Genomic DNA, 54681 nt, shown 5'->3' on the forward strand with positions numbered 1-54681 from the left:
ACCCGCGTGCCTGGCGCGCCCGCGTGCCTGGCGCGCCCGCGTGCCTGCCGCGCCCATCCCGGCGATCCGCACCTCCCGCCGCCACGGCTTCGCGCCGATCCGCGCTTGCTGCGCCCCGCGCGCCTGCCCCGCGCCCCACGCACGCTGCGCCCCGCGCCGGCCGCTCACCGCGCCGTGCCAACGCTGTCTCCCGCCGCGCTGCCACCCCCGGCTGGCCGCCCGGCGGGGTGCGTTCCCCGGTGGCCGGGCGGGCAATGGCGGCCGCGCAGATCGCTGACCTGCGGGTTCGGGGCGGGATGTGAGATGGCTCGCGCAAGTGGTGGCAAAGACGATCGTTCGTGACACACTCGGGGGTAACCCACCACGCGCTGGCGGGACTCGGTGAAATTCCGAACCGGCGGTGATCCGATGCGCAAGTGTCGGTAAGCCCGCGACCCGGACGGTCTTGATGACGGACGGTGGACCTGGTGAAAATCCGGGGCCGACGGTTGATCGAGCGGCATCACCTGCCGCACGGTCAGACAGTCCGGATGGGAGACAGCGCGCGGAAACGGACCGTGGGGCGCCTTTTGTGGGCGCTGCTCGTGACCGGGGTGCGCCTGGCGTACCCTGATGTCCTTTTCCCGGCGTTTCTCCCGCTTTCCCCCGGCGCGTGACCGTACCGCGCCGAGAGGAACGCAGCATGGTGACCGAGGACGAGGCGATGCGCCGCGCTATTGCGCTGGCCGCCCGGGGCCTCGGCACGACCAGCCCCAACCCCGTTGTCGGGTGTCTGTTGCTCGACGCCGAGGGTGAGGTGGTCGGCGAGGGCTTCCACGCCTACGCCGGCGGGCCGCATGCCGAGATCGTCGCGCTGGCGCAGGCCGGTGAGCGGGCCCGCGGCGGCACCGCGGTCGTCACGCTCGAGCCCTGCAACCACACCGGACGCACCGGGCCCTGCAGCCACGCGCTGATCAACGCGGGGGTGCGCCGGGTGGTGATCGCGGTGGACGATCCGACGCCGGTCGCGGCCGGTGGCGCCGTGACGCTGCGGGCCTCGGGGGTGCAGGTCGAGACCGGCGTGCGGCGCAAGGAGGCGGAGCAGGGCAACGTCGCCTGGTTGACCGCGGTGCGACGCGGCCGGCCGTACGTGACCTGGAAGTTCGCCGCCACGCTGGATGGCCGCTCGGCCGCCGCCGACGGCACCAGCCAGTGGATCACCTCGGCGCCGGCCCGCAGCGACGTGCATGTCCTGCGCGGCACGATGGACGCGATCATGGTCGGCGCCGGCACCGTGATCGCCGACGACCCGCAGCTCACCGTGCGCGACCTCAAGGACGGCACGCTCGCCATCAAGCAGCCCCTGCGCGTCGTGGTCGACTCCGCCGGGCGTACCCCCGAAAAAGCTCGCGTGCGCGACGTCGCCGCACCCACCTGGATCGTCACCACCAAGGAGGTCGGCGCCGGGCCGGACGGCCGCGTCGATCTCCATGCCCTGCTCGTCGCCCTCTTCGGCCGGGGCATCCGCTCGGTGCTGCTCGAGGGCGGTCCCACCCTGGCCGGCTCGTTCCTGGCCGCCGGCCTGGTCGACCAGGTGATCGGCTACGTGGCGCCGAAGCTGCTCGGCGCCGGCCAGCCCGCCCTGGTCGACGCGGGCGTCGCCACCATCGGCGACGCCATCGAGCTCGATCTCACCGACATCGCGCAGATCGGTCCCGACCTGCGCTTCACCGCATCGCTCCGGCAGAAGGAGAGCTGATGCGAGCCCACGAAAAGGCAGAAGGAGACCTGATGTTCACCGGCATCGTCGAGGAATTGGGTGACGTCGTCCGCCTGGTCAATGAAGGCGACAACGCGGTCATCGCGGTACGCGGGCCGATCGTCACGTCCGACGCCCGGCACGGCGACTCGATCTCCGTCAACGGCGTCTGTCTCACCGTCATCGACAACATCGACGGCGTCTTCACCGCCGACGTGATGGGCGAGACGCTGCGTCGCTCCTCGCTCGGCGCGCTCACCACGGGCAGCCAGGTCAACCTGGAACGCGCCGCCACCGTGGGCAGCCGGCTCGGCGGCCACCTGGTGCAGGGCCACGTGGACGGGGTCGCCACGATCCTGTCGCGCGAGCCCGAGTCCGAATGGGAGGTGCTGCGGTTCTCGCTGCCGCAGAACCTCAGCCGGTACGTGGTGGAGAAGGGCTCGATCACCGTCGACGGCGTGTCGCTGACCGTCATGGCGGTGGACGACGAGTCGTTCAGCGTCGGCCTGATCCCGACCACGCTGAAGCTGACCGTCCTGGGATCGAAAAGCGCGGGCGACCCGGTGAACCTCGAGGTCGACGTGATCGCGAAGTACGTGGAAAAGATGCTGGGGAGCCGATGATGTTCGAAGACATTGAGCGGGCGATCGCCGACATCGCCGCCGGCCGTCCGGTGATCGTGGTCGACGACGAGGACCGGGAGAACGAGGGCGACCTCATCTTCGCGGCCGAGATGGCGACCCCGGAGCTGGTGGCCTTCATGGTGCGCTACACCTCGGGCTACATCTGCGCGCCGATCACCGAGGAGGAGGCGGACCGGCTCGACCTGCCGCCGATGTACCACACCAACCAGGACCGGCGGGGCACGGCGTACGCGGTGACGGTCGACGCCAGCGAGGGCGTGAGCACCGGCATCTCGGCCGCCGACCGGGCCCGCACGCTGCGGCTGCTGTCGTCGCCGGACACCCGGCCGACCGACCTGTCCCGTCCCGGCCACGTGGTGCCGCTGCGGGCCAAGGCCGGCGGCGTGCTGCGCCGCCCCGGGCACACCGAGGCCGCGATCGACCTCGCCGTGCTGGCCGGCCTGCGCCCGGCCGGCGTGCTCTGCGAGATGGTCAACGACGACGGCACCATGCAGCGCCGCCCCGACCTGGAGAAGTTCGCGATCGAGCACGACCTCGCGCTGATCACGATCGCCGACCTGGTCGCCTACCGGCGGCGCCATGACCGGCAGGTCGAGCGGGTCGTCGAGACGAAGCTGCCGACCGAGCACGGCGACTTCACCGCCGTCGGCTACCGGGCGAACGTCGACGGCGGCGAGCACGTGGCGCTGGTCTTCGGCGAGATCGGGGACGGCCAGGACGTGCTGGTGCGGGTGCACTCGGAGTGCCTCACCGGCGACGTCTTCGGCTCGAAGCGCTGCGACTGCGGGCCGCAGCTCGACGCGGCCCTCGAGCGGGTGGCCGAGGCCGGGCGCGGCGTCGTGCTCTACATGCGCGGGCACGAGGGCCGGGGGATCGGCCTGCTGCACAAGCTCCAGGCGTACCAGCTGCAGGACCGCGGTTTCGACACGGTCGACGCGAACCTCGAGCTGGGCCTGCCGGCCGACGCCCGGGACTACGGCACCGGCGCGCAGATCCTCTACGACCTGGGCGTGCGCTCGATGCGGCTGCTCACCAACAACCCGGCGAAGCGGGCCGGGCTCGAGGGCTACGGCCTCACGGTGACCGGCCGCGAGGCGCTGCCCGTCCGGCTGCACCCGGAGAACGTGCGCTACCTGCGGACCAAGCGGGACCGCATGGGCCACCTCTTCGAGGCTTTGGGCTGATCCAGCGGTAAAAAGGGTGACAATGAGGAAAAGAGGGGGCGGACATGGCCGGCTTCGGTGACCCGCACATGGAAACCGTCGACGCCGCGGGGCTGCGGCTCGGCATCGTCGGCGCGCGCTGGCACACCGACCTGATCGACCACATGATCGAGCGGGCCAAGTCCGCGGCCGAGGCCTGTGGCGTGACCGACGTGGTCGTGCACCGGGTGGCCGGCGCGGTCGAGCTGCCGGTGGTGGCCCAGGCGCTGGCCCGCCAATGCGACGCGGTGGTGGCGATCGGTGTGGTGATCAAGGGCGAGACCGAGCATTTCGAGTACGTCTGCGACTCGGTCACCACGGGCCTGACCAGGATCGCCCTCGACGAGTCGACCCCGGTCGCGCACGGCGTGCTCACCGTGCACAGCCTCGGGCAGGCCCGCGACCGCGCCGGCCTCGAGGACTCGATCGAGGACAAGGGCTGGCAGAGCACGGTGGCCGCGCTGGACGCCGCCCTCGTGCTCCGCGAGCTCACCAAGCCGTAGGAATTTCCGCACCCGCCACCGGAGGGCGGCGGGTGCGGACCTCCGGCGATCAGCAGACGTCGACCCGGTCGATGGTGTCGTTGATGAGGTCGCCGACGTACGGCATGACGACAGCGTGACCGATGCCGAGTTGCATCTGCCACGAGCTGCCCGTCCAGTTGTAGAACGAGGCGTATTTGGCACCCGACGTCTGATTGTCGAAAACGGCGCTGATCCGGTCGTTCCATTTCGGCCCGGCCGCCGACCCGACGTAGACGAAATCGGGATAGCGATATTGGCCGAGGTTGTAGCTGGCGCAGTTGTAGAAATCGATGTAGACGCCGCCCTCGGAGCCGATTCCCAGGAAGGCCTCGTAGGCGCAGAGGTGTTTGTACGAGCACAGCACCGCGCTCGAACCGACCGACGCCAGGCTGCTCTTGCCCGCCGTCGCGGCCGGCGGCACCACGATGTTGACCCCGGGCATCACCTGCACCATATTCGGGCCCACCTGCTTGGCCTTCGGATTGGTGCGCAGAATGTCGGCGACCGTTACGGCCGACTGACCGCCGCTGGGCGCCGCATTGGCCATCGTCGGTGCGAATGGCGCCGCCAGCAGCGCGACCAGCACGGCGGCGAGCACGACGAATTTACGTTTCATCCCCGTTTTCCTCCCCCATTGAGGCATTGCCGGGAACCTATCGCGTTTCCAGTGATCAATGTGGACCGCGATCTAGCGCCTGCAAGAAGAGGAAAACGGGGCTATAGCCGCCCGGCCTCGATAATTCGGGCCAAAAACTGCCGGGTGCGGGCCTCGACCGGATCGCCGAGCACCTGGGCCGGCGGACCCTGCTCGAGGACCCGGCCGCCGTCCAGGAACGCGACCCGGTCGGCGACCTGCTTGGCGAAGCCCATCTCGTGGGTCGCCAGCACCATGGTCATCCCGTCGCCCTTGAGGTCGCGGATCATCGTGAGCACCTCGCCGACCAGCTCGGGGTCGAGCGCCGAGGTCACCTCGTCGAGCAGCAGCAGCCGGGGCGAGTTGACCAGCGCCCGCACGATCGCCACCCGCTGCTGCTGGCCGCCGGAGAGCCGATCCGGGTAGCTGCCCGATCGATCCGACAAACCGACCCGGGAAAGCCAGTCCATCGCCTGGTCGCGAACATCGGACGGGCGCCGCCCGTGGACCTTCACCGGCGCCAGCATGATGTTGTCGAGCACGGTCATGTGCGGAAACAGGTTGTAGCTCTGGAAGACGAGCCCGATCTTCCGGCGTACGACATCGGGATCGATCTTGGGGTTGGTGATGTCCTCGCCGTCGAGCTCGATCGTCCCGTCGTCGACCTCGGCCAGCAGGTTCACGCACCGCAGCAGCGTCGACTTGCCCGAGCCCGACGCGCCGATCAGCGCCACCACCTCGTGCTCGTCCACGGTGAGATCGAGGCCGTCGAGCACCACCGCGTCGCCGAACGTCTTGCGCACGTCCGTGCAGGTCAGCACCATCAGGTCCCCGCGTTCTGGCGTCGGGCCGCGCGCAGCGTCACCCAGTCGGTGATCCCGATGAGCGGCAGGGCGAACAAAACGAAGAGCACACCGGCGACCACGTACGGGGTGAAGTTCGCGGTCTCGGCGCTGGCGATCTGGGCCGCTCGGATCGCGTCGATCGGGCCCGCCAGCGAGATGAGGCCGACGTCCTTCTGCATCGACACGATGTCGTTGAGCAGCGCGGGGGAGGCCCGGCGCACGGCCTGCGGCAGCACCACGTGCCGCATCGACTGCCGGTAGGTGAGACCGAGCGAGCGCGCGGCCGCGACCTGGCTCGGGTGCACCGACTCGATGCCCGCTCGCAGCACCTCGGCGATGTACGACCCGTACGTGATCGTGATCGCCGCGCCGCCCAGCACCACCACGTCCGGCATGCCCTGCAGGCGCAGGCCCGGGACGCCGAACGTGAACAGGTAGATCGTGATGATCAGCGGGAGGCCGCGGAACGTGTACGTGTAGACCGTCGCCAGCGCCCGCACCGGGAAGAACACCGGCCCGCGCAGGGTGCGCAGCACCGATGCCGCCAGCCCGAGCACGAGGGCGCAGGCCGCGCAGACGAAGAACAGCCGGATGTTGAGCCAGAGTCCCTCGAGGATGGCCGGCAGGTACTCGCGGGCGATCCCGCCGTCGAAGAACGACTGCTTGACCCGCGCCCAGCCGGGGGCGCCGGTGATCAGCACTCCGAGCAGCGTGCCGAGGACGGCGGTGGAGAGCGCCGCGAGCAGCACCGAGCGGATCGCCTGCCGCTTCCGGAAGGCGATCCGCCCTAGCTGTAGGTCACTCGGACGATGGACTTCTGGGCTCACTGGAGTTCGGGCGCCCCGCCGGCGGTGAGCCAGGTCTTCTCCAGTACGGCGAGGGTGCCGTCCTGGCGCAGCTGGTCGACCGCGGAGCTCACGCAGCCGGTCAGCGCCGAGCCCTTGTCGAGCACGAGGCCGAACTGCTCGGGCACGCCGACCTGCGGCAGCTGGCCGACGATCACGCCGTCGTCGAGCTCGGCCGCGGTCATGTAGAACGCCGTCGGCAGGTCGACCACGATGCCGTCGACGGTGCCGTTGACCAGGGCGGCCTTGGCGTCGTCGTTGGAGTTGAAGACCGACGGCTTGGCGCTCGGCTTGATCACGTCGGTGATCGCCTGGTAGCTGGTCGTGCCGACCTGGGCGCCGAGCTTGGCCGACTGGAGGTCGGCGATCGACTTGGCGTTCGCGATCTTCGACTTCTTCGTGGTGATCACGGTCTGCCGGACGAGGTAGTACGGCGACGAGAAGTCGACGGCCTTCTTGCGGTCGTCGGTGATCGAGAACTCGTTGACATCGAAGTCGAACGACTTCGGGCCGGGCGCGATCGCGTTGTTGAACGTCACAGAGACCCACGTCACGTTCTCGGCGGCGTAGCCAAGACGCTGGGCGACCTGGTACGCCACGGCCGACTCGAACCCCTTGCCGTTGCTCGGCTTGTTGTCGCTGAACCACGGCTCGTACGCGGGGTTGTCGGTGCCGATCGTGAGCTTGCCCGCGGTCTTCGTCGACAGTGCTCCCGGCGCGCACGTGCTCGCGGAGACCGAGGCGGACGCGCTGGGCGTGGTGTTCTCGTCGGCGGGCGCGCAGGCCGCGAGGGCGGCGAGGGTGAGCGCGGCGCCGCCGACGGAGGTGAGGGTGTTTCGGCTGACCATGACGGGGAGCCTAGGGCACGTCTCACCTGCGGGGGTCGTTCGTATCGATCCCGTGATGAGTTGTCACAATGGCGGCCGTGAAGACGTTCGAAGAGCTGTTCGCCGAGCTTCGGGAGAAGGCGGAGACGCGTCCCGAGGGGTCGTCCACCGTCATGGCCCTGGAGCGCGGGGTCCACTTCATCGGGAAGAAGGTCGTCGAGGAGGCGGCCGAGTCCTGGATGGCCGCCGAGCACGAGGGCCCCGAGCGGGCCGCCGAGGAGATCTCCCAGCTGCTCTACCAGGCTCAGGTCCTGATGATCGCGACCGGTCTCGATCTCGAGGACGTGTATCGACATCTCTGACGTACCCCCTTTGTCCAATATGTGGAAAACCGAAGGAGTACGTCCATGTTGCGCATCGCCATTCCGAACAAGGGCACCCTCTCCCAGCCGGCCTCGCAGATGCTGCGCGACGCCGGGTACCGCCAGCGCACCGACCCGAAGGACCTGATCTGCCGGGACGAGCCCAACAACGTCGAGTTCTTCTACCTGCGCCCGCGGGACATCGCCACCTACGTCGGCACCGGCGACCTCGACCTCGGCATCACCGGCCGGGACCTGCTGGTCGACTCCGGGGTGGCGGCCGAGGAACTGGTCGACCTGGCGTTCGGCGGGGCCACGTTCCGCTGGGCGGCGCCGGCCGGCACGATCGAGTCCACCGACCAGATCGGCGGGCGGCGCATCGCCACCGCGTACCCGGGCGTGGTCTCGCGCTATCTCGCCGACAACGATCTCAAGGCGGATGTCGTACGCCTGGACGGCGCCGTGGAGAACGCGGTGCGCCTGGGTGTGGCCGACCTGATCGCTGACGTGGTCGAGACCGGCGCGACGCTGCGCCAGGCCGGCCTGGTCACGCTGGGCGAGCCGCTGCTGCGCTCGTCGGCGATCCTGATCGGCCGGGCGGGCGAGGCGCCGGCCGGGATGTCCCAGCTGATCCGCCGGCTCCAGGGCGTGCTGGTCGCCCGCAGCTACGTGATGCTCGCCTACGACGTCCGCGCCGACCTGCTGGAGAACGCGACGGCGGTGACTCCCGGCATCGAGTCGCCGACGGTGTCGCCGCTGCACCGGGAGGGCTGGGTCGCGGTGCAGGCCATGGTCCGGCGGGCCGAGGCCCACAAGATCATGGACGAGCTGTACGAGATCGGCGCCCGGGCCATCCTGGTCACCGACATAGCCAACTGCAGACTCTGATGGCGTCGCTCCGCTCCGCGGGGGCGATTGCCCTCGAGGTCGATGAGATGGCGATCGGTTTCCGTCACCGCAAACCCCGCGGCGTCGAAAACCGAGCACCATCTCATCGACGGCAATCGCCCGGTTGTAGGTTGAGGGGGTGGAGACGGTGACGTTTCGGCCGAAGAAGATCCGGTTGGTCGCGGGTATCGCGGCCGGCGGGGTGCTCGTGCTGTTCACCGCGATCAGCTTCGGGCTGCACGGGTCGAGCGGCTTCGACAACTCGGGCCAGTTCGAGCGGGGCGACCAGACCGCGATGATCGGGCTCGGGGTGCTGATCGCCCTCGGGATCCTGGCGTTCTGCCGGCCCCGGGTGGTGGCCGACGCCGACCACATCAAGATTCGTAACGTGGTCGGCGGCTACGACCTGCCCTGGTCGGTGGTGCGGGCGGTGCGGTTCGACCGCAACTCGCCGTGGGCGCAGCTCGAGCTGCACGACGACGAGCAGGTGTCGATCCACGCGCTGCAGGCCGCCGACAAGGACTACGCGGTCGACGGCGTACGGGCGCTCCGGGCCCTGCATTCGGCCGCCGTGAACGCCTGATAGACTTCCAGCAGTCGACCACGCCCGCATTCATGTGCGGGCGCGAAAGAGGAGCCCGCTGGCTCCCACCCGCCGTCCTCGAGGCGCGCGGGTCCGGTCACCCGGCTCGAAGAAATATTTCGAGCCCGGGGAGCGTCCTCATGGGCGCCGATGACCGGTCGAGCGGGCCCTGGCATGCGCTGCTTCAGCGCGTACGGGGCCTTCTGCTTTCTCGGCGTCCGTAAGAGGACACCGGAGGCCGACCGACATTGGCCACGCCGCGCGGTTGGGGAACCGGGCAGCGTGAATGAACCGTTCTGAGGAGGCCCCATCAGCGTCGAACCACGCGTTAACGAACAGATCCGGGCTCGTGAGGTCCGACTGGTCGGCCCCGAGGGTGAGCAGGTCGGCATCGTGCCGCTCGAGCGCGCCCTGCAGCTGGCCGCGGATGTCGATCTGGACCTGGTCGAGGTTGCTCCGATGGCGCGGCCGCCGGTGTGCAAGCTCATGGACTTCGGCAAGTTCAAGTACGAGAGCGCACTCAAGGCCCGCGAAGCGCGGCGCAACCAGCAGCAGACCGTCATCAAGGAAATGAAGCTTCGCCCGAAGATCGACCCGCACGACTACGAGACCAAGAAGGGTCACGTGGTGCGGTTCCTCAAGGCGGGCGACAAGGTCAAGGTGACGATCATGTTCCGCGGTCGTGAGCAGAGCCGCCCCGAGCTGGGCTTCCGGCTCCTGCGCCGGCTCAGCGAGGAGATCTCGGAGCTCGGCTTCGTCGAGGCCAGTCCGAAGCAGGACGGCCGAAACATGATCATGGTGCTGGCCCCCCATCGGGCCACCAAGGCAGCTGCTGCTGCGACGGTCGCGGCCAACGCCCGCCCGCCGCGGGAGCCGCGCGAGGGCGATGGTGCCGCGACAACGGCGGCCGAAGACACCGACACCACCGCAGGTTAATCAAGCTTTTCCGTCCGGCTCCGGCCGGACGGAAAGATCAGAAAGAGGCTTCAAGTGCCGAAGTTCAAGCCCCACACCGGTACCGGCAAGCGGGTGAAGGTCACCGGCAAGGGCAAGCTCGTCACCGAGCAGGCCGGCAAGCGCCACCTGCTCGAGAGCAAGTCGTCCAAGGTCACTCGCCGGATGACCGGTACGGTCACCGTGGCCAAGGCCGACACCAAGCGAGTCAAGAAGCTGCTGGGCCGCTGACGCGCGCGCCACACACGTTCCCCTGTTAGGAGTACCGAAATGGCACGCGTCAAGCGTTCTGTCAACGCCCAGAAGAAGCGCCGTACCCTGCTCGAGACCGCGAGCGGCTACCGCGGGCAGCGCTCGCGGCTGTACCGCAAGGCCAAGGAGCAGGTGCTGCACTCGATGCAGTACGCCTACCGCGACCGGCGTGACCGCAAGGGCGACTTCCGCCAGCTGTGGATCACGCGCATCAACGCGGGCGCCCGGGCCAACGGCCTGACCTACAACCGCCTCATCCAGGGCCTCAAGCTGGCCGAGGTCGAGGTGGACCGCAAGATCCTGGCCGAGCTGGCCGTCAACGACCCCGCCGCGTTCGCGGCGATCGTCGAGGTCGCGCGCGCTGCCGTCGCGGCCGAGGGCACCGGCGGCGCGGCCGCCCAGGCTGCCTGATCCACGCGTTACCGCAGACGCCTCCCGATCTCTTTCGGGGGGCGTCTCGCTTTTGCTTCGAGGGGCGATGACTTTCACTACGCGTACGCCGAGGGTCGTCGCGGCCCGCCGCCTGCAACGGCGCCGGGATCGCGACCAGAGCGGCCGCTTCCTGGCCGAGGGGCCGCAGGCGGTCCGGGAGGCGCTCGACGCCGGCGTGGTGCTGGAGCTGTTCGGCACCGAAGGCGCGCTGACCCGGCACGGCGACCTCGCGGTGCTCGCGCCCGAGGTGTCGGCCGTCGACGAGGACGCCCTGGCCGCCCTGGCCGAGACGGTGCAGCCGCAGGGCCTGGTGGCGGTCTGCGAGCAGATGGACGTCCCGCTCGCCGGCGCCCTCGCCAAGCGGCCCCGGCTCGTCGTGGTGGCGGCCGAGATCCGGGACCCGGGGAACGCCGGCACGGTGCTGCGGACCGCCGACGCGGCCGGCGCCGGTGCCGTGATCTTCGCGGGCGACGCCGTGGACCCGTACAACGGGAAGTGCGTGCGGGCGTCCGCGGGCTCGCTGTTCCACGTCGACGTCGTGCGGACCGGCCTCGATCTGGTACCCGCTCTGCGGGAGGCCGGACTGCGGGTGCTCGCCACCACCGGGTACGGCGCCGACGACCTCGACACGCTGCTCGACGAGGGGGCGCTGGACGGGCCGACCGCGTGGATCTTCGGGTCGGAGGCGCACGGGCTGCCGCGCGAGCTGCTCGACGAGGCCGACCGGCGGGTGCGGGTGCCGATCTACGGCGGCGCCGAGAGCCTCAACCTCGCCGCCGCCGCGGCCGTCTGCCTCTACGCGTCGGCGCGGGCGCACCGATGAGGGCGCTGGTCTACCACGCGATCGGCGGTCCCATCACCCTCGAAAACGTGAAAAACCCGATTTGTCCGGCTGACGGCGCCGTGATCGAGGTGCGGGCCACCGGAGTCTGCCGCTCGGACTGGCACGCCTGGCGCGGGCACGACCCGGTGGAGCTTCCGCACGTGCCGGGCCACGAGTTCGCCGGCGTGGTCCTGGAGTCGGACGCAGCCGGGTTCTCGAAAGGGGACCGGGTCACGGCGCCGTTCGTCAACGGCTGCGGCCGATGTGACTACTGCCGGTCGGGCAACGCGCAGATCTGCCCCGACCAGACCCAGCCGGGCTTCAGCCATCACGGGTCGTTCGCCGAGCGGGTCGTGGTGCGCGCGGCCGCCACCAACCTGGTCCGGCTGCCGGACGAGATCGGCTTCGTCGAGGCGGCGGCGCTGGGGTGCCGGTTCGCCACCGCCTTCCGGGCCCTGCGCGGCGTGCGCCCCGGTCAGTCGGTCGCTGTCTTCGGCTGCGGGGGCGTCGGGCTCTCGGTGGTGATGATCGCGGTGGCCCTGGGCGCGCGGGTTCACGCCGTGGATCCGTCGCCGGTTGCCCTCGCCGCCGCGCTCGATCTCGGCGCGGCGCCGGAAACGCCGGCCGACGTGGACATCGCGGTCGACGCCTACGGCTCGGCCGCGACGGCCATGGCGTCGGTGCGCAGCCTGCGCCGGGGTGGCCGGCACGTGCAGGTCGGGCTGATGCTGGGGGCGGACGCGCGGGCGCCGCTGCCGTGGGACCTGGTCGTCTCCCGGGAGCTCTCGGTGGTCGGCTCGCACGGGATGGCGGCGGTGGACTACCCGCCGATGATCGACCTCGTGGTGAGCGGGCGGCTCGATCTCCGGCGGCTCATCCACGCGGTGATTCCGCTGGCCGAGGCCGGGGCGGCGCTGACCGCGATGGACGATCCGGTCGCGCGGGCCGGGGGCATCGTCGTCGCGACCACCGGGTATGCTGACGGACATGTCGGACCCGATGACGCTGTTTAGCCGGCCCGCTGGTCGCGGGCGCCGGATCTGACTTCTGCGCGTTGACTCCCTGACCGGCGGGCTGCGGCCCAGCCGCTCCTCCGTACACTGCCCGATGGCTAAAACGGTGTGAGGGAGTCCATGTCCTACCGCAATGATCCTTACGATCCCAAGCAGGCCGCCCTGCTCTCGGAAGACGCGCTCGACAGCGCCGTCTCCGAGGCGCGCCGGGCCTTCGACGCCGCGTCCGACCTGGACGCCCTCGGCGCGCTGAAGCCGGCCCACCTCGGCGACCGCTCCCCGATCTCGCTCGCCCGCCGGGAGATCGGCTCGCTGCCGCCGGCCGCCAAGTCCGACGCCGGCAAGCGGGTCAACATCGCCCGGCAGGCCGTCCAGGCCGCCTACGACGAGCGGCACGCCGCGCTCGAGGTCGAGCGGGCCGCGCGGGTGCTGGTCGAGGAGCGCGTCGACGTCACCCTCCCGTGGGACCGCCGTCCGCGCGGCGCCCGCCACCCGGTCACCTCGCTGATGGAGCACATGGGCGACCTGTTCGCGGGCATGGGCTACGACGTGGTCGAGGGCCCCGAGCTCGAGCTCGAGTGGGCGAACTTCGACGCGCTGAACATCGGGCCCGACAACCCCGTCCGCGGCTCGATGGACACCTTCTACGTCGACCTGCCCGGCCTGGTCATGCGCACGCACACCTCACCCGGCCAGGTGCGGTCGATGCTCACCAAGCAGCCGCCGATCTACGTGGTCTGCCCGGGCCGGGTCTACCGCTCCGACGAGCTCGACGCCACGCACAGCCCGGTCTTCCACCAGATCGAGGGCCTGGTCGTCGACGAGGGCATCACGATGGCCCACCTGCGCGGCACGCTCGACCACTTCGCCAAGGCGATGTTCGGCGCCGACGCGCGCACCCGCTGGCGGCCGCACTACTTCCCGTTCACCGAGCCGAGCGCCGAGTTCGACGTCTGGTTCGCCCAGCACCGCGACGGGCCGCGCTGGGTCGAGTGGGGCGGCTGCGGCATGGTCAACCCGCGGGTGCTGGTGGCCTGCGGCATCGACCCCGACCGGTACTCGGGCTTCGCGTTCGGCATGGGCGTCGACCGCACCCTGATGTTCCGCAACGGCGTCGGCGACATGCGCGACCTCGTCGAGGGCGACGTGCGGTTCACCGCGAACTTCGGCATGGAGGTCTGAGCGCGATGAAGACGTCACTCTCGTGGCTCCGGGACTACGTGGAGCTGCCGGCCGGCCTCACCACCGAGCGGCTCGACGAGGCGCTCACCAACCTGGGCATGGAGGTCGAGTCGATCGTCGACCAGGCCGCCACGGTCAAGGGCGACCTGGTGATCGGCCGGGTGCTGACCATCGAGGAGCTGACCGGCTTCAAGAAGCCGATCCGGTTCTGCACGGTGGACGTCGGCCGGGACGTGCCGCAGGAGATCGTCTGCGGCGCGCGGAACTTCGCCGTGGGCGACCTCGTGGTGGTCATCCTGCCCGGCGGCGAGCTGCCGGGCGGCTTCCAGATCGGCGCGCGGAAGACGTACGGCCACAACTCGAACGGCATGATCTGCTCGGCCGCCGAGCTCGGGCTGTCCGGCGACCACTCCGGCATCATCGTGCTGCCGGCCGGGTCGGCGACGCCCGGTCAGGACGCGCGCCCGGCGGTCGGGCTCGACGACGTCGTGGTCGAGGTCGAGATCACCCCGGACCGGGGGTACGAGATGAGCCTGCGTGGCCTGGCCCGCGAGCTGTCGTACGCGTTCGAGGCCGCCTTCACCGACCCGGCGCGCATCGAGGCCCCCGGCGGCACCGCCGACGCGCCGCACCCGGTGACCGTCGAGGACACCGTGGGCTGCGACCGGTTCTCGGCCCGGGTGGTGCGCGGCATCGACCCGCACGCGCCCTCGCCCGAGTGGATGCAGCGCCGCCTGGTCGCGGCCGGCATCCGCACCATCTCGCTGCCGGTCGACATCACCAACTACCTGATGCTCGAGCTCGGGCAGCCGATGCACGTCTTCGACCTCAACGAGATCAAGGGCGCCTTGGTCGTACGCCGCGCGCGGCCCGGGGAGAAGCTGACCACCCTGGACGGCGTCGCCCGGGTGCTCGACGCCGAGGACATGGTGATCTGCGACGACACCGGCCCGATCTCGCTGGCCGCGGTCATGGGCGGCGAGACCAGCGAGTGGCAGCCCGAGACGGTCGACGTGCTGCTCGAGGCCGCCCACTGGGACCCGGTCATGGTCGGGCGCACGGCCCGCCGGCACAAGCTGTTCAGCGAGGCGGCCAAGCGGTGGGAGCGCGGGGTCGACCCGTCGCTGACGCTGGCGGCGCTCGAGCGGGCGGTGCAGATCCTGACGGCGCACGCCGGGGGCACCGTCGACGAGCGGGTTCTCGACCTTGATCACGTACGGGCGCCGGATCTGATCCTGCTCGATCCCGCCCTTCCGGCCCAGCGCATCGGCGTGTCCTACCCCGCCGACAGCGTCGTCGACCTGCTGAACCGGGTCGGCTGCACGGTCACCGGCGTGAGCCCGCTCGAGGTCGTCCCGCCGACCTGGCGGCCCGACCTGCTGGCCCCGATCGACCTGGTCGAGGAGGTCGCCCGGCTCGGCGGCTACAACGACATCCCGAGCCTGCTACCCCCGGCCCGCGGCGGCAGCGGCGTCTCCCCGGCCCAGCGGCGGCGCCGCACGGTCGGGCGGGCGATGGCCGAGAACGGGTACGCCGAGGTGCTGTCCTACCCGTTCGTGGCGCCCGGCCTCGCCGACGCGCTCGGCTACCCGGCCGACGACCCCCGGCGCAGCGCCGTGCGGCTGACCAACCCGCTGTCCGAGGAGGAGCCGCTGCTGCGCACGTCGCTGCTGGCGCCGCTGCTCGGCACCCTCAAGCGCAACCTCGGCCGCGGCCTGCGCGACCTGGCGCTCTACGAGATCGGCTCGGTGTTCCTGCCCGGCGCCTCGTCGACGCCGCCGCCGGCGATGGGCGTCGACCGGCGTCCGAGCGACGAGGACTGGGCGGCCGCCAACGCGTTCCTGCCGCACCAGCCGTGGCATCTCGCGGCCGTGCTGACCGGCGAGTTCGAGCCGTCCGGCTGGTGGGGCGGCGGCCGGACGGCAACCTGGGCCGACGCGGTCGAGGCGGCGCGGATCGCGCTGTCCGCCGCGGGCATGGACGCCGCGCGGGTGACCGTCGAGGCGGCCGAGCTCGCACCCTGGCACCCGGGCCGGTGCGCGGCGATCGCGGTCGACGGCGTCGTGATCGGGCACGCCGGCGAGCTGCACCCGGCCGTCGTCTCGGCGCTCGAGCTGCCCAAGCGCACGGTGGCCATGGAGATCGACCTGACCGCGATCCCGGCCGCGCCGGTCGTGCAGGGCGTGAAGATCTCGTCGTTCCCGCCGGCGCTGATCGACGTGGCGCTGGTGCTCGACCGCACGGTCCCGGCCGCGCGGGTCGAGGCGGCGCTGGCCGAGGGCGCGGGTGAGCTGCTCGAGTCGGTCGCGCTCTTCGACGTGTACGAGTCGGACCAGCTCGGCGAGGGCAAGCGCTCGCTGGCCTACAAGCTGACGTTCCGCGCGCCCGGCCGCACGCTGACCTCGGAGGAGGCCCTCGCGGCCCGGGACGCGGCGGTGGCCGCGGTGGCGTCCAGGTTCGGCGCCACCCTGCGCGGCGCGTGACGCTCGCCGGGCTCGCGGCCTCGCCGCGGGCCCGGCTGCCTTACCGTTGCGGCGTGGACGACATCGTCGCGGCCGTGCTGGACGCCGCCGCCCGGGACGACCGGGCGGCGCTCGTCCCGCTGCTGCACCCCTACCTGCACTGGACATCGGGCGGCCGCACGATCCGCGGCCGCACCAACGTCTTCGCCCATCTTGCCGAGCTGCGCGCGCCCGGCTCCTACGAGCTGCGGGACGGGCAGATCTACCGCTGGACCGAGCGGTAATACGCGATCTTGCCGCGGATGTGCTCGCGCTGGCGCAGCAGCGTCTCGATGCGCTCCTCGATGTCGCGGTCGTGCTCCTCGAGCAGCGTGATGCGGTCGGTGATGGTGCCCTCGTCGCGGGTGAGCTCGGCGAACTCGAGCATCCGGGCGATCGGCATGCCGGTGTCGCGCAGGCAGCGCAGCATCTCGAGCCAGCCCACGTCGTCGTCGCGGTACTGCCGGCGGCCGCCGGCCGTGCGGCCGACGCCGTCGAGCAGGCCGATCTTCTCGTAGTAGCGCAGCGTGTCGAGGCTGAAGCCGGTCTTCTCGACGACCTGCCCGGGCGTGTAGGTGGCGGACGACATGCCCGTCAGATTACGTCGGGGCCGCACATCATCGGGACTTGAGCAGGCGGCGGGCGTGGTCGCGCTCCTCGCTCGCCACCCGGACGCAACCCGACTCGATCAGCCGCCAGTCGCCGGCCGCCAGCGCCTCGTCGATGCGGCCGCGCACCTCGTCGACGTGGTGCGGCTCGGTGGCGAACAGGATGCGCAGCCGCAGCGTGTCGCCGTCCCGGGTGACGGCGGTGTGGTGCGGCGCGAGCGGGCAGGGCGGCTCGTGCTCCCAGTGCCCGCACAGCGCGACGGTGACGGCCGCACCGGGCGCGCCCTCCTCGGACACCCCGGAGAGCACCGCGCCGTGCGCATACGCCTGCCGCATCGTGGAAGCCCCTCAGTCGATGGTGTGCCCGCCGTTCACGGTAATCCTCTCGCCGTTGACGAACCGCGACGCGTCGGACGCGACGAACGACACCACGTCGGCGATGTCGGCGGGCGTGCCCATCCGGCGCAGCGGCACCTCGTCGCGGTAGCCGGCGCTGTCCTCCGCGGTGACCTCGCCGTGCCGCTCGACCGGGATCCAGCCGGGCGCGACCACGTTGGTGGTCACGCCGTACGGGCCGAGCTCGCGCGCCCAGGTGCGGGCCAGCCCGATCTGCGCCCCCTTGGCGGCGTTGTACGCGCTCGCGCCGGGCAGCGCCCGCTCGAACATGTCCGATCCGATGTGGATGATCCGGCCGGTGCCGAACCGCTTCATGCCGGCGATGGTGGCCTGCATCAGCAGCGTCGGGCTCTTCACGAAGAACTCGAGCTGGTCGAGATGCTGCCGCCAGGTGACCTCCTCGGCCGGCACGAGCGGTTGCGGTCCGGTGGCGTTGACCACCAGCACCTGGACATCGCCGAGCCTGCCGGAGACGGCGGCGGCCATGACGCGTACATCTGCTTCGTCGGTGATGTCGCCCCGGAAAGCCGCAGCTTTCCCGCCCGCCTTCTCGATCTCGGACACCACGCGCGCCGCACCGTCCGGGTCCGAGCGGAAGTTCACCGCGACCGGCCATCCGTCCGCGGCGAGACGCCGCGCGAGATGAGGTCCGAGGCCGCGGGAGGCGCCGGTCACCAGCGCGCTGCCGAAGATCGTCATCGGCCGAACCTACCCGGCGGGCGATTCCGTGACAGGCTAGATCTTGTGCAACAACGACATCGGCCCGGGTACGCGGGCAGCGGTCCCGGCGATTTCACCCCCGACGGATGCTCGGTCGATCTCTATCGGCGCCTGCCGGTGCGGGACGAGCCGCAGATCATCGCCTCGGTCGTGCCGCCGCCGGCCAGTCTCCTCGAGCTCGGCTGCGGCGCCGGGCGCGTGACCGGTCCGCTCGTCCGGCTCGGCTACCGGGTGACCGCCGTCGACGAGAGCGCCGAGATGCTCGCCGCGGTGGACGAGGGGGCCGAGACCGTTCGCGGCTCGATCGAGGACCTCGCGCTCGGTCGCACCTTCGACGTCGTGTGGCTCAGCTCGTTCCTCGTGCACGCGCCCGACGCCGGGGTCCGGCAGCGGATGCTGCGGGTGTGCCGGCAGCACGTCGAGCCGGCCGGCACGGTGATCATCCAGCGCGAGGGGGCCGGCTGGCACACCCAGATCCCGCGGCAGGGGCCGGCCGGCGACGGCATCAGCCGGGTGGTCGCCTCGAACGACGTCGGTGACGGGGTGCGCGAGGTGCACGTCGAGTACGACTTCCCGGGCGCGCGATGGACCCAGACCTTCCGCTCGCGGCCGCTCAGCGTCGAGCAGTTCGAGCGGGCGCTGCGCGACGCCGGGCTGGTCGTGTCGCGCTATCTCGACCCCTCGGGGACGTGGGTGGCCGCGTCCCCGGTCGGCTGAGGAGCCGTGATGGCGAAACCGTTGCGCAAGCTGGGTTTTCTCACGATCGGACTGTTCGACCCGGCCGACCCGCGGGCCGGGCACGAGTCGACCCTGGAGATCATCAAGCGGGGGGAGGACCTCGGCTTCGACAGCGCCTGGGTGCGGCATCGGCATCTCCAGTACGGGATCTCGTCGCCGGTCGCGGTGCTGGCGGCCGCCTCGCAGCGCACGTCCCGGATCGAGCTGGGCACCGCGGTGATCCCGCTCGGCTGGGAGAACCCGTTGCGGCTGGCCGAGGATCTGGCCACGGTGGACCTGCTCTCGGGCGGGCGGCTCAACCCGGGCGTCTCGGTCGGGCCGCCGATGAACTACGAGACGGTCCGGGAGGCGCTCTATCCCGACACCTCCGCCGCCGAGGACTTCTCCTACGCCCGGGTCTCGCGGCTCCTCTCGTTCGTGCGCGGCGAGCAGGCGTCCGACTTCGGCGGGGTGCAGGGGTTCGAGGTCTTCTCCAACCGGGTCGAGCCGCACTCGCCGGGGCTGGGCGAGCGCATGTGGTACGGCGGGGCCAGCCTGCGGTCGGCGCAGTGGGCCGGTGAGCACGGCATGAACTTCCTGACCTCCAGTGTGGTCAAGGCCGAGTCGGACGACTCGTTCGCCGAGATCCAGTTGTCCCACGTTCGAACATTCCGGACATTCAACCCTTCGGGGCGCGTCAGTCAGGGGCTCGTCGTCATCCCGACCGACGGCGCAACATCCGAACAAAAGGTGAAATATCGGGCGTACGCCGAGAAGCGCACGCCGCGGACGACGGCTCCTCAGGGTCCGGCTCGGATGCTCTTCTCGATCGACTACGTCGGGTCCTCGGACGAGATCGCGGCGCGGCTCCTCGCTCATGCCGCCTACCAGGAGATCGACGAGGTGGCGTTCGCGCTGCCGTTCAGCTTCGAGCCCGCCGACTATATCCAGATTTTGGGAGATATAGCCGGGCGGCTCGGCCCCGCGCTGGGATGGAAGCCGGCTAGCTGAGGGCGGTGACCTTCACCGGTTGCCCCTCGGCGAGGCTCGTCACCGGGATCAGGGCGGCCGGGCCGCCGGCCATCAGCGCCAGGGTCGTGGTCGCCTGGTCCTGGGCGGCCATCGTTTTCAGCGCGGGCACGTCGGCGGCGGCGACGGTCACCCGGCCGTCCGCGCGGCTCGCCCGGACCTTGCCCAGGGGGCCGCTCAGAACCAGGCAGAGGTGCCGGTCGCCGTCCCTGGCGTAGTAGGTGTCGGCGTCGCACATGCCGAGGGCACGGCCGATCACGCCGGGCGGTTCCGCCACCACGGTGGAGATCTGATCATCGACGGCGTAGACCTCGACCTCGTGGTCTCCGGGCAGGACGAGCGGATCGCGTACGACCCAGATCGTCACCCCCGCGGCCAGCGCGAGAAGGACGACCGCCCCGGCCACCCACGGCCATTTCCGTCGTTTCGCCATGTCCCGAACCTATGTGCCGGCCGTCGCCGTCGCATGAGTAGCAAGGCTCAGGTATGGCTGGCCCTACCCTCGGAACGGTGGCTGGCGATACCGACATCGGCCGATGCTTCCCCTAGCGTTTTCCTCATGACGACAACGACCATGACCAGGGCAGATGCGGCCGTGACACTGCGCGGGGTGAGCCGGGTCTACGGCCGCGGCCCCGCGGCGGTCCGCGCCGTCGACGACGTGACGATCGAGTTCCCCCGCGGCGGATGGACCGCCGTGATGGGCCCGTCCGGTTCCGGCAAGTCGACGCTGTTGCACTGCGCGGCCGGCCTCGAGCGGGTCGACGCCGGCCAGGTGCTCCTCGGCGACACCGACCTCACCACCGCCCGCGACCGCGAGCTGACCACGCTGCGCCGCACGCGCATCGGCTTCGTCTTCCAGAGCTTCAACCTGATCGGCTCGCTCTCCGCCGCGCAGAACGTCGCTCTTCCGCTCAAGCTGGCCGGTCGCCGCCCGCGCGGCGCCGAGGTGCGCGAGACGCTGGCCGCCGTCGGCCTCGCCGACCGCGCCCGCCACCGGCCGCGCGAGCTCTCCGGCGGCCAGCAGCAGCGGGTGGCGATCGCCCGCGCCATGGTGACCCGCCCCGACGTGCTGTTCGCCGACGAGCCGACCGGCGCGCTCGACTCCTCGGCCGCCCGGGTCGTGCTCGACCTGCTGCGGTCGATGGCCGACGCGGGGCAGAGCATCGTGATGGTCACCCACGACCCGATGGCCGCCGCCCGCGCCGACGCCGTCGTCTTCCTGCGCGACGGCCGGGTGGTCGACCGACTGGCCGGCGCCGGCCCGCGCCAGGTCGCCGACCGGCTCGCCAGTCTGGAGGACGCGCGATGAAACTCTTCGCCGGCGCCTTCCTCTCCGTGATGCTCGGGGTCGCCCTCGTGCAGTCGTCCCTGCTGCTGCTCATCTCGGCGGCCACCTTCGACCCGCCGCCCGGCCTGAGCGCCGCCGAGCGGATGGAGTTCACCGACAACACGGCCGCGGTCGTCTCGATGCTCGGCCTGGTGCTGGGCATCGCCACGTTCCTGGCCGGGTTCATCATCAGCTCGACGTTCGCGTTCACGGTCGCCCAGCGCCGCCGCGACTTCGCGCTGCTCCGCCTGGTCGGCAGCAGCCGCGGCCAGGTGACCCGCCGCCTGCTCGGCGAGGCCGTGCTGCTCGGCGGCCTCGGCGCGGCCGCGGGGGTGCCGGTCGGCCTGGCCGTGATGGCCGCGCAGACCTGGCTGATGCGCCGGATGGGCTTCGTCCCCGACAGCTTCAGCGGCCAGTGGCGCCAGTGGATCCTCGCGGTGTCGGTCGGCACCGGCATCGTGCTGGCCGTCGCCGGCGCCATGGTGGCCGCCCGCCGCGCGGGCCGGGTGCGCCCGCTCGAGGCCCTGCGCGAGACCGGCACGGCGGCTCGCGTCATGACCGTCACCCGCTGGCTGGCCGGCCTGATCTTCTTCGGCGGCGCGCTGGCCCTGGTCATCGTCGCCCCGCACGGCGGCCCGGCCGGCGCCGCCGCGATGGCGATGAACGTGCCGCTGCCGGCCGCCATCGCCGCGGCCGCGCTCAGCCCGCTGGTCGTCCCGCTGCTCGGCCGCCTGCTGCCCACCGGCACGAGCGCGGTCGGCGTGCTGGCCCGGGCCAACCTGTGGGACGCCCGCCGCCGCAGCGCCTCGGTGGCCGCCCCGCTGATCGTCCTGGTCGCGCTCGTGGTCGGCACGGCCGGCGCGAGCGCGTCGTTCACCGCCTCCGGCGTCGACGAGCTGCGCCGCCAGACCCACGCCGACCTGGTCGTCAGCGCCACGGGTCCGGCCGGCGCGATCGCTTCGGTGCCGGGTGTCGCCTCCGTTTCCTCCGAGACGTCGGTGCCGGTCACGTTCACCACCGGCCACGGCGAAGACGCGGAGACCGACACGGGCATGGCCCTGGTCGTCACGCCCTCCGCCTACGCCGCCGCCCACTCGGCCGGCTCCGCGTTGCACGCCCTGCAGGGCCGCGCCGTGGCGGCCGGTCCCGGCGGCGACGTCCCCCGGCACGGCACGATCCGCCTCCAGGTCCCCGAGGCCGACCTGGGCCCGGTGCCGGTGGTCGCCTCGGTCCCGCCCGCCATGAGCGGCGGCGCCGACCTGCTGATGCCGGCCGGCCTGGTGCCCGCCTCGGTGCTGGCCGCCGCCCCGACCCACTCGTTCGTCACCCTCGACCGAGGCGCCGACCCCGCCACCGTGCGGGCGGCCCTGTCCCGCCTCGGCGCCGTCTCGGCCGTCGACGACTGGCTGCGCGCCGACGCCACCGACCGCCAGTCCACAAGCGACAAAATCATGCTGGTCGTGATGGGCCTGGGCGGCCTCTACGCCCTGATCGGCGTGGTGAACTCGATCGTGATCGGCGCCGCCGCCCGCCGTCGCGAGTTCGCCGAGGCCCGCATCACCGGCCTGACCCGCCCCCAGGTGATCCGCTCGGCCCTGGTCGAGTCCACGGCCGTGACGGTGGCAGCGCTGCTGCTGGGCGCCGTGGCCGCCGCGGGTTCCTTCATCGCCGCCGCGGCCGCGACATCGGCCGTGACCGGCCACGGCACGATCTCCATGCCCTGGCCCCTGATCGGCGCGGTGTGCGCGGTGGCCTTGCTGGTCACCGCCGCGACCAGCCTGATCACCTCATGGTCCGCAACCCGCCCGTCCCCGATCTCGTTGCTGGCCGCCCGCGAGTAGACCCGGGCCGGCGCGCGTCAGCCCCCTGCCGGCGCCGGCCCGCTCATCGCCCTCAGCGCTCGGCGTCGCCTGTTCGGCCTTGTCGGCCGCGGGCGGCGCCTTTTGCTTTCCGCCCCGCCCGCCTTCAGTTCCGCGGCCACCGCGCCTACCGCGCGGCCACCGCGCCTACCGCGCGGCCACCGCGCCCGGCGCGGCCACCGCGCCCGGCGCGGCCACTGCGCCCACCGTGCCCGGCGGCCGGCCACCGGGCCCATCGCGCGGCCACCGCGGCCACCGGGCCCGGGGGCGGCCACCAGGCCCGGGGGCGGCCACCGCGGCCACCGCGCCCATCGCGCGGCCTCCGCGGCCTCCGAGCGGCCACCGCGCCCATCGAACAGCCACCGGGCCTATCGCGCGCCGTCACCGCGCCCACCGCGCCCATCGCGCGGCCACCGCGCCCATCGCGCGGCCACCGCGCCCATCGCGCGGCCACCGCGCCCACCGCGCCCACCGCGCGGCCACCGGGCCCATCGCGCGGCGTCACCGCGCCCATCGCGCCGCCTCCGCGGCCTCCGCGCGGCCACGGCCTCTGCGGCCACCGCGCCCATGTCGCCCGGGCGGCCGCGTCACGCACAGCGCCGACGATGCTTTGCGTTCGGTTGTCCGTCTGCGCGCCGCGGCGGTCGGGGGCGGGCTCACGGGTACTGGTTGTCGAGCAGGCCGTTGAGGTATTTCTCGACGTTCGTGTAGCCGGTCTTGTCGAAGTCGCCGGTGGCGTCGTTGGTGGATGGGTTCAGGCCGTATCTGGTCTCCCACGCGTCGGGCATGCCGTCGCGGTCGGTGTCGGCCTTCGGGGTGCCGCCGGCCACCGTGCCGTAGCCGCTGTTGCCCAGGCCCGTGGCGCTCTGATTCGACCACAGGTCGCCCTTGGCGCCCAGCGAGGTCACGTCGGCTACCACGAGCTTGTCGACGTCGTCGCGGGGGACGGCGCCGGCCTTGGCGATCACGTCGGCGTAACCGGCCGCGGCGGTCAGCGTGGGAATGGTCGCGGTGGTGGGGGAGAAGGGCGACGTCAGCTCGGTGGCGCCGCCGCGGACGGCGGCCGCGGAGCCGTTCAGGGCGCCGTCCTTGTTGCTGTCCAGCCAGTTGTCCCTGTTGTAGATCTGCTGGTTGCCGGTTTGGTAGTAGTAGTTCGACGCGCTGGTGGTGCGCGGGCCGGTGATGAAGTAGTTGCCGACCACGTCGTGCAGGAACTGGCCGCTCGAGTTCCCGGCGGTGTAACCGGCCTGGTAGTTGTAGACCACGTTGTTGACGAACTGGGTGTTCGCCTTGGCCAGCGGGTTGCGGTTGTGCGAGTTGGCCCAGAGGTTGCGCCACCAGGTGTAGGGGCCGGTTTCGGTGTGTGCGCCGAACTGCTGGCCGATCGGGTCCGCGTCGATCGAGTACTGCACGGTGATGTTCGAGGCGCGGACGGCGTCGATGTTGTTCCAGGCGCCGAACTCGATCGACACGTGGTCGAAGATCAGGTTGCTGGCGTCGAGCCAGTTGAGGCCGCTGTTCTTCTGGTCGGCGTCCTGCGTGCCCATGCGGAACCGGAAGTTGCGGACGATGACGTTCGTCCCGCTGTTGAACGAGACCTCGCCACCCTGTACGCCGATGCCGCCGCCGGGCGCGGTCTGACCGGCGATGGTGATGTTGCTGTGCACCAGGACGGTCGAGGACAGCTTGACGTAGCCGCCGACGTCGAAGACGACGATCCGGTTGTCGGCGCCGACCGCGTCGCGGAAGGAGCCGGAACCCGAGTCGTTGAGGTTGGTCACGTGGTGGACCGTGCCGCCGCGGCCACCGGTCGCCGCCGCGCCGAAGCCGACCGCGCTGGGGAACGCCTTCACCGGACCGCTGGGCGGCGGGGTGGTGGTTGGCGGGACAGAAGAAGGCGGCGTGGATGAAGGCGGCGTGGATGAAGGCGGCGCGGTGGCGCCGGTGCAGGCAACCCCGTTCAGGCTGAAGGCGGCCGGTACGGGATTGCTGCCGGTCCAGGTGCCGTTGAAGCCGACCTCGATCGCGGCCCCGGCGCCGATGGCGGCGGTGTAGTCGGCGTTGGTGGCGACCACGGCGCCGGAGGCGGGGCTCGCGGTGAAGCCCCAGGACTGGGTGATGGTCTGGCCGGCCGGGAAGGTCCAGCCGAGCCGCCACCCGTTGATCGGATCGCCGAGGTTGTGGATCGTGATGGCGGCGGTGAATCCGCCCGCCCACTGGGAGCTGACCCGGTAGTCCACCTGGCATCCGGCGGCGGCCCGGGCGGTGGTGGCGACGGCGACCGACGCGAGAACGGAAAGGGACGAGATGACGACGGCCGTGGCGGCCCGTTTGCGGCTCATGACTGTCCTCCTCGGATGGTCGGGTTCACGCGCCGGTGCAGGTCAGGGCCGGCGTCGTCGCCGTGCCCGTGGCCAGGAACCCGAAGGTGGCCGACGCCGAGGCGGACAGGGCGCCGTTGTAGGACTCGTTGGCTACCGTGACGGCCGTGCCGCTGGTGGTGAGCTTGCCGTTCCAGACCTGGCCGATCGCCTGGCCGCCGCCGAGCGTCCAGCGCACGGACCAGCCGCCGATGGCCGCGCTTCCGGCCGTCACGGTCACCTCGCCCTGGAAGCCGCCGTCCCACGTGCTGGTGGTCCGGTAACTGGCGGCGCAGGCCCCAGTGGCGGAGGTCGGTGAGGTGGGCGTCGTGGCCTGCCCACCACTGGCGGCGTAGTCGAGGTACTCCTCGATGTTCCGGTAACCGTCGCCGTCCAGGTCGCCGTTGTGGTCGTCGCTCGCCGGGTTCAGCCCGCTGGCGGACTCCCAGGTGTCGGGCATCCCGTCGTTGTCGGTGTCCCAGCCGCCGGCCCGGCTCACCGGCGCGGCGTTCCACAGGTTGTTCCATTCGGTGGAGTTCGGATCGTTGACGACTCCGCCGCTCGTGTTCCTGGTCTCGGTGACGACCCGGGTGTCGACGGCGTCGCGTGACCAGGAGAAGGCGCCCGCGTTGGCCAGAACCCGGGTGAGGGCGGCGCCCGCCGACTCGGTGGTCATGCCGGGCACGTCGAACCGCGTGCTCCGGTGCGTGGGGACGTCGGTGAAGCGGTCCCAGGCGATGTCCGTGCCGTTGGTGAGGTTGGCGTCGTAGTCGGCCCGGTTTCCCGAGATGTACGCGCTGGTGCCGGTGGCGCCGGTGAAGGCCTCCGGGTTGCCGGAGCTCTGCCGCAGGTACGTGTTGCCGACGAAGTTGGCACTGGCGAGCTGGTTGTCGCCGCTGTACCCCTTGCCCTCGAAGATGACGTTGTTGCTCCACTCGACGTTGTTGACGGCGCCGGTCTCGTCGCCGAGCCGGGGCAGGCGGCTGATGTGGTGCGCGAACAGGTTGTGGTGGTAGGCGATGTTCGACCCGGTCACATCGCTGCCGACCAGCGCGCCGTAGCTGTGTCCCTTGTAGTTCAGGCCGTCGGAGACGATCGCGTACTGCACCGTGACCTGGCCGGCGGCGTCGCTGGAGCTGATCCCCTCGTCGTCGGCCCAGCTGACCGAGACGTGGTCGACGATGACGTTGTCGCCGGTGATCCAGATGCCGTCGTTGGTCGCCGTCCCGGGGTTCGCCTGGTCCTTGCCGGGCCGGAACTTCAGATGCCGGATGACGACGTTGCTGCCGGTGACCTTGGTGGCCTGGCCCATGATCGTGATGCCGGGCTTGGGCGCGGTCTGGCCGGCCAGGGTGATGTTCTTGGCGCCGATGGTCAGCCAGCCCTGCCGGCCGGCGGGGGCGAGCCGGATCGTGCCGGCGACGTCGAACACGATGGTCCGGCCGGTGCTGGGGGCGTTGGCGATCCCGTAGCGCAGCGAGCCGGCCTGCGGGCCGGTGGCGTTGTCGGTGAGGTTGGTGACGTGGTAGACATCGCCGCCGCGACCGCCGGAGGCGTACATGGCCGGACCCGCGGCGCCCGGGAACGCGGCCAGGGTGGCGGCAGCGGCGGGCGGGCCGGAGGCGATCAGGCCGGTGAGAACGAGGGCGCCGGCGGCCACGGTGGCGAGGACCGGGCGTACGGGGAAGGGCATTTGGGAGCGCTCCCATCGTGAGCAAAACGCGAGCAACAAGAGAGGACGGGTCTCTTATTGAAGATGCTCGATGGGACTGCCGATAACAGGTTTTGCTAAAGACGGCGGGGCGGGAGGAGCAGCACGTCGGCGATCACGGCGCCGTCCCCGGTCAGGCGGGTGGTGGCGGGGCTGTCGTAGACGACCATCACGCGGTCGGCGCCCAGCATGCTCAGGCCCTCGGCGTGGTCGTCGCCCTCGCCGTACGACAGGTCCAGCTCCCTGGTGATCAGGTTGTCCCGCACGATGGTGGGGATGTCGGAGCGCGCCGCGTCGTGCCAGCGGTAGATGCGGACCGGGCCGTCGAGGTCCATGGTCGGGCCGGCCAGGATCAGCAGGTCGTCGCCGTCGGGGCAGAGGTCCCGGACGCCCAGACCCTCCAGATCAAGGACGTGTTTCCGGTACGGGAGGCCATCGCCGAAGTCGCGCAGGCGCAGCCGGTCGGGGTCGTCGTCGCTCACGTAGGGACGCAGCTCGATCACGAACGCCCAGCCCCGCAGCACCGGCCCGCGCAGGCCCAGGTAGACCCGGTCGCCCCGGACGGCGATGCCCTCGATGTCGAGACCGTTGTCCTTGCCGGGGATCGGGAGGAACGGGCCCAGGTGCTCGTCGTCGCGCAGCAGCGAACGAAGATTGTCCCGCCGGCGGAGGGCCGCCGCCCGGTGGCGCTTGCCGTCGACCTCGATCTCCTTGACCGGGGTCGGCACGCCGTCCACGTCGGCGATCGGGAGGCGTACGAGAATCTGGCGGTTGTCCTGTCCTTCGATCCTCGCCAGGCGCTTCAGGGCCTGACCGCCCTCGTGTCGCTCCTTGATCTGCTTGCGGCGCAGGCTGTGCGAGCCGATCGCCCACAGGAAGTGACCGGTGCGGGCCAGGCCCTCGACGTCCGCCTCCTCGTCGGCGTCCTCGCCCGGCAGGTCCACGAAGTCGGCCAGCCGGAACGTGGTCTCGCCGCCGAACTCGGTCGCCTTCTCGGGCTGGTCGGCGGTCAGGCGCTCGACCGTCGCGGTCTCGTCGCCGGCGATCCACAGCACGTGGCCGTCGAGGCGGACCGCGGACAGGTTGGTGTGCGTGGCGGCGGCCCGGGACGTCTCCCCGAAGCGCAGCCGAACCGTGTAGTCGACCGTCATGGTCGATATCGTGTCACCGTCACGCACGGGGGGCGGCGCGTATGAGTAAGCAGAGCTGCGCGTAGCGCCGGGTGGGGCAATCAGGACGAGGGCTGGGGAGCGGCGGCCGGGCTGCGGTTTCCGGAACGGTCTATGGCGCGTACGCCGAAGAAGACGTTGTCCTTGGATAGGTCGATCGTCACGGTTGTCGCGTTTCCCACCCGGCGGCTGTGGGTCCAGTCGGGGGCGGTGGTCTCGCGCCAGAGCAGCTCGTAGCCGTCGAGGTCGGGCTCGGGGTTCGGCTGCCAGCGCAGGGTGGTCTGGTTGGTGAGCTGAGTGGTGTCGATGACCACGCCCTTGGGAGTGCCGGGGGCCTGGGCCAGCGACCACAGGGCGGCGGCGTTCACCCGCGCGACCCCGGCGATGTAGCCGAAGTCGCAGAACTCGATCAGGTCGCCGTACTGGACGCCGTTCTCGACGCGTACGTCCTGGTGCTCGTGGGCGAAGTTCTCGCGAGGCTCGGTGAAGCGGCCCGCCGGGTAGCCCCGCAGCAGGAACGAGATGTGGTCGCTGCCGCGCAGGTAGCGGTCGCGGCGCCAGATCGGGCGGACCCGCATGCCGGACGGCGAGGCCACGTCGTCGACGAAGCGGCCCAGCTGCCGGGACGGGCCGTCGTTCTCGCCGCCGACGCTCTGCCGGATCGTGGTCTGGGCCGGGGTCTCCGAGGTCGGCACTCCCTCGATGAAGAGCCGGACCGTGCGCGGGTCGTTCGGCGTGCCGTCGTGGGCGTTGCCGGTGCCGACGATGTCGTTGCTGAACATGCCCTGAATGTCGGCGCCCGCGTCCTTGAACGACTGGGCCAGGTGGTCGGAGCCGTAGAGGCCCTGCTCCTCGCCGGCCACGGCGGCGAACACGATGGTCGCCTCGGGGGAGCGGGTCGCCAGCACCCGGGCCAGCTCCATGATCACCGCCACGCCGGACGCGTCGTCGTCGGCGCCGGGCGCGTCGGCGGTCGCGTTCATCACGTCGGTCACCCGCGAGTCGTAGTGGCCGGTCACCACGTACAGGCGCTGGGGAGTGACGCTGCCGCGCAGGGTGGCCACGACGTTGGTGATGCGGGTGGGCACCGGGATGCGGGACGCGACCGGCTGGATGAACGACTGGAGCTCGACGGTCATCCGGCCGCCGGACGCGGCGGCGTAGCGCTGGAGCTCCGCGAAGATCCAGTCGCGGGCCGCGCCGATGCCGCGCACCGGGTCGTCCTGCACCGAGAGGGTGTGCCGGGTGCCGAAGGCGACCAGCTTGCGGATGGTCGCCTCGATCCGGCGGGGGTCGATCTCACGAAGGATGGCGCGCAGGTCGGCCGAGGGGTTGTGCTTGCTCAGGCCGGCCGCCTGCGCGGCGCTCTCGCCCGAGACACCGGCGGCTACGGCCGCCGCGGACACCGTCAGGAAGGTACGCCGAGTCGACTTGGCCATGCCGACCACTCTCGTCCGAGGTGGCCGGCATGTCCATGGCTGTCGATATCCGGGATCGGGGAAGAATCAGGATGTGGTGGCCGGGCCCGGGGTGGGTGCGCTGGCGCTGGGGACCGGGGCCGGGTTGGCCGGGTTGGGGTTGGCCGGGTTGGGGTTGCCGGGGTTGCCGGGGTTGACCCGGCGGTGGCCGTCCTGGCGGTTCGGGAAGCCCTGGCCGGGGCCGTTGCGGTACCCGGGGCCGTCGAAGCGGCGCTGGTCGGGGGCGCTGTGGCCGCGGTCGTCGAAGTGGGTGAACGCCGCGGCGGCGCCGACGACGCAGCCGCCGATCACGCAGCCGGCCAGGAGGGTGGCGCCGGCGATCAGGATCGGGACGCGCCGGGAGTACCAGCGGGCGTTCTGCGGGGGCGGCGCGGCGTAGGTCGCGCCCGGCGGCGGGCCGGCGTAGACCCCGGGAGGCGGGGCGGCTGGCGCGGCGGCCGCCTGCTCGGCGGCGGCGGGCTGGGCGGCGGCGGGCTGGGCGGCGGCGGGCTGGGCGGCGGCGGGCTGGGCGGCGGCGGGCTGGGCGGCGGCGGGCTGGGCGGCGGCCTCCGGAGAAGTCGCGGCGGCGGTCGGCTCGCCCGGTGAAGGCTCGGCGGACGCGGCCGGCTGGCGGACGGTCGGCTCGTCGGGGTCGGCGTGCGGTTCGCGATCGGTCATATCGAGGGGCTCCATACCGAAAAATCCAGGATTCCGGGGGTACGGCTTCAAGAATCGGCCCGATACCTGAGAAGTCGGGTGGGAAGCGTCTAAGAATCATCTAAGAACCGGCCGTGGCGAATCTGTGGATCTTTCGGGGTAGTCCGGATGGCCGCGTCGAGCCGCCCGGATGTCCGGTCCACAACGGACGACGCGAGATCTAGCATTTTTCCGCATGCGGAACGCGTTTCGGAGGCGGGACACGAGCGAGCTCGAGGCCGAGGTCGAGGCCTTGCGGATCTACGTGGCCGGCACCCGCGCCGAGAACGAGCGCCTCACCCGGGAGAACGCGGCCCTGCGCGCCGAGATCGACCGGCTCGGCATGGCCGTCGAGTCGTCGACCGCCGAGCTGCGCCGCGTCCTCGGCACCGGACCGGTGATGGCCGGCACCCGCTGGCACGCCGAGCGCCCGCCCTGGTAAGCGAGCGCAGCCCTGGTGAGACAGCGCCGCCCTGGTGAGACAGAGCGCCCGCCCTGGTGGGACCGAGCGGCGGGATCAGGAGAGCGCGTCGTCGATGCCGGGCTCGTGCCGCCCGAGGAAGACCGGGTCGCGGCCCGAGAGCACGTCGAAGGCCGCCTTCACCACCGCGCCCCGCTCGCGCACGACCGAGTGCGCCCACGGCTCCTTGTAGATGCGCACCGAGTCGTCGCCCACCCCGCTGGCGTCGACGCCCAGCTGCCGGCACAGCGCCACGGCGCGCTCGATGTGGTAGCTCTGCGTGACCACGATCGCCCGGGAGACGCCGAAGATCCGCTTGGCGCGGGCGCACGAGTCGTACGTGTCGAAGCCCGCGTGGTCGAGGACCACCTGGCTGGCCGGCACCCCGCGCGCCACCAGGTAGACCTGCATGGCCCCGGGCTCGTCGTAGTCCCATCGGCGGTGATCCCCGGACACCAGGATCGCCCGGACCTTGCCCGAGTCGAGCAGCCGGTGCGCGATGTCGAGCCGGGCCGCGAGGAACGGCGACGGCGTCCCGCCCTGGTAGACCTGCGCCCCGAGCACCAGCGCGACCGGCGCCGGCGGCACCGACTTCTCGTCGTAGACGTGGCCGGAGGCCCGGCCGATCACCCAGAGCGAGGAGGCGGCCATCACCAGGACGGCGAGCGCGGTGGCATAGGCGCCGGCGTAGAGCAGGCGGCGCAACAGGCGGGGCAGCACGCGGCCGACGATGCCAGCCCGTGTCAACATGGGCGGCGTGACCGACGACCCCTGGACGCGATGGGCGGCCGAGCAGCCCGGAGCCCGGATCTGGCGGCGGGCGGAGGCGATCGCGGTGGCCTGCCCCGGCCTGTGCCGCCGCGACCGGCTGGCGGTCCAGGGCGATCCCGACGCGGTCGCCGGGCTGGTCCGCGAGGTGCTGCCCGAGCTCGGCCCGAGCTATCGCCCGTTCGGCGCCGAGGACGTGGTGGTCGGCGTCGCCGAACGGGTGCCGGGCCTCGACGTGGCCGGCAAGTTCGCCTGGATGGAGGTCACCGGCCCGGTTCCGGCGCCCGAGGGCGACATCGGCTGGCTGCCGGACCGGGAGCTGCCGGAGGTCACGGCGCTGATCGAGGAGGAGTTCCCCCGGTCGTACGCGAAACCCGGCGTCCCCGGCGTGCGCCGGTGGGCCGGTCTGCGGGGCGACGACGGGCGGTTGCTGGCCGTGGCCGCCGACGCGTGGTCGACGGCCGGCACGGGGTTCGTCGCGGGCGTCGCCACCCGGGCCGAGGCCCGCGGCCGGGGGCTGGCCCGGCAGCTGTGCGCCTTCGTGACCAACGATCAGATCGCCGGCCGGGCCCGAGTGGCTCTGCTCGCGGATTACTGGAATGTCGCGGCGCTCACCGCGTACGGGAAACTCGGTTTTGTCGTGAAGCCCTTAGCGGCCGCCCACGTCAGCTGATCGTGAAGGGCGCGCGCAGCAGATCGCGCTCGCGGGAGGACGGGCCGACGTGCAGCTCGAAGTCGCCCGGCTCGACCACCCGGCGGCCGTCGGCCGTGACCAGCGTGCAGGCCGACGCCGGGATCTCGATCTCGACCGTGACCGACTCGCCCGCCGGCACGGTGACCTGCCGGTACGCCTTCAGCTCCCGCACCGCCCAGGTGACGCTGGTGACGAGGTCGCTGACGTAGGCCTGGACCGTCTCCGGCGAGGGCCGGTCGCCGGTGTTGGTGAGCGTGACGGTCGCGGTGACCAGGCCATCGACGGCAACATCGGGCGAGACCGACAAATCACTATAAGCAACCGGCGCGTACGAGAGACCTTCGCCGAAGACGAAGAGCGGCTCCTGGGTCAGGTCCGCGTAGCGCGTCCCGTGCTGCCCGCGGATCTGGTTGTAGTAGACCGGCTGCTGCCCGACGTGCCGCGGCACCGACAGCGGCATCCGCCCGCTCGGCTCGATGAGGCCCAGCACCAGCTCGGCGATCGCCCGCCCGCCGCGCATGCCCGGGTTGAACGCCTGGATGATCGCCGCTGCCTCCATCGCCGATGAAGGGAGCACGCACGGCTTGGAGTTGAGCAGCACCACGATCATCGGGGTCTTGGTGGCCGCGACGGCGTCGAGCAGCGCGAGCTGGCCGCCCTGCAGTTCGAGCGTGGCCGTCGACTTGTGCTCGCCGGTCAGGTTCACCGTGTCGCCGACCACCACGATCGCGTAGTCGGCCCGGATCGCCTCGTCCCGGGCCAGCGCGATCAGGTGCTGGTCGACGGGCGCGCCCTGCGAGATCGGCGGGCGCGGTTGCCCGTCCGGGTAGGTCGCGCCCTCGGGGTCGGGCACCAGCCGCTCGATGTCGGCGCCGCGGGCGTGGGTGATGTCCCAGCGCGTGGGCGCGACCGCGCGGAAGCCGTCGAGCACCGTCTCGGTCATCTCGCGCGGGTGGCCGTCCGGCATCCAGTCGACCTGCCCGGAGTCGCCGGCCCAGTCGCCGAGCTGCGCGGACACGTCGTCGGCGTTCGGGCCGAGCACCGCGATCCGCTTGAAAGCGCTCCCATTCGCGAGCGGCAGAACGCCCTGGTTGCGGAGCAGAACCAGCGACTTGCGGGCGACCTCGAGGTTGAGCTCGGCGTGCTCGGCGATGCCGATGACCGCGCGCTGACGCTCGGCGTCGGGGGCGCGGGGGTCCTCGAACAGGCCCATGCGGAACTTCAGGCGCAGGATCCGGCGTACGGCCGCATCGATCTCCTCTTCTCGCAGGAGACCGCGCGCCACCGCCTCCTGGGCGCCCTCGAAGAATCCGGGCGTGGTCATGACCAGGTCGTTCCCGGCCCGCACGGCCACCGCCGCGGCCTCGGCGTAGTCGGCGCAGACCTTCTGCTCCCAGACCATCCGGCCGACGTTGTCCCAGTCCGTGACCAAGGTGCCGTCGAAGCCCCACTCTTCCTTGAGCACGTCGTTGAGCAGCCACTTGTTGGCCGTGATCGGCACGCCGTCCATCGACTGGTAGCCGAGCATGAAGACCTGGCAGCCCTCCTTGGCGACCCGCTCGAACGGCGGGAGGAACCAGGAGCGCAGCTTGCGCGGGCTGATGTCGGCCTCGCTGGCGTCCCGGCCGCCCTGGGTCTCGGAGTAGCCGGCGAAGTGCTTGGCGGTGGCCAGGATGGCGGTGGGGTCGGACAGGCCCTCGCCCTGGTAGCCGCGGATCATCGCCGAGCCGAGCTCGCCGATCAGGAACGGGTCCTCGCCGAACGTCTCGTCGACCCGGCCCCAGCGCAGGTCGCGGGCGATGCACAGGACCGGCGAGAAGGTCTGGTGGATGCCGGTGGCGGCGACTTCGAGCGCGGTGATCCGGGCCGCCTGCTCGACCAGGGAGGCGTCCCAGGTCGCGGCCATCGCCAGCTGGGTCGGGAAGATCGTCGCGCCCGGCCAGAACGAGTGGCCGTGGATGCAGTCCTCGGCCGTGAGCAGCGGGATCTGCAGCCGGGTCTTGGCGACCAGGTCGATCGCCTCGAGCATCTTCTGCGGCGACGTGTGCAGGATCGAGCCGGCCAGCTGCTCGCTGACGATCTCCTTTACGTCGTTGCGGGCGTCCAGCTGGAGCATCTGCCCGACCTTTTCCGGCAGGGTCATGCGGGCGAGCAGGTCTTCGACACGCCGCTCGACGGGCAGGGCCGGATCCCGGTAGGGAAGAAGATCAGCGGGCACTCGTGCCTCCGGTCGTCACGACCGCGGTGGCACGGTCTGTGGAACGCTAACAACCGGCAGTCTTCCAGCCCGGAACCGGTTCCGGCACCCCGTTCCGGTTCCGGAACTGTTCACTTAGTTATCCGGATCACTTTCATCAATACTCGGGGCCTCGATACCGGCCGCCTCGATCGCGTCCAGGCGGGCCTCGGCGGCCTCCTTCTCGCGCTCCACGAGGGTCGCGTACTCGATCAGGACCGACGGGTCCTCGGAGTCTTCGAGGTGGTCGAAAAAGCGCTGGGTGGTGCGGACCGCCTCGGCGTACGCCGCGGCCGCCTCCCGGATCGCGATGATCGTCTTGTCTGCCATGCGGACAGTCTTATCACCACGGCACCCGGCCGTGCCGGTTGACGTATGTGCCGGTCGGGCCGTCCGCTCCGACCTGCGCCATCCGCACGATGATCTCGGCCCCCTCCTCGATCGACTGCGGCCCCTGGTGATCGTTGAGATCGGTCGCGGTGTAGCCCGGATCGACGCAGTTGATCCGCATTCCCGGGTACGCCTTCGCGTAGTGCACGGTGACCATGTTCAGCGCCGCCTTCGCCGCGCCGTACGCCATCGCCGGCACGTGGAACTCCATCACCGACGGGTCGTTCGCCCAGCCGAGCGAGCCGAGCCCGCTCGACACGTTGACGATGACCGGCAATTCCGACTTTTCGAGCAAAGGTCGGAAAGCGTGGGTGACCTCGACCACCCCGAACAGATTCGTCTCGAATAGTGGACGCAGGCTCTCCGCGGTCACGTCGCCGACCGGCCTCTGACCGCCCGAGATGCCCGCGTTGTTGATCAGCACGTCCAGCGTTCCGACGGTCTGCGCCGCCGCCGCGATCGAGTCCGCGTCGGTCACGTCCAAGTGGACAAATCGCCCGCCCAGCTTGCGTGCGGCCTCCGCGCCTTTCGCCGCGTCCCGCGCGCCCATCCACACCTCGTGCCCGGCCGCCAGCAACTGCCGGGCGGTCTCGAAGCCCAGTCCCTTGTTCGCCCCGGTGATCAATGTCGTCGTCATGCGTCCACGCTGCCGCGATGTGTCTTCGGTAGGGGAGGTACCGGCGGTACCAGGCAATCCGGTCGGCGGGGGGAAACACTGGAGGCATGACGGTCGAGTTCGGGCGCGCGATGCGCCGATGGCGGGAGCGGCTCACGCCCGGGGCGGTCGGCCTGCCGCCGGGTGGTCGCCGCCGCGCGCCCGGCCTGCGTCGCGAGGAGCTGGGCCTGCTGGCCGGCATCTCGGTCGACTACATCATCCGGCTCGAGCAGGGGCGGGCCACCGCGCCGTCGGCCCAGGTGGTGGAGGCCCTGTCGCGCGCCCTGCGCCTCGACGGCGCCGAACGCGACCTCCTCTTCCGCTTGGCGGGACTCGAGCCTCCGGGGCGGGGCCGGCTTCCCGTCCATCTCACGCCGGGCGTGCAGAGGCTTCTCGACCGCCTGTCCGGTACGCCGGTGAGCGTCCACGATGCCGGCTGGAACCTGATCACGGCCAACGAGCTGTGGGTCGCGCTGATGGGCGACCTCATCGCGTTGCCGGGCCGGCAGCGCAACATCGTCTGGCGGCACTTCACCGGCGCCGGCAGCCGGATCCGGGAGACGTCGGCGCAGAACGCGGCGTTCGAGGCCGCGATGGTCGGCGACCTGCGCGCGGCCGCGGCCCGGTATCCGTCCGAGCCGTCGCTGCACGCGCTGATCGCCGACCTGCGCCGGGCCAGCCCGCGGTTCGCCGAGCTGTGGGACGACGGGATCGCGGCGCCGCACGAGTCCGGCCGCAAGACCGTCGACCACCCGGTCGTGGGCGCCTTGGAGCTGGACTGCGACGTGCTGACGGTGCCCGGCTCCGACGTGAAGATCGTGGCGTACACGGCGGAGCCGGGCTCGGAGAGCGAGAGCCGGTTGGCGTTGCTGTCGGTGGTGGGCTCGCTGGACCCATCCCTGCGCGATTAGGTCACTTTGCAGGCCGCGCCGTTGAGGGCGGCCGCCGTCGGTGGCGCGTCGCTGGTCGTCCAGCGGCCGAGCATCCCGGCCGTGACGCTGCCGCCGGCCGCGATCGTGCGGTTCCAGCGCTCGCCGGTCAGCGTGATCGCCGAGCCGGTCTGCCGGACGGTCGCGTTCCACGCCGACGTGACCTGCTGGTCGCCGCCGGCCGTGAGCACGAGCGACCAGTTGTCCACGGCGGTCGTCCTCTGGTTGGTGACGGTCACCTCGGCGACGAAGCCGCCCCGCCACTCCGAGGTCGTCCGGTAGGCGACCGTGCAGACCGGCGGGGGCGGCGGCGTGGTCGTGACGACCGGGCCGCGCACGGTGTTGGAGGCGATCGAGAGGTTCCCGGCCGCGTCCCGGGCCCGCACGTAGTACGACGGCAGGCCGAGGCTGCTGCTCCGCAACGGCGCGGCGAACGTGGTGCCGGCGGTGGTGCCGACGACCGTCGAGGTGTACCAGCCGTCGAAGAAGTACACGTCGTACCCAGTCACCCCGGCGTCGTCGGTCGCGGCGTCCCAGGCGAGCGGCACGGCGTCCGGCAGCGTGCCGGTGATCCGCAGGTTGCCCGGTGTGGACGGTGGCGTCGTGTCCCCGGTGGTGGAGGCCGGGGTGACGACGGTGACGGTGTTGCTGGCCGGCGAGGAGCCCCCGTCGGCGTCCCGGGCGCTGACCCGGAACGAGTACTGCCGGGTCGGGAGGATGTACCCGGTGATGGTGGCGGTCGTGACGTTGCCGACCGGCTGAGCCCAGTACACGTCGTTGAAGGCCTGGTTGTAGCTGACCTGGTAGTCGGTGGCCCCCTCCGACGCGGTCCAGGAGAGCGTGACCGAGACCGGCGTGACGGCGGCGACGTGAAGGTCACCGGGTGCGGGCGCGGCGGCCGAGGCGGGCCGGCCCGCGACGGCGATGAGGGCCGCCACGAGGAGCGTCGAGGCGAGCCATTTCCGAGGACGAGACATGCCTCTGACCGTCCGACATGGAATAGACGGATGTCAACGTAATCCCGTGTTCAATACGGGTCCATCGAAGTCTGCTGGGCGGACATGCCGGCGGTGCCGCGCAGCGCTCGCAGGTCCCAGATCGTGATGCGGCCGTAGCGGCTGCTCGCCACCCGGTTGCGGCGCATGTCGGTGAGGGCTTTGTGTATCGAGACCTCGGCGGCGCCGCACATCGTGGCCAGCTCCGGCTGGGTCAGGCGCACCCCGATCTCCACCGCTCCCTGCCGGTCCGGGCGGCCGTGTTTCTCGGCCAGGTCGGTGAGGATGCGGGCGAGGCGAATCTTGACCGGGTACGCCGTGAAGTCCACCCGCCGCCGATTGGACCAGCGCAGCCGCTCGCCGACCATGGTGGCCAGGGCGAGCGTGGCGTCGGGATGGCCGCGCAGGTAGGGGCCGAACTCGCGACGCGGGATGAGCCGGATGACGCCGGGCCCGCACATCGTCACCGTCGCCGAGCGGGGCGAGTCGCTCAGGACGGCCATCTCGCCCAGCAGGTCGCCGGCGACCCGGATGGACAGCAGCGCCATCCGGCCGTCCGACATCTCCACGGTCACCGTATTTCTACGGGGTGCCGGAACTCCCCAGGGCCTACCAAGGAGGCAGCCCAGCACTCAGGGAGGCCGACGTGGACGGCAAGAAGCGGTCCTACCGGCGATTGGTCATCATCGCCGACACCGAGAAGTACAGCGCGCGCAGCACCGTGCTGCAGGACGAGGCCCAGCGGGCGTTCGTCGAGGCACTGGAGGAGGCGGGTCGCGCCGCGGGCGTCGACCGGACGCAGTGGCAGCGGCAGCCGAGTGGTGACGGCGAGATCGCCGTGCTCCCGGGCGACGTCGACGAACCCGTCCTGCTGGCCGGGTTCCTTCAGTCACTGGATGCGCACCTGCGCCGTTACAACGCGGATCGCCTGCCGCGGGCACGGATCCGCATCCGGATCGCCGTTCATCAGGGGCTGATCTTCGTCGACAGCCGGAACGGGTTCGCCGGCGAGGCGGTCAACACCGTCGCCCGGCTCGTCGACGCGCCCCGGCTCAAGGAGGCCTTCCAAGCATTTCCGGAGGCCAATGTCGCGTGCGCGGTCTCCGAGAGCATCTACCGCGACGTGGTGACCGGCGGCTACGACGGGATCCGCGCCGACCGCTTCCGCCGGATCGAGGCCCGGCTGCCGGAGAAGAACTTCACCGAGCCGGCGTGGATCCAGGTCGTCGGCGAGGATGTCAACGCCGTGAAGCCGGCGGCCGGGCTCACCGCGACTGCCCGCCCACCGGCCACCGAATCCGGTGGGGTCGCGGTCGGTGACATCACCAACCTCGACGGCCAGATCGCGATCGGCCACGGCGCCACGGCGAGCGGATATCCCGGTGCGGCGCGATGAGTGACGACGTCCCGGAAGACGCGATTGGCGAGCCGCCGGGTTCTGCGCCCGAGACGCTCGATTCCGATCAGCCCGGCGACTTCGCCGTCACGGACGAGTCCCGGATCGAGCCCGACGACATCAACCGCGAGGTCGGCAAGATGGTCGGCGGAACGGCCGCCGGGAATATCAGCAACCTCGGCCAGACTGCGGTCGGCGCCGGCGCGATGGCCGCCGAGGCGATCCTCAACGCGACCGTCAACCTGAGCCGCGAGAACAAGGGCTGGGACGGCGTGCTCCCGCGCGGGGACATCGACCGCCTCCGGTCCGGTTACGCGCGCACCAGTTCGGACGACGACCTGGCGATCTGCCTCAAGGAACGCAGCGTCGTCTACCTCAGCGCGCCGCCCGGTTGGGGCCGGCACGCCGCCGCCCGGGTCGCGCTCGCCGAGCGGCACGCGCCGGACCGGGTCGCCATGATCCGCATCGCGCCAGGTCAGCGGATCGCCGACGCGATCGCCGACCATGCGTACTTCCGGGAGGACCACGGCCACATCATCGACGCCACCGAGGCGCACTCGATCGAGTTCGTCGATCTCCTCGCCGTGAGCAAGGAGACCGCGGACAAGAAGGCAACGGTGATCGTCATCGGGCCGGTCGCCGAGCAGGGGCACGACCTCGCCTACTACCTGTTCGAGCACCGACGGACCCGCGCGATCGAGGCGTTTCGCAGTCAGTTGACGTTCTTGTTCGGCAAGGCCGACAAGGCCGAGGACCACGTGCAGGGCTGGGTCACGCATCAACTCGTGCGGCGTCATCTGCACGATGCCCTCCCCCTGGAGGACGCCGCCAAGATTGCCGCGATAGTCGGCGGCGCGCCGCCCGGCACTGACGTCGGCGTGCTGCTCGCCGAGGTTCTCGAACAGCGGCTGCTGGCCCAGGCGCGGATCGTCCTGCGCGCCGCCGACCAGGAGGCCCGCGCCGACCGGCGGCCGTGGAGTGGCACGGCCGGTTATCGCCGCGCCTTCCGCCTCGCCTTCGCCGCCCTCGAAAATGCGCCGCTCTCCGCCGTATACGAAGCGGCCGACCTCTTCCTCCGCATCCAGCGCGACGAACCCATGGACGGGCTCGCGTCGGAGCAGGGGGAGTTCGAGCTGGACGGGCTCCTCTCGTACGGGATGCTGGTGCCCGGACGCGACGCCGTGCGGGCCGGCGATCCCCGGTTGGCCCTGCTCGCGAACTCCGAGCTGGCACGGGCCATGCTCGAGGTCGCGTGGAACGAGCGCGGACTGGGCAACCAGCTACTGCGATGGCTGGGCGCGCTCGCCGAGGACCCGCGCTGGTCGGTGCGCCGCCGGGCCGGGTTGCTCGCCGGACTGCTCTGCTTCAGCGACTTCGACGGCGTGATGGACGGGCTGGTCGAGGGATGGGCCACCCACCGCCGCAAGGCGCTGCGGGAGGCGGCCGGTCTCAGCCTTGTGTCCTGCTCGTACTACCCGCCGCTGCGGGACGGTCTGACGGAGCGCTTGGCACGCTTCGTCGACAAACCGGCGGCGGGCAACTACATGAGGGACAGCGTGGCCTACGCCTACGCGTACGGTCTCGGGGCCCAGCTCCCGTACGACGGGCTGCGGCGGTTGCGGCGGATCGCCCGTGACGCCTGGCAGCGCCGGAGCCTGCTGGTCGCGCTGGGCGTGAACGGCTCCTACACCGGGGATCGGGCCGGCCGCATCCTCGCCGAACTACGCGGGTGGATCGCGGCCGGCCGCGAGGAGCCGCATCTGCCGCCGCACGCCGCCCGTGCCTTCGTCCGCCTCGCCCGGCGGGAGAGCTCCGGCCGCCCCGAGCTGCTCGACGAGTGCCGCCGGGGCCGGCTCGACGAGGAGCAGTTGATCGAGCCCTGGTCGGCCGCCCTCAGCCTGCCCACCACTGCCTCGTCGGCGTGGGCGGCGCTCACCGGCTGGCTGGCGGGCAGCGAGACCTCGCCCGAGCTCGCCGACCTGTTCCTCGGCCTGATCCGGGCGCTCGCCCGTGATCCCGGCCTCCAGCTTCGCCTGGCACATCAGTGCCGCCATGTCTGGTTGGTGCAGCGTTCGCCCAGCCCGCTGCTCGCCGCCGTTGCCGAGACCGTCCGAAGGGCATGACCATGACCGCGACGCACACCCCACCGCCGATGACCGCAACCACGCGGGAACGCAGGGGCTGGTTCGGCAGCTTCTTCGCCGGCCCGGCTTCGGCGGGTCCCCGCGCCTGGGGGCCGGAGCACGATCAGACCTGCCGCCTCGAGCCCTCGGAGCCGCTCGTCATGCTCGCCGACGGCGACGCCTTCTCCTTCAACATCTTCGTCACCTACCACTGGCGCGGGTACGCCGAGAGCCGGGACGAGCTCGTCGGCTTCGCGCGGGAGCTGTTCCCCAAGGCGCGTCGTACGACGGTCAACCTGCTGCGCCCACTCGCACGGACATACGGTCCGCACAAGGCCCGGGAGCTGGAAGCCGAGATCAACGGATCGGCGGAAGCCGGCCGGCAGTGGTACACCGAACGCGACCGGTCCTTCTCGGTCATGATCGCTGTCCGCGTGGAGCCCGACGAAGCCGTTGTCGAGCAACTGCGCCCGTACTGGTCGGAGCGAATCAAGGCCGAGTGCGAGCACGAGCTGGGTCTGCAGAAGGCACGGCAGGCCGAGGAGCTGACCCGGCTGTGGTCCGAGGTCTTCGACCAGCTGGAGTCCGATCCCCGGGCCGCGTACGCCGCCCGGCTGAGCGAGCAGGAGTTCGCCCAGGTCTTCGGCCTCTTCGCCGACGACCGGAAGAAGGTCGTCCGCGAACTGCTCGGCCTGCTCAAGGCCGCCGTCACCGGTCACGACGACGCCCGGCTCGGGCCGTCCGAGTACACCAAGGCCTGGGACGCGGCACTCAGGGCGTTTCAGCGCCAGCACGGCATAGCCACACCGGAGGAATGAGGGACCGGGCCGGCGCTGTCTCGCGCCGGCCCGGCCGGGTGGCGTTACGGGTTGACGACCTTGCCGCCGAAGGTGACCTGCAGCGTGCCGGTCGAGGAGAAGGACCAGCCGAGGGCGCCGCTGTAGGTGGTGCAGCGGGAGCCGTTCGTGCCGGACCAGAACTGGTTCGAGGTGTCCGAGTTGCCGACGATCCGGTCGTTCGTGCCGCTCGAGCTGCGGCACGAGGTGTTGTTGCGGAACGTCGACGTGCCGGCGTCGAACGAGAAGTTGCGCTCGGCGTTGTCGATCCCGACGTTGTTCGAGATCGTCATCGAGCCCGGGTTGCTGTTGTACGTGAAGCCGTGGTGGCCGTTCTTGTAGGCGATGCTGTGCGTGACCGTGTGGTTGACCCCGATGTCCTCGCCGCCCAGCTTGAAGCCGTTGCGGTCGCCGGCGCCGGCCTGCGAGCCGTCGCTCAGGGTGCCGTTGTTGTAGGACAGCGAGTACTCGATGGTCACCGGGCCGATCGCGCCGGTGTCGGTCTTGGTGTAGAGGTCCCAGCCGTCGTCGATGTTGTTGTGCGACACGTCGTACCGGAAGACGTTGCCGGTGCCGACCGTGAGCTTGGCCGCGAAGCCGTCGGCGTCCTCGCCGTCCGAGTCGGCGTTGTCGTGCGACTCGGCGCTGAGGATCAGGTTGTTCGACGGCCACTGCGCCTGCGGCGTGTCCGAGGCGATCCGGGACAGCTGGAGGCCGGTGTCGTGGTTGAAGGCGGTCACCGTGCGCTCGATGACGTTGTTGCTGCCGCCGACGAAGATGCCGTTGTCACCGGCGTGCTGGACCACGATCCCGTACACGTGCCAGTAGTTGCCGTTGACCGCTAGTCCGCGATTCGCCGGGTCCTCCGCCTGCGCCGAGAAATTCAACACCGGAGTCTCACCGGGGTACGCGGAAAGCGTCTTCCGCGCGCTCGAGGTGCCATTGTTCCCGGCCGCGATCGTGATCGTCGACGACGCGGCATAGGTGCCGCCCCGCATGTAGATCGTCCCGCCGGCCGCGATCCGGGTGATCGCCGACGCGAGCGTGGTCGGGTCCGACTGGGTGCCGGACGCGCTCGCCGACCCGCTCGGCGACACGTACAGCGCGCCGCTGGTGGGCGGCGTCGTCGGCCCGGTCGTCGGCGGGGTCGTGGGCGGCGTGGTCGGTGGAGTCGTCGGCGGCGTGGTGGGCGTGGTCGGCGGCGTGGTGGTCGGCGTCGAGCCACCCGCGTCGTCGACCACGACGTCGTCGAACCGCCCGGTCGCGTGCTCGGTGAGCAGCCCGATCCGGCCGGCGCTGATCGTGCCGTCGGTCGCGCTGCCCACGCTCGTGCCGTTGATCGAGCCGCTGATCGTGCTGCCGTTCACCGACAGCTTCAGCGTGTAGAACGTGCTGGTCGAGATCGTCTGGCTGAGGCTCGCGAGGACGCTCACGGCCGAGCCGTTCATCGTCTCCAGCTGCACCTTGTTGCCGCCGGTCAGCGACAGCCGGTACATCTTGGTGGCGCCGCTCGCGCGGGCGGTCAGGGCCACGACGCCGCTGGTCGAGGCGAACGACGTGGCCTTGACCCGGGCCTGCACCGAATAGTTGGTCCAGCCGGTCGAGCCGGCGAACTCGCGGGCGCGCTCGCTGCCGGAGTCGGACTGCTGGAGTACCTGCGAGCCGTCGGACGTGATCGCCCAGGTGCCGCCCGATTTCGACCAGCCGCTGGTGCTGCCGTTCTCGAAGTCGGCGCTGAAGACGGTCGCCGCCTCGGCGTCCGAGACGGTGACGAAGAGGCCCGCCGCTACCAGCGTGGCCAGCCCGCCGACACCGGCCAGCCGGCGCAGCCGGCGGGCGCGTGGTGTGGGTGCCATGCGCATTTCTCCTTGTCGCATGCGGAAACCGCCGGAGAGCAAGCGGAAGTGACGGCGCGGCCGAGAATGGCCCGTCGAATGGCGAACATGCGGTTTCCGGGGGACGGTTATTCCGTTTCGGAATCTGCCACCGTCAATGCATCAGGGTCAATGAGTTCCATTTGCAGGTTTGTTGCACAGCTCCGCGGACTCGATGGCCAGCACGGTGAGGCCCCACTTCGACCGGGTCGCGTGCTCCTCGCCGGCCTCCCACCGGGCGGCCTGGCCGGCGCCGATCGGCAGCCAGGGGCCGTCGCCCGAGCGGACCTCGCCGGCGCCGGAGATCACCACGAGCAGCTGGCCGACCGGCGCCGGATGCGTGCCGATCTCGCCACCGGCCTGGACCTTGAGGACGGTCACCTCGGCGGCCGGCTCGCGCACGAGCTTGGCGGCGGTGAGCCCGGCGCTTCCGAATGCTTCGATCGGGTGAACGGGCAGCTCGGTCAGATCGACGATTTCCACGCGCGGAACGATAGCCTGATCGGCGTGTGGCGACTGGCCTTTGTGGTGGGAGAGCCCGGCCCCGACCGGGAGTCGGCGTTGCGGGCGATCCTGCGCGAGGCGCCGGCGCCGGTCGCCCGGGTCGACGGCGATCGGGGCGCCTTCCCGGTCACCGCCCACGGGACCATGGTGGTGGGCATCGATTCCTCCGTCACGCTGGCGCAGCGGGTGATCCGCGACCTTCTCGGCGCCGGCCTGACCGTCGTGATCGTGACTCGCAGTGCGGGCCTGGCCGGCAACTTTCCGCAGTGGGACGACGTGACGCTCACGGTCGCCTCTCCCGCGGACTCCGGCGGCGATGTCCCGCCGATCGCGTGGGAGGGGCTCGAATACGAGGCCGGACCGACCATGGGCCTGCCCGTCGAACGGCCGGCCGAGGGCCCTCCGGCGCGGGTGGTCAACGTCGCGGTCGCCGACGGCGCGGGTCGTCCCGTCGCCGGTGGCCTGACGCCGGAGCTGCCCTTTCTGGTGCGGGTCGGGATCGGCGCGCCCCGGCCCGAGAGCATCCTGCCCCGGTCCACTCCCGCGTTCCCGGAGCGGCTGCTGGGCGACCCGGACGACGGATGGTGGCTCCAGGCCGTTCTGTCCCGCGATGGGCACGTGATCCAGGCCGGGGCGCTCTACCTCCCGCGTACGGGCGACGGATTTGCCTGCTCCTGCACCCCCGGTGAGCCGCACGTGTGCGCCGAGGGTGACCGGTCGCCCTGGCTCAATCTCGCCGTGACCGCGCCGCGCTCACCCGGCGTGCAGCAGCTCCAGCTCGCGTTGCACCTGGGCGCCGCCGCGATCCAGGCGTTCGAGATCGAGGTGTCGGTCGGCGACGGCGGCGCGGCGCCGGTCGGGCGGGCCGTGTTCACGCTGAGCAAGGAACTGGCCGAGCTCGACCGGTTCGGCGACCGCGCGATGTCGATCCGGCTCGGTGACCTGCCCGAGGGGCGGCAGTACCTGGTGGTGAACGACGCGGCCGGCACCCGGGTCGGCACCGAGCTCTCCGACGCGCAGGCCGGGGACGCGGCCCGCAGCCTGCGCGCGGTGCTGTTCGACCGGCAGCTCAGCGACGCGGGCGGGACGTGGCGGTCGCTCTACGACGACGGGTTCGCCAAGTCCGAAAAGGATTACGTGGCCGACCTGTGGGCGATGGCCCGGGCCGGCGCGTCGGTGCACCTCGGGATCTTCCCGGACGTGGCCGACCGGCGGACGATGCGGCGCGCGCTGACCGGCGGTGGCGGGCCGGCGACGATCCAGGTGGCGCTGGCCGAGGGGTCGCGGGCGGTGATTCCGTGGCAGCTCGTCTACGACCTGCCGATCCAGGACGGCGCGGCGTTGTGCCCGAGCGTGCGCGAGTTCGGCCCCGGCTCCGCTCCTGGCTCCGACGCGCCCGATCGGTGCCCGCACGCCGCCGGCCATGATCAGCGGCATGGCGTGCTCTGCCCGTACGGCTTCTGGGGTCTCGCCCACGTGCTGGAGGTGCCGCCGTCGAGCGGGCGCATGACGCTCGCCGCCGAGACCGGCACCGCCCGGCCGGCCGCCGTCGTGGTCGGGCTCAACGCCGAGCTGGCGGGCGCCGACTGGGACCGGCAGCGGGCCGTGCTCGACGGCCTCGGCGCCGCGAGCGTGATCACCACCGACGTCGAGGCGCTGCGGGACGCGGTGGTCGGCGGCGCCGATCTGCTCTACCTGTTCTGCCACGGCCGGCGGGTCACCGGCGCCGGCAGCTCCGCCGGCGGGCTCGCGCTCGACTTCGGCCGGGGCGGCATGCTGCGGCCCGAGGATGTCAGCTTCTGGGCCGAACTCTCGCCGGCGGTCCGGTGGGAGAGCCGCCGCCCGCTGGTGGTGCTCAACGGCTGCTACACCGGCGAGCGACTGCCGGAGACGCTCACCGACTTCGCCTCCGCGTTCGTCCGGTCGACCGGGGCGGCCGGCGTCCTGGCCACCGAGGTGACCATGGAGCAGAAGCTGGCCGCGTACGCGATGAGCGCCTTTGTCGCGGCGTGGGGGAGCGGCGCCGGCGTGGGCGTGGCGATGCGGCGGGTGCGCTGGCAGTTGCTGGCGCGCGGCAATGTGATGGGGCTCGCGTACTCCCCGTACTGCGATGCCGGCCTGCGACTCCCCGAGGAGGGTTGACCGTGGTGGTGCTGAACATCGGAAGTGTCTGCTTCGGACTGGTGGTGGGTTTCATCACCTACCGGACGCTGGTCCACAGCAACGACAAGGCGAGCATCTCCGACCTGGCCGCCGTGCTGGCCGCGATCGGCGGCGGCGCGGTGACGGCGCTGTTCCCCTCGGGGACGGACGCGTTCGGCTGGTACGCGATCGGCCTCGCCGTGGGTGTGGCGGCATACCTGATCGTGGCGCTGAGGATGCGCAAGGACCCGCTGGAGATTTTGAGCGCGCCCGCTGTTCCGGCGCAGTCGGCGCCGCCGCCGATCGAGCGGGAGCAGGCGGACGACATTCGGCCGCGCTGACCGCGATCGCCGGGGCGTGTGGATGACGGCGGGCCCGCGAGGTGGTCGGTCAGCGGGTGAGGGCGACGGCCAGCAGGGCGAAGGCGGCGATGATGACGGCGACGCGGACGTAGTGGAAGCGATCCCAGCGGTTCATCTGCTCCTTCCAGTCGGCGGGCCGGTTCTCGGGGGTCCACGTCTTGCTCCGGTTGTTGATCGGGACGAGCAGCAGGATCGACATGACCACGCTGAGGATCAGCAGCGCGCCGGCGGTGAGGACGAGGCCGGTGCCGTCGTCGTGCCGGCCGGCGACGGCCCAGATGCCGGCGAGGACGAGCGAGCCGATGTACCAGACCGGCATCACGGCGCCGAGCATCCGGCCCCCGTGGGCTCGGCCGAGCTGGCCGCTGTCCTCGGGGAGGGCGTTGAAGATCGGGTTGATGACGAAGGCGACGGAGAACTCCACCCCCACCATCACGCCGACTACCACGGTGGTGACGACCTCGAGTGCGGTGAGCATGACGATCCCCCTGGAATCTAGCGCTGCTAGCTGATGAGGCAACGCTAGTACTACTGCCGCTCTCTTGTCTAGCGATGCTAGGATCACGTCATGTCGGTGCAGGAACGCAAGGAACGCGAACGGGCGGAGCGCGAGCGCCTCATCGTGGCGACGGCTCGTGAGCTCGCCGAGCAGCAGGGCTGGGACGCGGTCACCACCCGCCGGCTGGCCGAGCGCATCGAGTACAGCCAGCCCGTCCTCTACAGCCACTTCCGCGGCAAACGCGAGATCATCGGCGCCGTCGCCCTCCAGGGCGCCACCGAGATGGCCGTGGCGGTGCGGGCCGCGACCGCCGCCGCGGACGGCTCACGCGAGCGGGTCGCCGCCCTCGCGCGCGCCTACCTCGACTTCGCCGCCCGCAACCCGGCGGTCTACGACGCCATCTTCGAGCTCGACGGCGGTCTCGCGTACGCGCGTGAGGACACCCCGGAACCCCTCAAGGACGCGTTCACCGCGCTGCTGGAGACCCTGGGGGAGTTCGCCGGGGGCGTCGAGCCGGGGCTGTTCACCGAGGTGTTCTGGGCGTCCCTGCACGGCCTGGCAACGCTGACCCGGACCGGACGGTTGCCGGCGGAGGACACCGGACCGAGGGTGAAGCTGCTGGTGGACCGGCTCGCCGACTGAATGGGGCGGCCGGGGCCGCCCCATTTCAAGTCAGCGAGGCACGACCTTCTCCACCGCCCACTGCCGCCAGCTGTCGAGCTTGTGCTGGACGCCGGCGAGTTGCTCGGCCACCGGGCCGGGGCCGGTCGAGCCCGGCGTGGTGCGGCTGGCCAGCGCCGACTCGACCGACAGCACCTCGCGGACGGAGGGGTCGAGGTGACCGCTGACCGTCTTGAGGTCGTCGTCGGTGAGGTCTTCGAGCTCGCAGCCGCGCACCGAGCACAGCGCCACGAGCTGGCCGGTGATCTCGTGCGCGTCGCGGAACGGCACGCCTCGCCGCACCAGCCAGTCGGCGACCTCGGTGGCCAGCGAGAAGCCCACCGGTGCGGCCGCGGCCAGCCGGTCGACGCGTACGGTCATCGTGGAGATCATGCCGGCCAAGGCCGGCAGCAGGAGTCCGAGCGTCTCGATCGCGTCGAACGCGGGCTCCTTGTCCTCCTGCATGTCCCGGTCGTACGTGAGGGGCAGTCCCTTGAGCATGGTCAGGACCGCCACGAGCCCGCCGACGAGCCGGCCGCTCTTGCCCCGGGCCAGCTCGGCGATGTCCGCGTTCTTCTTCTGCGGCATGATCGACGACCCGGTCGCGAAGGCGTCGTCCAGCTCCACCCAGCCGAACTCGGTCGAGGTCCAGAGCACGACCTCCTCGCCGAGGCGGGACAGGTGCACGCCGATCAGCGCCGTCACGAACAGGAACTCGGCCACGAAGTCGCGGTCGGCCACGGCGTCCATCGAGTTCGGCGCCGGAGCGGTGAAACCCAGCTCCTTGGCGACCGCGGCCGGGTCCAGCGGCAGCGACGAGCCGGCGAGCGCGCCCGAGCCGAGCGGCGAGATGGCCGCCCGGGCGTCCCAGTCGCGCAGCCGGTCGAGATCGCGCAGCAGCGGGTGCACGTGGGCGAGCAGCCAGTGCCCGAACGTCACCGGCTGGGCGTGCTGCACGTGCGTCATGCCCGGCGCCGCCGTGTCGACGTTCAACGCGGCCTGCGACGTGAGCGCGTCCGCCAGCTCGACCAGGGAGACGGCCAGGCCGCGGGCGTGGTCGCGCAGGTAGAGCCGCAGGTCGGTGGCGACCTGGTCGTTGCGGGACCGCCCGGCGCGCAGCTTGCCGCCGAGCGCGCCGAGGCGTTCCAGCAGGCCGCGCTCGAGCGCGGTGTGCACGTCCTCGTCGTCGATCGTGGGCCGGAACTCGCCGGACGCGCAGGCCGCCTCGAGGTCGTCGAGGGCGGCCAGCATCTGGCCCAGCTCATCCGGGTCGAGCAGACCGGCCGCGGCGAGCACCCGGGCGTGGGCCCGGGAGCCGGCGATGTCGTACGGCGCCAGCCGCCAGTCGAACTGGACGCTCACCGACAGCCGGGCCAGGGCGTCGGCGGGGCCGCCGGCGAACCGGCCGCCCCACAAACTCGTTTTTTCCGTCACGACGCTCAGTCTGCCAGCCGCCGGTCACGGCCCGCCGCCATGCGCGAGGGCAGGCCCCAGAGCTGCACGAAGCCCTTGGCCAGCGACTGGTCGAAGGTGTCGCCGGTGTCGTAGGTGGCCATGCCGAAGTCGTAGAGGCTGGCCTCCGAACGCCGGCCGGTGACGATCGCGCGGCCGCCGTGCAGGGTCAGGCGCACCTCGCCCGAGACGTGCTGCTGCGCGTCGTCGATGAAGGCGTCCAGCGAGCTCTTCAGCGGCGAGAACCAGAGGCCGTCGTAGACGAGCTCGCCCCAGCGCTGGTCGACCGAGCGCTTGAACCGGGCCAGGTCACGCTCGACCGTCACGTTCTCGAGCTCCTGGTGGGCGGCGATCAGCGCGATCGCGCCCGGCGCCTCGTACACCTCGCGGCTCTTGATGCCGACCAGGCGGTCCTCGACCATGTCGAGCCGCCCCACGCCCTGGGCGCCGGCCCGGCGGTTGAGCTCCATGATCGCCTGAAGCGGGGTGACGGTCTCGCCGTCGATCGCGACCGGGTTGCCCCGGTCGAACGTGATCACGACCTCGTCGGCGTCGCGCTGCTCGTCCGGGTTCTTGGTGTACGAGTAGATGTCCTCGATCGGCGCGTTCCAGATGTCCTCGAGGAACCCGGTCTCGACCGCGCGACCCCACAAATTCTGGTCGATCGAGTACGGCGACTTGTGCGACACGTCGATCGGCAGGCCCTTCTCCTCGGCCAGCGCGATCGCCTTGTCGCGGGTCCAGGCGAAGTCCCGGGCCGGAGCGATGACCTTGAGGTCGGGGGCGAGCGCGCCGATGCCGACCTCGAACCGGACCTGGTCGTTGCCCTTGCCGGTGCAGCCGTGCGAGACGACCGTGCCGCCGTACTGCTTGGCCGCCTCGACCAGGTGACGCACGATCAGCGGCCGGCTCAGCGCCGACACCAGCGGGTAGCGGTCCATGTAGAGCGCGTTGGCCCGCAGCGCCGGCAGACAGAAGTCGGCCGCGAACTCCTCGCGGGCGTCGACCACGACGCTCTCGGCGGCGCCGCAGTCCAGCGCGCGCTGCCGGATCAGCTCCATGTCCTCGCCGCCCTGACCGACATCGAGGGCCACCGCGATGACCTCCCCGCCGATCTGGTCGGCGAGGTACGGGATGGCGACGGAGGTGTCGAGGCCTCCGGAATATGCAAGAACGACCCGCTCGGTCACGGGATGCTCCCTTCAACTGTGTCGGTGGTGTGTGCAGCCCATTCGGCGAGCTTGTCGGCCAGAGCCTTGCCGCCGGTGACGTCGCGGGCCACGACGAGAATGGTGTCGTCGCCGGCGATGGTGCCGACGACGTCGGTGAGTCCGGACCGGTCCAGCGCGCTGGCCAGGAACTGGGCGGCCCCCGGCGGGGTGCGCAGGACCGCGATGTTGCCGCTGGCGTCGACCCCGGTCAGCAGTTCGCGGAGCAGCCGCACGAGCCGGGCCGGCGCGTTCTCGGCCTCGCGCAGCGGGCGCGTGCCGTCCTCGGGGATGAGGTAGGCGCCGCCGACCTTGACGGCGCGCAGCTCCTCGAGGTCGCGGGACAGCGTGGCCTGGGTGACGTGGATGCCGTCGGCGGCCAGGAAGTCCGCCAGCTCGGTCTGCGACCGGATCGACAGAGCCCGGATGAGCTCGACGATCCGGGCGTGCCGCCCGGCACGGGTCACCGGCCCGGTCATCCCTCGTTCACCGCCAGCAGCCAGGCCAGCAGCGCCTTCTGGGCGTGCAGCCGGTTTTCCGCCTGGTCGAACAGGGCGCTCTGCGGGCCGTCCATCACGTCGTCGGTGATCTCCTCGCCGCGGTGCGCGGGCAGGCAGTGCAGCACGATCGCCCCCGGCGCGGCGGCGGCCAGCAGCTTCTCGTTCACCTGGTAGGGGCGGAACGGCGTGAGCCGGTCCTTGCCGTCGTGCTCCTGGCCCATCGACGTCCACGTGTCGGTGGCGATCACGTCCACCCCGTCGACGGCCTCGAACGGGTCACGCAGCACCTCGACCGAACCCCCGGTCCAGGCCGCGATCTCGGCCGCCCGGGACACGACGGCCGGCGCCGGGTCGAAGCCGGACGGCCCCGCCACGCGTACGTGCATGCCGGCCGTGGCGCCCGCGAGCAGGTACGAATGCGCCATGTTGTTGGCGGCGTCCCCCACGTACGCCAGCTTGCGCCCCTGGGTCGTGCCCAGCCGCTCCCGGACGGTCTGCAGGTCGGCGAGCAGCTGGCAGGGGTGGAAGCCGTCGGTGAGCGCGTTGACCACCGGCACCGTGACGCCCGAGGCCAGCTCGGTGAGCCGCTCGTCGCCGGTGGTGCGGAAGACCATGGCCGCCACGTACCGCGAGACCACCCGGCCGGCGTCGGCCAGCGACTCGCCCCGGCCGAAGTGGGTGGCCTGGGTGTCCACGATGATCGGCTGGCCGCCCAGCTCGGCGATGCCGGCCTCGAACGACAGCCGCGTACGCAGGCTGACCTTGTCGAAGAAGACGGCGACCGACCGCGGGCCCTCGAGCGGCCGGTACTGGAAGCGGTTCGCCTTCATCTCGGCCGCGAGGTCGAGGACCGTGGCCTGCTCCTGCGGGGTCAGGTCGTCGTCGCGCAGAAAGTGTCGAGTCACTTCAGACCGTCCAGAGCGGCGATGAGGGCGTCGGCCTGCTCGGTGCTGATGATCAGCGGGGGCGCGAGCCGGATGACGTCCGGTTGCGGGGCGTTGACCAGGAAGCCGGCGTCCTGCAGTGCCGCCGCGATCCGCTTCGACTCGGGCGACCGGAGCACGATGCCCAGGAGCAGGCCGGCGCCCCGGACGTGATCCACCAGCGGGTGGTTCTCCAGGCCGCGGCGCAGCTGCTCGCCGACCCGCTTGACGTGGTCGAGCAGGCCCTCACCGGCGATCGTGCGAACCACGGCGAGGCCGGCCGCGCAGGCGACCGGGTTGCCGCCGAACGTGGTGCCGTGCAGGCCGGGGGTGAACAGGTCGGCGGCCGGGCCGAACGCGACGCAGGCGCCCAGCGGCAGCCCGCCGCCGAGGCCCTTGGCCAGCGTGACGACGTCGGGCTCGACGCCCTCGCTCTGGTGGTGGAACCAGTGCCCGGTGCGGCCGATGCCGGTCTGCACCTCGTCGAGCACGAGCAGCGCGCCGTTGCGGGTGCAGATCTCCCGGGCGCCGGCCAGGTAGCCGGCCGGGGGGACGACCACGCCGTTCTCGCCCTGGATCGGCTCGAGGATAACCATGGCGGTCTCGGCGGTGACGGCCGCGTCGAGGGCCGCCAGGTCGCCGAAGTCGACGTGGGTGACGTCGCCGGGCAGCGGCCGGAACGGGTCGGCCTTGGACGGCTGGCCGGTCAGCGCGAGCGCGCCCATCGTGCGGCCGTGGAACGCGCCGGTGGTGGCCACGATGTGGGTGCGGCCGGTGAGGCGGGACAGCTTGAACGCGGCCTCGTTGGCCTCGGCGCCGGAGTTGCCGAAGATGACCCGGCCGGTGCGGCCGGCCAGGGCCAGCAGCAGCTCGGCCAGCGCGACGCAGGGCTCGGCGATGTAGAGGTTGGAGACGTGCCCGAGCTGCTGGATCTGGGTGGTGACGGCCTCGACCACGGCCGGGTGGGCGTGCCCGAGGGCGTTCACCGCGATGCCGCCGAGGAAGTCGACGTACTCCTTGCCGTTCTCGTCGGTCACGACGGCGCCCTCGCCGCGCACCAGGGCGAGCTGCGGGGTCCCGTAGTTGTTCATCATGGACTGCGACCAGCGGTCGACCAAGGAAGTCATGCCTTTGTTCCGTTCAGGGGCGGCGGGTGGGGCGGTTGGATGGATGACGGCAACACCATCGTTCCGATCCCTTCGGGGGTGAAGACTTCGAGCAGCGTGGAGTGGGGGACACGGCCGTCGACGACGTGCGCGGCCGGCACCCCGCCGCGGACGGCGCGCAGGCACGCCTCCATCTTGGGGACCATGCCGGCCTCGAGGCCGGGCAGCAGCTTCTCGAGCGCGTCGGCGTCGATCTGTGAGGTGAGCGACGAGGTGTCGGGCCAGTCGGTGTAAAGGCCGGGCACGTCGGTGAGCACGACCAGCTTGCGGGCGCCGAGCGCCTCGGCCAGGGCCGCCGCGGCGGTGTCGGCGTTGACGTTGTGCACGACACCGTCGGCGTCGGGTGCGACCGAGGCGACGACCGGAATGCGACCCGCCTTGATCAGGTCGTCGATGCCCGAGATGTCAACCTTTTCCACGTCGCCGACCTGACCGATGTCGACCTGCTCGCCGCCGACCGTCGCGGTCCGGCGGACGGCCGTGAAGAGGCGGGCGTCCTCGCCGGACAGGCCCACCGCGAACGGACCGTGTTTGTTGATCAAGCCGACGAGCTCACGTCCGACCTGGCCGACCAGAACCATGCGGACGACATCCATGGCTTCCGGCGTGGTGACCCGCAGCCCGCCGCGGAACTCGCTCTCGATGCCCAGCTTGCCGAGCATCCGGCTGATCTGCGGGCCGCCGCCGTGCACGATGACGGGTTTGATGCCCACATAACGCAGAAAGGCGACGTCGGCGGCGAAGGCCGCCTGGAGTGAATGGTTGATCATGGCGTTGCCGCCGTACTTGATGACGACGGTCGCGCCGTGAAAGCGCTCGAGCCAGGGGAGGGCCTCGATCAGGACCTCGGCCTTGTCGTGCGGGGTCATGAGGAGTACGCCGAGTTCTCGTGGACGTACGCGTGGGACAGATCCGTGGTCCAGATCGTCGCCGCCATCTCGCCCTCGCGCAGGTTGATCGTGATCGTCACGTCCCGCCCGGAGAGGTCGACCTTGGACCGGTCGTCGGCCGCGGCCCCGCCCTTGCAGATCCACACGCCGTTGATCGCCACGTCGACCCGGTCGGGCTCGAACCTCGCCTGCGTGGTCCCCACCGCCGCGAGGATCCGTCCCCAGTTCGGGTCGTTGCCGAACAGGGCCGTCTTCACCAGATTGTTCCGCGCCACCACGCGACCCACCTCGACGGCGTCGGTCTCGCTCGCCGCGCCCTCGACGGTGATCGCGATGTGCTTGGTGGCGCCCTCGGCATCGGCGATCAGCTGCTGGGCCAGGTCGTGGCAGACGGCGGTGACGGCGGCGGTCAGCTCCTCGGGCGTGGGCTGCACGTCGGAGGCGCCGCTGGCCAGCAGCAGCACGGTGTCGTTGGTGGACATGCAGCCGTCGGCGTCGATCCGGTCGAACGTGAGCCGGGTCGCCTCGCGCAGTGCGGCGTCGAGCACCTCGTTGTCGGCCGACGCGTCGGTGGTGAGCACGACGAGCATGGTGGCCAGCGCGGGGGCGAGCATGCCGGCACCCTTGGCGATGCCGCCGACCGACCAGCCCTCCTGCTGGACGACCGCGTTCTTCGCCACGGTGTCGGTCGTCATGATCGCCTCGGCCGCCCGCGCCC

Annotated in this window: 57 protein-coding genes and 1 riboswitch (1 of these 58 running past the window's edge); of the genes, 28 read left to right on the forward strand and 29 right to left on the reverse strand. The window is 71.6% G+C overall.

Going from position 1 to position 54681, the window contains the following annotated elements; translation table 11 throughout:
- Positions 1 to 363: 363 nt before the first annotated feature.
- Positions 364 to 546: riboswitch (FMN riboswitch) on the forward strand.
- A gap of 136 nt (positions 547 to 682) precedes the next feature.
- Genes ribD through ribH form a run of 4 tightly spaced genes read left to right on the forward strand, consistent with a single transcriptional unit; the run spans position 683 to position 4087 of the window.
- Positions 683 to 1738 (forward strand): bifunctional diaminohydroxyphosphoribosylaminopyrimidine deaminase/5-amino-6-(5-phosphoribosylamino)uracil reductase RibD, encoded by a 1056-nt coding sequence (gene ribD / locus ACZ6TB_RS14710; protein WP_465554435.1) that lies wholly within the window; start codon positions 683 to 685, stop codon positions 1736 to 1738.
- A gap of 32 nt (positions 1739 to 1770) precedes the next feature.
- On the forward strand, positions 1771 to 2361 hold the full coding sequence (locus ACZ6TB_RS14715; protein WP_465554634.1) for a riboflavin synthase: 591 nt from the start codon (positions 1771 to 1773) through the stop codon (positions 2359 to 2361).
- Positions 2361 to 3566, forward strand: a complete 1206-nt coding sequence (locus tag ACZ6TB_RS14720; RefSeq protein ID WP_465554437.1) for a bifunctional 3,4-dihydroxy-2-butanone-4-phosphate synthase/GTP cyclohydrolase II — start codon at positions 2361 to 2363, stop codon at positions 3564 to 3566. The genes ACZ6TB_RS14715 and ACZ6TB_RS14720 overlap by 1 nt, the downstream gene beginning before the upstream one ends.
- Before the next feature lie 44 nt (positions 3567 to 3610).
- Positions 3611 to 4087, forward strand: a complete 477-nt coding sequence (gene ribH / locus ACZ6TB_RS14725; protein ID WP_465554438.1) for a 6,7-dimethyl-8-ribityllumazine synthase — start codon at positions 3611 to 3613, stop codon at positions 4085 to 4087.
- A gap of 49 nt (positions 4088 to 4136) precedes the next feature.
- Here the strand turns inward: ribH and ACZ6TB_RS14730 are convergent, their stop codons facing one another.
- The 4 genes from ACZ6TB_RS14730 to ACZ6TB_RS14745 form a co-directional block, all read right to left on the reverse strand.
- Positions 4137 to 4706, reverse strand: a complete 570-nt coding sequence (locus ACZ6TB_RS14730) for a hypothetical protein (protein WP_465554440.1) — start codon at positions 4704 to 4706, stop codon at positions 4137 to 4139.
- 119 nt (positions 4707 to 4825) lie between these two features.
- A complete protein-coding gene (locus ACZ6TB_RS14735) occupies positions 4826 to 5566 on the reverse strand; it encodes an amino acid ABC transporter ATP-binding protein (RefSeq protein WP_465554442.1) in 741 nt (246 codons plus the stop codon).
- A complete protein-coding gene (locus tag ACZ6TB_RS14740) occupies positions 5566 to 6414 on the reverse strand; it encodes an amino acid ABC transporter permease (RefSeq protein ID WP_465554444.1) in 849 nt (282 codons plus the stop codon). The genes ACZ6TB_RS14735 and ACZ6TB_RS14740 overlap by 1 nt, the downstream gene beginning before the upstream one ends.
- Positions 6411 to 7280 (reverse strand): ABC transporter substrate-binding protein, encoded by an 870-nt coding sequence (locus ACZ6TB_RS14745; protein ID WP_465554446.1) that lies wholly within the window; start codon positions 7278 to 7280, stop codon positions 6411 to 6413. Before ACZ6TB_RS14745 ends, ACZ6TB_RS14740 begins: the two co-directional genes overlap by 4 nt.
- Positions 7281 to 7357: 77 nt before the next feature.
- On the opposite strand from ACZ6TB_RS14745, the gene ACZ6TB_RS14750 reads away from it, so the two are divergent.
- The 11 genes from ACZ6TB_RS14750 (at position 7358) to ACZ6TB_RS14800 (ending at position 16494) form a co-directional block, all read left to right on the forward strand.
- Complete coding sequence (locus ACZ6TB_RS14750) at positions 7358 to 7621, forward strand: phosphoribosyl-ATP diphosphatase (RefSeq protein ID WP_465554448.1); 264 nt, start codon at positions 7358 to 7360, stop codon at positions 7619 to 7621.
- Positions 7622 to 7666: 45 nt separating this feature from the next.
- Positions 7667 to 8509: an ATP phosphoribosyltransferase gene (hisG, locus tag ACZ6TB_RS14755; RefSeq protein WP_465554450.1), complete on the forward strand. Its 843-nt coding sequence runs from the start codon at positions 7667 to 7669 to the stop codon at positions 8507 to 8509.
- A gap of 139 nt (positions 8510 to 8648) precedes the next feature.
- Positions 8649 to 9092, forward strand: a complete 444-nt coding sequence (locus ACZ6TB_RS14760) for a PH domain-containing protein (protein ID WP_465554452.1) — start codon at positions 8649 to 8651, stop codon at positions 9090 to 9092.
- 309 nt (positions 9093 to 9401) lie between these two features.
- Positions 9402 to 10028, forward strand: coding sequence for a translation initiation factor IF-3 (gene infC, locus ACZ6TB_RS14765; RefSeq protein WP_465554636.1), 627 nt, complete (start codon positions 9402 to 9404; stop codon positions 10026 to 10028).
- A 54-nt stretch (positions 10029 to 10082) separates the two neighbouring features.
- Positions 10083 to 10277, forward strand: a complete 195-nt coding sequence (gene rpmI, locus ACZ6TB_RS14770) for a 50S ribosomal protein L35 (protein ID WP_433294896.1) — start codon at positions 10083 to 10085, stop codon at positions 10275 to 10277.
- A 39-nt stretch (positions 10278 to 10316) separates the two neighbouring features.
- Positions 10317 to 10709: a 50S ribosomal protein L20 gene (gene rplT, locus ACZ6TB_RS14775; protein WP_465554454.1), complete on the forward strand. Its 393-nt coding sequence runs from the start codon at positions 10317 to 10319 to the stop codon at positions 10707 to 10709.
- Positions 10710 to 10776: 67 nt separating this feature from the next.
- On the forward strand, positions 10777 to 11553 hold the full coding sequence (locus ACZ6TB_RS14780; RefSeq protein WP_465554456.1) for a TrmH family RNA methyltransferase: 777 nt from the start codon (positions 10777 to 10779) through the stop codon (positions 11551 to 11553).
- Positions 11554 to 11600: 47 nt separating this feature from the next.
- A complete protein-coding gene (locus ACZ6TB_RS14785; RefSeq protein WP_465554458.1) occupies positions 11601 to 12566 on the forward strand; it encodes an alcohol dehydrogenase catalytic domain-containing protein in 966 nt (321 codons plus the stop codon).
- 120 nt (positions 12567 to 12686) lie between these two features.
- The gene (gene pheS / locus ACZ6TB_RS14790) at positions 12687 to 13748 is read left to right on the forward strand and encodes a phenylalanine--tRNA ligase subunit alpha (protein WP_465554460.1); all 1062 of its coding nucleotides are present in this window, start codon (positions 12687 to 12689) and stop codon (positions 13746 to 13748) included.
- 5 nt (positions 13749 to 13753) lie between these two features.
- Positions 13754 to 16231: a phenylalanine--tRNA ligase subunit beta gene (pheT, locus tag ACZ6TB_RS14795; RefSeq protein ID WP_465554462.1), complete on the forward strand. Its 2478-nt coding sequence runs from the start codon at positions 13754 to 13756 to the stop codon at positions 16229 to 16231.
- 53 nt (positions 16232 to 16284) lie between these two features.
- Positions 16285 to 16494, forward strand: a complete 210-nt coding sequence (locus ACZ6TB_RS14800; RefSeq protein WP_465554464.1) for a nuclear transport factor 2 family protein — start codon at positions 16285 to 16287, stop codon at positions 16492 to 16494.
- On the opposite strand, the gene ACZ6TB_RS14805 is transcribed toward ACZ6TB_RS14800, so the two are convergent.
- The 3 genes from ACZ6TB_RS14805 to ACZ6TB_RS14815 are packed head-to-tail and all read right to left on the reverse strand — an operon-like array spanning position 16473 to position 17952.
- The gene (locus ACZ6TB_RS14805) at positions 16473 to 16838 is read right to left on the reverse strand and encodes a MerR family transcriptional regulator (protein WP_465554466.1); all 366 of its coding nucleotides are present in this window, start codon (positions 16836 to 16838) and stop codon (positions 16473 to 16475) included. The genes ACZ6TB_RS14800 and ACZ6TB_RS14805 overlap by 22 nt on opposite strands.
- Before the next feature lie 28 nt (positions 16839 to 16866).
- The gene (locus tag ACZ6TB_RS14810) at positions 16867 to 17193 is read right to left on the reverse strand and encodes a hypothetical protein (protein ID WP_465554468.1); all 327 of its coding nucleotides are present in this window, start codon (positions 17191 to 17193) and stop codon (positions 16867 to 16869) included.
- A gap of 12 nt (positions 17194 to 17205) precedes the next feature.
- Entirely contained in the window at positions 17206 to 17952 is a 747-nt protein-coding gene (locus ACZ6TB_RS14815; RefSeq protein WP_465554470.1) for an SDR family oxidoreductase, read from the reverse strand.
- A gap of 45 nt (positions 17953 to 17997) precedes the next feature.
- Between ACZ6TB_RS14815 and ACZ6TB_RS14820 the strand changes: the two genes are divergently transcribed.
- Both ACZ6TB_RS14820 and ACZ6TB_RS14825 read left to right on the forward strand, forming a co-directional pair.
- Positions 17998 to 18690 carry a class I SAM-dependent methyltransferase gene (locus tag ACZ6TB_RS14820; RefSeq protein WP_465554472.1) on the forward strand — a complete coding sequence of 231 codons (693 nt, stop codon included), beginning with the start codon at positions 17998 to 18000 and terminating at the stop codon, positions 18688 to 18690.
- Positions 18691 to 18699: 9 nt separating this feature from the next.
- Positions 18700 to 19701, forward strand: a complete 1002-nt coding sequence (locus tag ACZ6TB_RS14825) for an LLM class flavin-dependent oxidoreductase (RefSeq protein ID WP_465554474.1) — start codon at positions 18700 to 18702, stop codon at positions 19699 to 19701.
- Here the strand turns inward: ACZ6TB_RS14825 and ACZ6TB_RS14830 are convergent.
- Positions 19694 to 20152 carry a hypothetical protein gene (locus ACZ6TB_RS14830; protein WP_465554476.1) on the reverse strand — a complete coding sequence of 153 codons (459 nt, stop codon included), beginning with the start codon at positions 20150 to 20152 and terminating at the stop codon, positions 19694 to 19696. The genes ACZ6TB_RS14825 and ACZ6TB_RS14830 overlap by 8 nt on opposite strands.
- Positions 20153 to 20278: 126 nt before the next feature.
- Between ACZ6TB_RS14830 and ACZ6TB_RS14835 the strand changes: the two genes are divergently transcribed.
- Positions 20279 to 21031 carry an ABC transporter ATP-binding protein gene (locus ACZ6TB_RS14835; protein WP_465554478.1) on the forward strand — a complete coding sequence of 251 codons (753 nt, stop codon included), beginning with the start codon at positions 20279 to 20281 and terminating at the stop codon, positions 21029 to 21031.
- Positions 21028 to 22890, forward strand: coding sequence for an FtsX-like permease family protein (locus tag ACZ6TB_RS14840; protein WP_465554480.1), 1863 nt, complete (start codon positions 21028 to 21030; stop codon positions 22888 to 22890). Before ACZ6TB_RS14835 ends, ACZ6TB_RS14840 begins: the two co-directional genes overlap by 4 nt.
- 674 nt (positions 22891 to 23564) lie before the next feature.
- Here ACZ6TB_RS14840 and ACZ6TB_RS14845 read toward each other — a convergent pair.
- The 5 genes from ACZ6TB_RS14845 to ACZ6TB_RS14865 form a co-directional block, all read right to left on the reverse strand.
- Positions 23565 to 25250 (reverse strand): cellulose binding domain-containing protein, encoded by a 1686-nt coding sequence (locus tag ACZ6TB_RS14845; RefSeq protein WP_465554482.1) that lies wholly within the window; start codon positions 25248 to 25250, stop codon positions 23565 to 23567.
- Positions 25251 to 25275: 25 nt separating this feature from the next.
- The gene (locus tag ACZ6TB_RS14850) at positions 25276 to 26961 is read right to left on the reverse strand and encodes a cellulose binding domain-containing protein (RefSeq protein WP_465554484.1); all 1686 of its coding nucleotides are present in this window, start codon (positions 26959 to 26961) and stop codon (positions 25276 to 25278) included.
- 95 nt (positions 26962 to 27056) lie between these two features.
- A complete protein-coding gene (locus ACZ6TB_RS14855; RefSeq protein ID WP_465554486.1) occupies positions 27057 to 28130 on the reverse strand; it encodes a DUF3616 domain-containing protein in 1074 nt (357 codons plus the stop codon).
- Positions 28131 to 28210: 80 nt separating this feature from the next.
- Positions 28211 to 29587 (reverse strand): M20/M25/M40 family metallo-hydrolase, encoded by a 1377-nt coding sequence (locus tag ACZ6TB_RS14860; RefSeq protein ID WP_465554488.1) that lies wholly within the window; start codon positions 29585 to 29587, stop codon positions 28211 to 28213.
- Positions 29588 to 29653: 66 nt separating this feature from the next.
- The gene (locus ACZ6TB_RS14865) at positions 29654 to 30283 is read right to left on the reverse strand and encodes a hypothetical protein (RefSeq protein ID WP_465554490.1); all 630 of its coding nucleotides are present in this window, start codon (positions 30281 to 30283) and stop codon (positions 29654 to 29656) included.
- Positions 30284 to 30497: 214 nt separating this feature from the next.
- On the opposite strand from ACZ6TB_RS14865, the gene ACZ6TB_RS14870 reads away from it, so the two are divergent.
- Positions 30498 to 30743 (forward strand): hypothetical protein, encoded by a 246-nt coding sequence (locus ACZ6TB_RS14870; protein ID WP_465554492.1) that lies wholly within the window; start codon positions 30498 to 30500, stop codon positions 30741 to 30743.
- A 75-nt stretch (positions 30744 to 30818) separates the two neighbouring features.
- On the opposite strand, the gene ACZ6TB_RS14875 is transcribed toward ACZ6TB_RS14870, so the two are convergent.
- Entirely contained in the window at positions 30819 to 31511 is a 693-nt protein-coding gene (locus ACZ6TB_RS14875; protein WP_465554494.1) for a SanA/YdcF family protein, read from the reverse strand.
- Here ACZ6TB_RS14875 and ACZ6TB_RS14880 point away from each other — a divergent pair.
- A complete protein-coding gene (locus ACZ6TB_RS14880; protein WP_465554638.1) occupies positions 31510 to 32202 on the forward strand; it encodes a GNAT family N-acetyltransferase in 693 nt (230 codons plus the stop codon). The two genes, ACZ6TB_RS14875 and ACZ6TB_RS14880, sit on opposite strands and share 2 nt — an antisense overlap.
- Here ACZ6TB_RS14880 and ACZ6TB_RS14885 read toward each other — a convergent pair.
- From ACZ6TB_RS14885 to ACZ6TB_RS14895, 3 genes are all read right to left on the reverse strand, one after another.
- Positions 32195 to 34441: an exo-beta-d-1,3/1,6-glucosidase gene (locus tag ACZ6TB_RS14885; protein WP_465554496.1), complete on the reverse strand. Its 2247-nt coding sequence runs from the start codon at positions 34439 to 34441 to the stop codon at positions 32195 to 32197. The genes ACZ6TB_RS14880 and ACZ6TB_RS14885 overlap by 8 nt on opposite strands.
- Positions 34442 to 34555: 114 nt before the next feature.
- The gene (locus ACZ6TB_RS14890) at positions 34556 to 34789 is read right to left on the reverse strand and encodes a hypothetical protein (RefSeq protein ID WP_465554498.1); all 234 of its coding nucleotides are present in this window, start codon (positions 34787 to 34789) and stop codon (positions 34556 to 34558) included.
- A gap of 13 nt (positions 34790 to 34802) precedes the next feature.
- Positions 34803 to 35486: an SDR family NAD(P)-dependent oxidoreductase gene (locus ACZ6TB_RS14895; RefSeq protein ID WP_465554500.1), complete on the reverse strand. Its 684-nt coding sequence runs from the start codon at positions 35484 to 35486 to the stop codon at positions 34803 to 34805.
- A gap of 86 nt (positions 35487 to 35572) precedes the next feature.
- On the opposite strand from ACZ6TB_RS14895, the gene ACZ6TB_RS14900 reads away from it, so the two are divergent.
- Positions 35573 to 36415: a helix-turn-helix transcriptional regulator gene (locus ACZ6TB_RS14900; RefSeq protein ID WP_465554502.1), complete on the forward strand. Its 843-nt coding sequence runs from the start codon at positions 35573 to 35575 to the stop codon at positions 36413 to 36415.
- Here the strand turns inward: ACZ6TB_RS14900 and ACZ6TB_RS14905 are convergent.
- Both ACZ6TB_RS14905 and ACZ6TB_RS14910 read right to left on the reverse strand, forming a co-directional pair.
- Positions 36412 to 37410 carry a cellulose binding domain-containing protein gene (locus tag ACZ6TB_RS14905; RefSeq protein ID WP_465554504.1) on the reverse strand — a complete coding sequence of 333 codons (999 nt, stop codon included), beginning with the start codon at positions 37408 to 37410 and terminating at the stop codon, positions 36412 to 36414. The genes ACZ6TB_RS14900 and ACZ6TB_RS14905 overlap by 4 nt on opposite strands.
- 50 nt (positions 37411 to 37460) lie before the next feature.
- A complete protein-coding gene (locus ACZ6TB_RS14910) occupies positions 37461 to 37991 on the reverse strand; it encodes a Crp/Fnr family transcriptional regulator (protein ID WP_465554640.1) in 531 nt (176 codons plus the stop codon).
- An 83-nt stretch (positions 37992 to 38074) separates the two neighbouring features.
- Here ACZ6TB_RS14910 and ACZ6TB_RS14915 point away from each other — a divergent pair, with 83 nt between their 5' ends.
- From ACZ6TB_RS14915 to ACZ6TB_RS14925, 3 genes are read left to right on the forward strand one after another with little or no spacing between them, the layout of a single operon-like run.
- Positions 38075 to 38824, forward strand: a complete 750-nt coding sequence (locus ACZ6TB_RS14915) for a hypothetical protein (protein WP_465554506.1) — start codon at positions 38075 to 38077, stop codon at positions 38822 to 38824.
- Positions 38821 to 40947, forward strand: a complete 2127-nt coding sequence (locus tag ACZ6TB_RS14920; protein ID WP_465554508.1) for a hypothetical protein — start codon at positions 38821 to 38823, stop codon at positions 40945 to 40947. The genes ACZ6TB_RS14915 and ACZ6TB_RS14920 overlap by 4 nt, the downstream gene beginning before the upstream one ends.
- A 2-nt stretch (positions 40948 to 40949) precedes the next feature.
- The gene (locus ACZ6TB_RS14925; RefSeq protein WP_465554510.1) at positions 40950 to 41765 is read left to right on the forward strand and encodes a hypothetical protein; all 816 of its coding nucleotides are present in this window, start codon (positions 40950 to 40952) and stop codon (positions 41763 to 41765) included.
- Positions 41766 to 41809: 44 nt separating this feature from the next.
- Here ACZ6TB_RS14925 and ACZ6TB_RS14930 read toward each other — a convergent pair whose 3' ends face one another.
- The gene (locus ACZ6TB_RS14930) at positions 41810 to 43639 is read right to left on the reverse strand and encodes a cellulose-binding protein (RefSeq protein WP_465554512.1); all 1830 of its coding nucleotides are present in this window, start codon (positions 43637 to 43639) and stop codon (positions 41810 to 41812) included.
- 147 nt (positions 43640 to 43786) lie between these two features.
- On the reverse strand, positions 43787 to 44140 hold the full coding sequence (locus tag ACZ6TB_RS14935) for a cupin domain-containing protein (RefSeq protein ID WP_465554514.1): 354 nt from the start codon (positions 44138 to 44140) through the stop codon (positions 43787 to 43789).
- Positions 44141 to 44164: 24 nt separating this feature from the next.
- Between ACZ6TB_RS14935 and ACZ6TB_RS14940 the strand changes: the two genes are divergently transcribed.
- Both ACZ6TB_RS14940 and ACZ6TB_RS14945 read left to right on the forward strand, forming a co-directional pair.
- A complete protein-coding gene (locus tag ACZ6TB_RS14940) occupies positions 44165 to 46303 on the forward strand; it encodes a CHAT domain-containing protein (protein WP_465554516.1) in 2139 nt (712 codons plus the stop codon).
- Between the two features lie 2 nt (positions 46304 to 46305).
- Positions 46306 to 46644 (forward strand): hypothetical protein, encoded by a 339-nt coding sequence (locus tag ACZ6TB_RS14945; RefSeq protein WP_465554518.1) that lies wholly within the window; start codon positions 46306 to 46308, stop codon positions 46642 to 46644.
- 49 nt (positions 46645 to 46693) lie between these two features.
- Here ACZ6TB_RS14945 and ACZ6TB_RS14950 read toward each other — a convergent pair whose 3' ends face one another.
- Positions 46694 to 47143, reverse strand: a complete 450-nt coding sequence (locus tag ACZ6TB_RS14950; protein ID WP_465554520.1) for an anthrone oxygenase family protein — start codon at positions 47141 to 47143, stop codon at positions 46694 to 46696.
- Between the two features lie 90 nt (positions 47144 to 47233).
- Between ACZ6TB_RS14950 and ACZ6TB_RS14955 the strand changes: the two genes are divergently transcribed.
- On the forward strand, positions 47234 to 47806 hold the full coding sequence (locus tag ACZ6TB_RS14955) for a TetR/AcrR family transcriptional regulator (RefSeq protein WP_465554522.1): 573 nt from the start codon (positions 47234 to 47236) through the stop codon (positions 47804 to 47806).
- A gap of 30 nt (positions 47807 to 47836) precedes the next feature.
- Here ACZ6TB_RS14955 and argH read toward each other — a convergent pair whose 3' ends face one another.
- The 7 genes in view from argH to argJ are tightly spaced (each overlapping or abutting the next) and all read right to left on the reverse strand, a layout consistent with a single transcriptional unit that may run on beyond the window.
- Positions 47837 to 49267, reverse strand: coding sequence for an argininosuccinate lyase (gene argH / locus ACZ6TB_RS14960; RefSeq protein ID WP_465554642.1), 1431 nt, complete (start codon positions 49265 to 49267; stop codon positions 47837 to 47839).
- Positions 49264 to 50466 carry an argininosuccinate synthase gene (locus tag ACZ6TB_RS14965; RefSeq protein ID WP_465554524.1) on the reverse strand — a complete coding sequence of 401 codons (1203 nt, stop codon included), beginning with the start codon at positions 50464 to 50466 and terminating at the stop codon, positions 49264 to 49266. The genes argH and ACZ6TB_RS14965 overlap by 4 nt, the downstream gene beginning before the upstream one ends.
- Entirely contained in the window at positions 50463 to 50963 is a 501-nt protein-coding gene (locus ACZ6TB_RS14970; protein ID WP_465554526.1) for an arginine repressor, read from the reverse strand. The genes ACZ6TB_RS14965 and ACZ6TB_RS14970 overlap by 4 nt, the downstream gene beginning before the upstream one ends.
- A complete protein-coding gene (gene argF, locus ACZ6TB_RS14975) occupies positions 50960 to 51889 on the reverse strand; it encodes an ornithine carbamoyltransferase (RefSeq protein ID WP_465554528.1) in 930 nt (309 codons plus the stop codon). The genes ACZ6TB_RS14970 and argF overlap by 4 nt, the downstream gene beginning before the upstream one ends.
- The gene (locus tag ACZ6TB_RS14980; RefSeq protein WP_465554530.1) at positions 51886 to 53034 is read right to left on the reverse strand and encodes an acetylornithine transaminase; all 1149 of its coding nucleotides are present in this window, start codon (positions 53032 to 53034) and stop codon (positions 51886 to 51888) included. Before ACZ6TB_RS14980 ends, argF begins: the two co-directional genes overlap by 4 nt.
- Entirely contained in the window at positions 53031 to 53942 is a 912-nt protein-coding gene (gene argB, locus ACZ6TB_RS14985; protein ID WP_465554532.1) for an acetylglutamate kinase, read from the reverse strand. Before argB ends, ACZ6TB_RS14980 begins: the two co-directional genes overlap by 4 nt.
- A protein-coding gene (gene argJ, locus ACZ6TB_RS14990; RefSeq protein WP_465554534.1) for a bifunctional glutamate N-acetyltransferase/amino-acid acetyltransferase ArgJ crosses the window boundary here: on the reverse strand, positions 53939 to 54681 show its 3' portion. Its footprint extends 430 nt past the window's final position; 743 of the gene's 1173 nt are visible here — the last part of the coding sequence; its start codon lies off the right edge, out of view; it ends in the stop codon at positions 53939 to 53941. The genes argB and argJ overlap by 4 nt, the downstream gene beginning before the upstream one ends.

Source organism: Actinoplanes sp. NPDC051537, from assembly GCF_055586105.1.

Coding starts and splice junctions, on each gene's coding strand:
- ACZ6TB_RS14815 (WP_465554470.1), bottom strand. CDS start 17,952: ATGACGATCTTCGGCAGCGCGCTGGTGACCGGCGCCTCCCGCGGCCTC.
- ACZ6TB_RS14805 (WP_465554466.1), bottom strand. CDS start 16,838: ATGTCGTCCGCCACCTACACGCCCGGGCAGGTCGTCGAGAAGACCGGC.
- pheS (WP_465554460.1), top strand. CDS start 12,687: ATGTCCTACCGCAATGATCCTTACGATCCCAAGCAGGCCGCCCTGCTC.
- ACZ6TB_RS14910 (WP_465554640.1), bottom strand. CDS start 37,991: ATGTCGGACGGCCGGATGGCGCTGCTGTCCATCCGGGTCGCCGGCGAC.
- ACZ6TB_RS14900 (WP_465554502.1), top strand. CDS start 35,573: ATGACGGTCGAGTTCGGGCGCGCGATGCGCCGATGGCGGGAGCGGCTC.
- ACZ6TB_RS14745 (WP_465554446.1), bottom strand. CDS start 7,280: ATGGTCAGCCGAAACACCCTCACCTCCGTCGGCGGCGCCGCGCTCACC.
- ACZ6TB_RS14925 (WP_465554510.1), top strand. CDS start 40,950: ATGACCGCGACGCACACCCCACCGCCGATGACCGCAACCACGCGGGAA.
- ACZ6TB_RS14850 (WP_465554484.1), bottom strand. CDS start 26,961: ATGCCCTTCCCCGTACGCCCGGTCCTCGCCACCGTGGCCGCCGGCGCC.
- ACZ6TB_RS14895 (WP_465554500.1), bottom strand. CDS start 35,486: ATGACGACGACATTGATCACCGGGGCGAACAAGGGACTGGGCTTCGAG.
- ACZ6TB_RS14810 (WP_465554468.1), bottom strand. CDS start 17,193: ATGCGGCAGGCGTATGCGCACGGCGCGGTGCTCTCCGGGGTGTCCGAG.
- ACZ6TB_RS14930 (WP_465554512.1), bottom strand. CDS start 43,639: ATGGCACCCACACCACGCGCCCGCCGGCTGCGCCGGCTGGCCGGTGTC.
- ACZ6TB_RS14780 (WP_465554456.1), top strand. CDS start 10,777: ATGACTTTCACTACGCGTACGCCGAGGGTCGTCGCGGCCCGCCGCCTG.
- hisG (WP_465554450.1), top strand. CDS start 7,667: ATGTTGCGCATCGCCATTCCGAACAAGGGCACCCTCTCCCAGCCGGCC.
- argB (WP_465554532.1), bottom strand. CDS start 53,942: ATGACCCCGCACGACAAGGCCGAGGTCCTGATCGAGGCCCTCCCCTGG.
- ACZ6TB_RS14905 (WP_465554504.1), bottom strand. CDS start 37,410: ATGTCTCGTCCTCGGAAATGGCTCGCCTCGACGCTCCTCGTGGCGGCC.
- ACZ6TB_RS14735 (WP_465554442.1), bottom strand. CDS start 5,566: ATGGTGCTGACCTGCACGGACGTGCGCAAGACGTTCGGCGACGCGGTG.
- ACZ6TB_RS14980 (WP_465554530.1), bottom strand. CDS start 53,034: ATGACTTCCTTGGTCGACCGCTGGTCGCAGTCCATGATGAACAACTAC.
- ACZ6TB_RS14920 (WP_465554508.1), top strand. CDS start 38,821: ATGAGTGACGACGTCCCGGAAGACGCGATTGGCGAGCCGCCGGGTTCT.
- ACZ6TB_RS14825 (WP_465554474.1), top strand. CDS start 18,700: ATGGCGAAACCGTTGCGCAAGCTGGGTTTTCTCACGATCGGACTGTTC.
- ACZ6TB_RS14955 (WP_465554522.1), top strand. CDS start 47,234: ATGTCGGTGCAGGAACGCAAGGAACGCGAACGGGCGGAGCGCGAGCGC.
- ACZ6TB_RS14880 (WP_465554638.1), top strand. CDS start 31,510: ATGGGCGGCGTGACCGACGACCCCTGGACGCGATGGGCGGCCGAGCAG.
- ACZ6TB_RS14865 (WP_465554490.1), bottom strand. CDS start 30,283: ATGACCGATCGCGAACCGCACGCCGACCCCGACGAGCCGACCGTCCGC.
- ACZ6TB_RS14890 (WP_465554498.1), bottom strand. CDS start 34,789: ATGGCAGACAAGACGATCATCGCGATCCGGGAGGCGGCCGCGGCGTAC.
- ACZ6TB_RS14855 (WP_465554486.1), bottom strand. CDS start 28,130: ATGACGGTCGACTACACGGTTCGGCTGCGCTTCGGGGAGACGTCCCGG.
- ACZ6TB_RS14715 (WP_465554634.1), top strand. CDS start 1,771: ATGTTCACCGGCATCGTCGAGGAATTGGGTGACGTCGTCCGCCTGGTC.
- ribH (WP_465554438.1), top strand. CDS start 3,611: ATGGCCGGCTTCGGTGACCCGCACATGGAAACCGTCGACGCCGCGGGG.
- ACZ6TB_RS14830 (WP_465554476.1), bottom strand. CDS start 20,152: ATGGCGAAACGACGGAAATGGCCGTGGGTGGCCGGGGCGGTCGTCCTT.
- ACZ6TB_RS14970 (WP_465554526.1), bottom strand. CDS start 50,963: ATGACCGGGCCGGTGACCCGTGCCGGGCGGCACGCCCGGATCGTCGAG.
- ACZ6TB_RS14870 (WP_465554492.1), top strand. CDS start 30,498: ATGCGGAACGCGTTTCGGAGGCGGGACACGAGCGAGCTCGAGGCCGAG.
- rplT (WP_465554454.1), top strand. CDS start 10,317: ATGGCACGCGTCAAGCGTTCTGTCAACGCCCAGAAGAAGCGCCGTACC.
- ACZ6TB_RS14835 (WP_465554478.1), top strand. CDS start 20,279: ATGACGACAACGACCATGACCAGGGCAGATGCGGCCGTGACACTGCGC.
- ACZ6TB_RS14860 (WP_465554488.1), bottom strand. CDS start 29,587: ATGGCCAAGTCGACTCGGCGTACCTTCCTGACGGTGTCCGCGGCGGCC.
- pheT (WP_465554462.1), top strand. CDS start 13,754: ATGAAGACGTCACTCTCGTGGCTCCGGGACTACGTGGAGCTGCCGGCC.
- ACZ6TB_RS14950 (WP_465554520.1), bottom strand. CDS start 47,143: ATGCTCACCGCACTCGAGGTCGTCACCACCGTGGTAGTCGGCGTGATG.
- ribD (WP_465554435.1), top strand. CDS start 683: ATGGTGACCGAGGACGAGGCGATGCGCCGCGCTATTGCGCTGGCCGCC.
- ACZ6TB_RS14875 (WP_465554494.1), bottom strand. CDS start 31,511: ATGTTGACACGGGCTGGCATCGTCGGCCGCGTGCTGCCCCGCCTGTTG.
- ACZ6TB_RS14840 (WP_465554480.1), top strand. CDS start 21,028: ATGAAACTCTTCGCCGGCGCCTTCCTCTCCGTGATGCTCGGGGTCGCC.
- ACZ6TB_RS14845 (WP_465554482.1), bottom strand. CDS start 25,250: ATGAGCCGCAAACGGGCCGCCACGGCCGTCGTCATCTCGTCCCTTTCC.
- ACZ6TB_RS14720 (WP_465554437.1), top strand. CDS start 2,361: ATGTTCGAAGACATTGAGCGGGCGATCGCCGACATCGCCGCCGGCCGT.